The sequence below is a fragment of the Alteromonas sp. S167 genome (assembly GCF_036864375.1).
Taxonomy (GTDB): domain Bacteria; phylum Pseudomonadota; class Gammaproteobacteria; order Enterobacterales; family Alteromonadaceae; genus Alteromonas.
Genome location: NZ_JAZETR010000014.1, coordinates 1 through 57671, shown reverse-complemented (window position 1 = coordinate 57671; position 57671 = coordinate 1). Strand labels below are relative to the sequence as shown.

Sequence of the window (57671 nt, the reverse complement as noted above, 5' to 3'; positions counted from 1 at the left end):
CACAATTGTCCATCGTTGGGTCTTAACGAAATGGCAGCTGAATAGTCTGCCATTGCGGCACTGTCATCGCCCGCCCACTGATGAATGTCGGCACGTGTGGCTAGCAAATCTGCACGGTTAGGATACGCGGAAACGAGTGCATTTATTGCTTGTTTGGCAAGCTGTAGGTCATCGTAAATTTGCGCTCTTATTAAGGCAGATTGCAATGTCCAATACTCTTCCAGTTTGGGTAAATTATCCAGTTGATCTAACGCTTTTTTCGCTGTTGCGAAATCGCCTTGCTCAATTGCTAAATTTGCTTTTGCTACCCACCCACCTGGATAATCTGGCGTCGTTGAAATTATGGCGTCAACGCTTTGCGATGCCGATAGCATTTCACCTTTTTGCCATGCAATATCTAGTGCCTGCAAATAGTCGAGGTTCGGTAATGGTTTATCTGTATTCAACGATGAAAATAGCGTGTCTATTAATTCATTAGCAAATACAGTCAAATCTTCGGGCAATGTGTTTGCAGAAACAGATGCTGATGTTGAAAAGATAGGTTGATTAGCAGGCATAGACAATACAGTGGCATGCAATAAGTATGATTGACTAGTTGTCGGTGTTGCATCAAGTAAAAGTAGCGTATCCGCTGCTAAGATTGCAGCTAAATCAACGCGTTGAGTGTCATTTTCGGCCGGATTTAATGCAAGGTTATTAATCAGATCAAGTGTTTGCTGTTGCGAGACTAATGCTATATCGGGATGCGTTGATAGCGGGTATCGCAGCAGTTCAGAAATGGTGTCTAACAAAGGATAGTCCGGATGAGGTAGTATCACCATTTGAACAGGATGATCAGCAGCCATTTTTTCGATAGGCTTATTTAGCAGCGGTAATGCCAGATATACTATGATGCCTACGAATAAGATAACGCTTGTTGTTAATATTGTGAGAATCGACCGTGTGCTATCGGTCTTCTCTGTGGTAAGCGAGTGAAGAGCAGGGCGGTTGTGTGGGTTTTTTGCCGTTAACCGGCTTATTAGGCGTTTTTGATTAAACTTCCACAATAACTTGCTAGCGCTAAAGCGACCGCCTTTTACGTGTAAGAACATGTCCTCAAGTACTTTACCTGCGCTGTAAACGTCAGACTGCTCATTTGCAATACCCGTATGTAGAACTTCCGGGGCGGTATATTGGTGGTGACCGCTAGTTTGAGAAAACATATTGTCGTTTTGCCCAATGCCAAAGTCTATGAGCCTTAAGTTATTTTCCGCATCAACCAGTATATTGTCGGGTTTTATATCGCCGTGTTTTATACCTACTGATTGACACGCAGAAATAGCTTCAATTAGCTGCCCTCGCCAAAGATCGAAGTCGGCTTTGCTAATGCCTTCTTGTATGCGTTCGTACAGTGGCTCACCAGAGACAAACTCCATGGTGAAAAAGGCTAAATCACCGTCGCAAAATACATCGTGCACACGAATAATGTTAGGGTGTTGTAACTGGCGGGCAATATTCACTTCATTGCGAAGTATTGTCATTTGATGCGGATCTGTTACGCACCCTTCTATGACCTTAATTGCTATATCTGTATCAAGCAGTTCGTCTTTAGCAAGGTATACCAGACCTTGAGCGCCTTGCCCAAGTCGGCGTGTGATCCTAAATCGTTGAGACAGCATAGCGCCTTCTTCAAGCCTTGGACCTGAAAAAAGATTTGCTGTTTGTAGTTGTTCTTGTGCTGACGAGGGTAAATCTGGCCTATTCAAAGGCAACTCCACAATTATTCAACTAATGTCTTCGTCGTCTCCTCATACTAGGGGGCGATCTGACTTTTATTATTTTTATTTTAGCTTATAAGAGACAGTTTATGCTCAATTGTGTGGAATAACAAACGCAGTGAAATTAGGTTAGCAAGCGAACGAGCGAACTCTATGTCAGTTTGCGTGAAATACATTCTGTTCTTAGTTGAGTCAGCATATAACACACCTACCGGTCTATCGTTTACGACCACAGGTACACTAATAGCTGCTTGAATCCCGTATTTGATAATACTGTGTTGGGTATTAAAGTCGTTCTCGGCAACAATATTACCAAGAGCAAGCACGTCACCTTGTTCCATGCTACGTTTTATTATTGTCCTACTTCCAGTAAAGCCATCACCGTTCATCCAAGGCTCGTAACCTACGCCCAGTTGAAATTGGCTTATATTGTCGAAGAGTAATAGCGAAGCTCGTTCGCAACCTAACGATTGAGTTAAACATTCTCTCGCGAGATGCACGAGCGAAGCGCTACTATCACAATGCTGAAGCTGGCTTTGGTAGCGCGATAGTTGCGTTCTACGCCACTCTCGCTGACTGTCTAGTTTTATGACGTTACTGTAATCTAACGGTTTCAATTCACATGACACCGGTCCTAGATGCAGATGCTGTGCCTTATCTAGTTTTAACTTCTTTATGGGTTGGCCAAAAGAAAAGCATCCGGTGGAACTGATGTCGTCTATGTACCAATTTTTATCGTTGTCTGCGTTAATCAACGCGTGAGAACGTGAAACCTGTGGATGATCAACAACAACATCAGACTCCAACGATCTACCTACACTGTAATCTCTTCCTTCAAACAGTAAATGTTCAGCAACAGTTCCATCGTGCTGCTTTATTGCAACCTGTAAAGGCATGGTTGAGGCCTTATAGAATACGTAAGCTGTAGCGTAAAGTTTTGAGTTGCGTTAGTAACTCGCCTTGTACGTTCACGATATCACCGCTTGAACGCCACACATTTGGTAGCTGTGCCCCATCTGCATTTTCAGCCACTGATATTGCGTGGTCCACAATTACCATCGCAGCTGCATAGTCTAAGCCTGAGACTGCATGCGCTATGTTTGACACGCTTGCGTCAAGTGCAGTGTATAACGCAGCATCAATACTATATTGATTCGCTGTTAGCGTGTTGCGTAAGTCATTCACTTTGTTGTCTATGATGGTTGCAGGGCTACGCGTATCTAACAGAATAATGAAATCGGAAAATCGTCCAGTGCTGCCTCTTGCGCGGAAGCTGCCCGAAGAGGTTAGGGTGGTAATGTCCTCGAACGTACCGTTGTCGTGCGAGGTAAATAAACGTAATGGCACCGCTGGGTCATAGTGCACCGCTTTGGTGTACAGCTCAACCATCGCTGGGCCTTCAAAGCCAAAGCCAGCGTCTGCTTTTGGTGATATTGATACCAGTACAGGAAAACCTGCAACGGCGTTTGTTAGCGTTGATGGTAAACGATTAACAATCGAAATATCGGTAGGGTCAATGAGCTCGGCTGTTATTTCAATACTGTCAGTATTCAAGCCAATGCTGTTTTCGAATTCTAATGTAAGATCAACTTCGGTAAGTAAACTTAAAGCGAGCTTTGCTTTTATTCGGTTGTCATCGATTGTGATCGATGCAGGTGAAACAACTTGAGCGTGTGTTTGTGTCGCTAACAGAACAAAGCCAATAATGGCGCAGGCTATACTTCTGAATTTCATCGCAGTTAACTTCATAGTGATGACCTCTTCAATTCTGTATAAAAAATAAACTAAAAAGGTGTCACTATCAAGGGAAATAGTGACACCTGAAGTTACTAGCTGTTTTTATTGATAATATTGTTCGAACATGCGGCCCGCTAATACTGCGTAGTGAGCGCGTGTTACAACATCGTCTGGATTAAAGGTAGCAATAACCTTCGGTTCCTGGAATAGACGGTTTTCTATTTCAAAACTTACGTTCATTAGCGAGAAGGTAAGTGCAGCTTGAACGTGACCTCTCAATTCAGCTGGGATGCTGTCTTGGTCAGCAAGTTCAACGGTCTCGCCTTGGAACTCAACCATAATTCTATCGGTCTCAGGGTCAAAGTTGTTCGCAACAGACTCTTGACCAAGCATTTGAACTAGAGCGTACGCCATATCAAGATTCGTCATACTTCCGCGCGCATCTGCAGTGCCGTCTTTGTCTAGTAAGATAGGACCTTGTACACGTGTGATATCTTTAAGAGCGCCACCGTCCACCATTACCGATTCTAAGTACGGTGCTTGGAAGTCCGAAATACCAGAAAATGAAGGCTGTTCGTCATTCAATAGGTCACGATACTGTCTAACCGCTCCGCCCATAACCGCATACTGTGCAAAGGCTTGACGAGTAAGTCTGAAGTCTGGGTAGAAGTTGCCACGAGTAGAACCGTCCATCAAACGCTCGCTGATTGCTTTAGCAATAGCATTTTCTTGAGGGTGCCCTGGAACATCGTTTAGCCCCTCGAAACCGCCGCTTTCTTCAAATGTTACTGTAACATCGAACACTTCTGGCAAACCTGGACCATTTGTTAGACCTAATGGGTCTGCTTCAACACCAGACAGTGAAGTAAGACCGAATACGTAAATTCCCCATGTACCTGGTGATGCAGGTGCTGCAACACGCATAGTAGTACCTAGTACTGGCGTTGTTAGGTTGCCACGGTACTCTGTACCGTCAGGTGCAACAAGTACAAGTTTTGTAAGGTTGGCTAATGTGCTTGCTGATGCTTTTACTACGCTCTCGTCTTCGCCCACTTCAAACTCGATGATTTCAGGAGCGCCCACTGGAGAGTAAAATACATCAAAGTTCTCAACTCTATCACTCGGTGTGATGAGCGCGTTTGCTCTGAATTTCTTGCCTTCTAGGTTGTTAACCGTCTTTTTGTGGTCGTCGTCGTGTAGTAACGCTGCAGCAACCGCAGAACGTGCATTCACATAACCAGAACCTACTTCCCAGCGCTCAAAACCCGGCATGTTTGTTGCTGTTTCTTGTAAGATACGCTTAATGCTCGCGTTATCAAGATTTGGGTTAGCTTCAAGCATTAGCGTGATAATACCCGCAACATGTGGCGTTGCCATTGAGGTACCAGAAATCATAGTGTAGAACGGCACTTCTTCTGGTGGCATTGCGTCGATATCTGCATCACCGCCATTTGCCGCCAAGTTAAGTACTGCACGCGGTGAAATAATGTCTACGCCTGGCGCTACAACAGTAACATCGTTAGACCATGTCCACTCAACACCATCTGGCGTAGTGAATTCACCACCTTCACCTTTAAGACCACGAGAAGAGAAGCCTGCTAATGTGCCGCTCTTAGTACCAGCACCTACAGAGATACCCCACGGGATCTGCGCGTACGGGTTGTGAGAATCTTCACCTGGGCCATCGTTACCCGCAGCGAATACAGATATCATACCGAACGTATGCGCTTTGTAAGATGCCATAGATACAGGACCTAATGGCTCGTATTTACCGCTTGAACCCCACGAGTTACTGATAACCTTAATAGGATTTTCAAACTTATCGTAGTTAGAGATTGCGTAATCAAATCCGCCCACGGTATCTAATAATAATACTGCCGCACCAGAACCGTAACCAATTAGGTCTGCATCTGGCGCTGCACCTACGTGCTTACCACCAGACATAGTACCTAAACCTGCAATGGTGCCTGCGACGTGAGTACCGTGACCTGAATTCAGGTCGGTATTGATCTGGTTTGAAATCTTAGGGCCTTGAATACCTGCAATAGACAGTAATCCTGCGCTTGTAATTGCTTGAACGTTATCAACTACTTTTGTGCCAAACGGCAAATCCTGGTGAGATGCATCAATACCAGAGTCAATAACTAAAACCGTTGAGCCTTTACCTGTGAATTCCACTTCGTTGCGGTTTGCAAACTCTTCGCCTTGAAGGTCAGCAACGCCTGTAATCTGACGTGCATCAGCGTTGTAAAGCTCCATTTGACGGTTCGCGAATACCGAACGTACGCCTTCGATGTCTGCGATAGCTTCGATTTGCGCCTTAGTGGCAACAACGCCGATAATTGGTAAATTTTTAAATTGAACACCGTGCGTGATGCCCAGGCCCAAAAGGTCTGCGACCTGAGTGCTTGCAAGTGGATCCATTTGGTCGTAGGTAACAACAGCCATAACAGTTTCGGTTGGTGAAAGTGTTTGTAACGTGTCAGCCATTTGAGAACCGATATATGCATCAGCAAATGATGATGCCGCAGGACTCGCTAACATAGCTGCCGTAAGGGTAGATAAAGCGAACTTTTTCATAATCTTCTCCAGTTTAAAAGGGCTGCGTTTACAACTTCGCACCAATGTCTCAAGGGACTACAAGATTGTCATAGCGTCGCAGCAAGGTACGCCTTAATACTGGCCGTTTATTTTTTGTTCTGATATAGGGGTTTCACCCTAATTGAGAAAATCAGTATGTTTTCAACGTCTACATCTAATGTTCAATAAAATTAATGCAACTTCACTTCTATGCTTAATAAAACGCTTAGTCTGTAAACAAAAAATACTTTTTCAGAAGGCGGGTAAACATGGTTTGTGTTGGGCAATTTCGATAGAGGTGGTACAGAGCTATGAAAGTCAACTCAATAAAGACTCGGTTTGTTCTTATTTCCTTGATATGCATTGTTGGTTTGATATTGCTGTGTGGTGCTCAACACATTTACGTAGCCAAGTATTCGATACACAGTGATGTGCAGTCCGTGACATCATCACTTATACAAGATGTGTCTGATCTTCGAAAGTTAGAACAATACTATCTTGCGAATAATGATGAGCAATACATTAGAAAGTTTGATAGTCAGTTAGCAAAAGTTAACGCAGCGTTTTCTGAGTTATCCACTGTTAAATACAATACAAGCATAGATAAAAAAACCACCACTATGCTTGCAGATGCACTTGAAAGTTACAGAGATGCGTTTTATCAGATGAGAAGAGCTCGGTTGTCTGATAGCCCACTTATCGATGAAGAGTTAATAAATGAACTGACGATATTGGAACATACTTTAGTGCAACAAGCTGCGCCCAATGAAACTGCTCTTAAAGAAACACTTGTAGAGCTAAAATTAATTACTCGCTCTTTTTTTGCGACGAAACTCACTAGGGACGCACAAGAAATAGATGCATTAAGCCACAAATTGTATGACCACAACCTTTATTTAAACTCGGTAATGCCAATTGAAGAAATAGACCAATATCGGGGATTGTTACTGGATTACACGGACAAATATTCATCATCAAGCAGTAAACGTAAGGTCGCTTTAAATTTTGCACTTATAGAAAGTGCCAGTGCACTTGAATCTTACTTGGTAGGGATGAACGAGCTAGCGCACCGCAAATTAGTTAAACAGCGAGATGAACTTCTGGTTTTTGTCAGCGTAGTAGCTGTTACATTACTGGTTTGCGCGTTGAGCGTGTTCATAACAAGCTTTGCGCTGTTTCAGCGTTCATTTTCATCATTAGTAACATTTTTCTATCGTAGTTTTCGGCTTCAACAGAAAATTGATTTGCGCTATGTTGAACTTGATGAATTCAAAACATTTGCAACGATGGCTAATGAATTAATAGTCGATCGTCAAAAAATGCAGATTAAACTGGCCTCGGCCGAGGCAGAGTTGGCATTAATTAAAAACGACTGAGCAAACGCTAGTCAATTATTGCGCTATTGAAACAAAATAAAGGATAAAAAATGAATTTTAATCGCTTAGGGTCAAGCGAATTACAGGTATCAGAAATCTGTTTAGGCACCATGACATGGGGCATTCAGAATTCACAAAAAGACGCCGATGAGCAAATGGCAATCGCGCTTGACAATAATATTAATTTTATCGATACCGCTGAGATGTATCCTGTTCCACCCAACGCAGACACTTACGGAGATACCGAGCGAATTATTGGAAATTGGTTATCGCGAAACACCGCAAGACGAGATGATCTTGTGCTAATGACCAAAGTGGCAGGTAGCGGTTTACGCTATATCAGAGAAGGTGAGCCCATTACCGCACAGGCTGTCAATCAAGCGCTAGATGCATCGCTTGAACGTTTACAAACCGATTACGTAGATGTCTACCAGCTTCACTGGCCAAACCGTATTACTCCTCACTTTGGCAAGCATTGGCCTGATAATACCAACCCAACCGAAGTGGACCGCGAGCAGCAACTTGCAGGAATGCGAGACATTCTAATAGGCATAGAAAAAGCACTTGATGCAGGCAAAATAAAGCATTGGGGATTATCTGATGATACGCCATGGGGTATTCATTCATTTCTTAAATTATGCAATGAAATGAATATTCCAAAACCCGTTTCCATACAAAACGAGTTTAGTTTATTACACGCCAAAGACTGGCCTTATCTTATAGAAATGTGCGCTTTAGAAGATATTGCCTATTTGCCGTGGTCTCCACTTGCAACAGGTATGTTAAGTGGAAAATACCAAAATGGGGCCAGACCTTCAGGCTCGCGCTGGACGCTTTCACAGCGTATGGGACTATTCAGAGATAAAGCCCCCGCTCGTGAAGCCACAGAAAAGTATGTACATATTGCTGCTGATGCCGGTATAACGCCATCCCAACTAGCATTGGCGTGGTGTAAGCAAGTACCAGGCGTTACATCCACTATCATTGGTGCTACAACCTGTGAACAGCTAAACGAAAACATTGACGCATTCTCAATATCGTTATCTAAAGAGGTGTTAGACAGTGTTCACGGTGTATTGCGCGAACACCCGATGGGTTTTTAAGCCTGCCCCCATTTAACACTCACTTTCTTCTGTAAAATGGCGGGGTATCCCGTCATTTTTGTGTAATAACGGCGTCATACCATTATTTTTTCTATATTGAAAAAGTGCTGTCTATGTCGATTACTCACTCTCAGACTTTAGAACCTGCTGTAATTAAACAGCTGCCCAACTGGCAACGTTGGCTTCTTCTTATTCTGCTGGTTTATATCATGTTGCTAGCTGTCAGTATGATTGGCAGTGGGTTTAAATACGCAACGGGAGACCAGGCAAAAGCGCTATTTAGTTTTGCTTCTAATCCGGTGATGGGGCTCATTATCGGTATGGTTTGTACCGCGCTTATTCAGTCATCAAGCACGGTTACGTCAATAATTGTCGGCATGGTGGCAGGTGGACTACCCATAACCATTGCTGTTCCCATGATGATGGGCGCCAATATAGGAACAAGTATTACAAACACATTAGTGAGCTTGGGTCACGTGGCGCGTAAAGACGAATTTCAGCGCGCGTTTAACGCCGCCACAATTCATGATTTTTTTAACGTTTTGTCGGTACTCATTTTTTTACCGCTAGAGATAGCGTTTGGTATTCTAGAATACTTAAGCGCTGAGCTTGTTTTACTTCTTCATACGCCGGAAGTACTTGATGTTGGTGGAGTAAACCCTATCAAGGCGGCCACTCAACCTGTCACTGACTTCGTTTCGCAGCAACTGCAGTTTTTACCCTCAATTTATCCTGGCGTGGCAAAAATTATCATTGGTATTGGCTTAATTATGGTGTCGATCACCTACATGGGCAAAATCATGAAAGCGCTAATGGTGGGGAAGGCCAAAGCACTTCTTCACAAAAGTATTGGTAGAGGGCCGCTGTCAGGTATTGCTTCTGGCACTATAATGACGGTGCTAGTGCAGTCATCTTCAACCACCACATCACTAATGGTGCCTTTAGTAGGCAGTGGCGTATTGAAAGCCCGTGATATCTACCCGTTTACGTTGGGGGCAAATATTGGAACGTGCATTACGGCGTTAATTGCCGCATTGGGTGTAGCTGGAATTAACAGTGGCCTCGCGCTCCAAATAGCGTTGGTTCACCTTATCTACAACGTGCTTGGTGTTGCTCTTATTTATGGCGTGCCCATGTTACGTAATATCCCGCTTACTCTGTCTTATCAATTGTCAGTCATTGCCGCCGAGCGCAAGGTTTACGGTGCCGCTTATATAGGTGGTTTGTTTTTCTTTATGCCGCTATGCATTATTTCTCTTACGCTTTAAGCATTCACTGCTTACTAAAAAGTAGGTAATCACGTTTAAGTGCTGACATGCAGCAACCACGTTGAAGTAGAAAATAGCTACTTGTTTTCTACTTCAACGTTAATCCTTCATCTCATTAACAGTCTTACGCGCCGCACTGTCTATTAGCTTATTAATCTAAAGTCTAAAAAAACGTCTAAAATCATAAGACTTTGGTCGCACCGGGGGGAATTTGTCGGGTAATTCTTGAAAATATACCCCACAATCGAGTTGTTTAATTAATGTTAAGTTTTCGTTAGCGGGTTGAGAGTGAATGCCTGTGCAGTTTTGAACTCTTGCTTCCTTCTAAGAAATAATTCAGACAAACGAATCTGGTTTTTATGATTTTATATACGGGAGAATCACATGTTAAAAAGAATTGCAGCATCGTGTGCACTAGTATTGGTAAACACACCAGTAGACGCTTTTGAGTTCAGCTTCAAAGGTATGATTAAAACCGAAGCGGTGACATCAAATCAGGCAGTAGCAAGTTACGGTAGTGTATATAGCCAAGTTGCACCTACTCACGCGTTACGAACTGACATTTTCGGTGGTGCACCAGCCACTGAACAACAAACAAACTTTCTTGAATCAGAGTCAACCTCATTTCAAGCTGCGCAAACGCGCTTCTCGTTAAACATGAAGCATGAAAAAATTCGTGGCGTTCTTGAGCTCGATTTCATTGATGGCGAAGATGGCTTTACCAACCAAACCGCTATTCAAGCACAAGAGCCAAGACTGCGCCTAGCCACCCTTTATTATGACTATTCGAAAAACCTGACAATTTTTGGTGGTCAAAAGTGGACAACCGCGGCCGGTATTAAATCAAGCGGCAGCTACAACTGGATTGGTAGTGCATTCCGCGCAGGAAATACAGGCTTCTTGGCGATGGAAGTTGGTGCAACCTACAAGGCTGAAAACCTGTCGATTACCGGTGCACTAACAGGTAAAGGACGAAACGCGACAGCTGGTGGGATTAACGGTAACGAGTTAGGCAGAATGCCAGGTTTTGCATTCGACGTTAACTACAAGATTTCTGGGCATACCATTGGCGCAGCAGGTCATTTTGCTAACATTAAATTTGAAGACGAGCCTAACTTTACTAGCGGTGAAGACCAAGACGCCAATTTGTTTAAGGTTTACACCATGCTTAATTTTGGTGACGTAAGTTTTAATGCCGAATACTACACAGGTGAAGCATTAAATAATCAAAACGCACTTGGTGTTGCACCTGCTTCTCGATTAAGCGCAGACGGTCAGGTACGTGATAACTTTAGTGAGTCTGGTTTCTTCAGCTATGTAAGTTGGAATATTAGCCCAGAGCACAATGTAAAAATTGGTTATGCAAGCGCTTCGGTTGATGATAGCGACCGCGACCGTCTGGGGCTTACCGAGCTACAAAAGAACAGCACGGCGTATATCAACTACGGCTATAAAATAATGACAGGCCTTACCGCTTTTGCTCAGGTAACGCACTTCGATACTGAATACGGTGTTGATAACGAGAGCTTCACGGCAGCCGTTGCCCGTGCAGGCGTTGTGTTTAAGTTCTAAAAAATCAATGTGATAAATGAAATTGTTCACTGCGCTTTATTAGGGCAGTGAGCAATTTTTTGCGTGTTCCCACTCAAAATAATAGCCGTTAGTTTTTCGATAAGACCAAAGTCTCATTTTGCTTTGCGGTTCAACCGTTACAGTGTTTCAATAGACAACAAAAAATTTACATCACTAATACAGAGGCAATCGTTATGACCGCCAGCAAGATTTATTCAGTGCCAGAAAACATTCTTCAGTCTACGCACATTAATGCAGAACAGTATGACGCTATGTATAAGCAGTCGGTTGAACAGCCCGAGTCTTTTTGGACCGAGCATGCCTCTTTACTAGAGTGGTATAAAAAGCCAACCAAAATTAAAAACACCATGTTTGGTGAAAGCGATGTGTCTATCAAATGGTTCGAAGACGGCGCGTTAAACGCAAGCTACAACTGTATCGACCGTCATTTGGCAGACAATGCCACTAAGGTAGCGTTTCACTGGGAAGGTGATTCACCTAGCGACAGCCAAGACATTACTTATCAAGAAGTGCACTACGAAGTGTGTAAGCTGGCAAATGCGCTTAAAGAAATGGGGGTAACCAAAGGCGACAGAATAGCTATTTATATGCCAATGGTGCCAGAAGCTGCATACGCCATGTTAGCGTGTGCGCGAATAGGTGCAGTACATTCAGTTATCTTTGGTGGGTTCTCGCCAAATGCTATTGCCGACCGCATAAACGATAGCAGTGCAAAAGTGGTAATTACGGCCGATGAAGGCCGTCGTGCAGGGCGCTCAATTCCGCTTAAAGCTAATGTTGATAAGGCACTAGCTGGTGATGCTTGCCCATCAATTACGCATGTACTTGTACACAAGCTTACCGGTGGCGATGTTGAATGGAACGCACAGCATGACGTGTGGTGGCACGATGCGGTAGACGGGTGTTCAGCGCAATGTGAGCCCGAGGTGATGAATGCGGAAGACCCGTTATTTATTCTTTATACATCAGGCTCTACAGGTACACCTAAGGGCGTTGTTCATACCACTGGCGGTTACCTGCTGTATTCAGCCATGACCTTCAAATATGCCTTCGATCATAAAGAGGATGACATTTATTGGTGTACCGCAGATGTGGGCTGGATTACCGGTCACAGCTACATGGTGTATGGCCCAATGGTCAATGCGGCCTCTCAAGTATTCTTTGAAGGTGTACCCACTTACCCAGATGTTAAGCGCATTGCCCAAGTTGTTGAAAAATACAAAGTGAATAGCTTATACACAGCACCTACTGCAATTCGAGCATTAATGGCACATGGTGACGTACCGGCAGAAGGGTGTGATGTGTCGTCACTTCGACTACTAGGTACCGTGGGTGAGCCTATTAACCCTGAAGCGTGGGAGTGGTATCACCGTGTTCTTGGAAGCAGCAAATGCCCCATCATTGATACATGGTGGCAGACTGAAACAGGCGGGCACATGATCCTTCCTCTACCTGGCGCATCTTCATTGAAACCAGGCTCGGCAACGCGTCCTTTCTTTGGCATTCAGCCAGCGTTATTCGATGCAGACGGCAACGAGTTAGAGGGCGAATCGGAAGGTAACCTAGTGATCAAAGACAGTTGGCCAAGCCAAGCTAGAACAGTATATGGTGACCATCAGCGCTTTATAAATACCTACTTCAGTGCTTACAAAGGCGTTTACTTTACTGGTGATGGCGCTCGTCGCGATGCAGATGGGTTCTACTGGATCACGGGCCGTGTAGATGACGTGCTTAACGTATCGGGTCACCGTTTAGGTACGGCGGAAATCGAAAGTGCGCTGGTGGCTCACGCGAAAGTAGCTGAGGCTGCGGTGGTTGGCTATCCACACGACATTAAAGGGCAGGGCATTTACGTTTATGTTACGCCAAACGAAGGTGTAGAAGTAGACGAAGCGCTGACTAAAGAACTGAAGTCGTGGGTTCGCGAAGAGCTAAGCCCTATTGCTACCCCTGATATGATTCAGTGGTCACGCGGCTTACCTAAAACGCGTTCAGGTAAGATTATGCGCCGCATCCTACGAAAAATTGCAGCAAATGAGCACGGTCAATTAGGCGATACTTCTACATTGGCGGATCCATCAGTTGTTGATACACTCATTGAGGAAAGGTTAAACAAATAATCAAGGATATAGGCAATGATAACCCTTTTGATCGCAGACGATCACCCATTGTATCGCGATGCACTACGAGGCGCATTGTCATTGTCTTTACCCACGCTTACGTTAAAAGAAGCGGGTGACCTCAGCACCACGGTCGATATTTTAAATAACGATGATATCGACCTTCTGCTTCTAGATTTGCATATGCCGGGCAGTAATGATTTGTTCGGCTTGCTACATATCCGCAAGTTGTTTCCGGATGTACCTGTGGCGGTAGTCTCTGGTACTGAAGACGCGTCTTTAATCTCAAAAATTATCAGTGTTGGTGCGCTTGGCTTTATTCCGAAAACGGCAAGCGCAAGTGATATTGCCAGTGCGGTGCAGTGTATTTTGGATGGCGATGTTTGGTTACCTGAAAGTGTGAGTGACGATATTGAAGAAGTTAACGAGGCTTTTTCTGAGTTGGCCGACAAAGTTGCATCACTTACTCCATCGCAGTACAAAGTGCTTTGTTATATGCGCGATGGCTTGTTAAATAAGCAAATTGGTTACAACCTTGATATAGCTGAGGCAACAGTTAAGGCACACGTAACTGCCATTTTTAAAAAGCTGGGTATTAATAACCGCACACAAGCAGTATTGATTGCTTCGCAGCTTGAATTAGAGCCTCCCGTTGCATAGCGCCAAAAGATTATAGTTTCTAATGGGAATAAAACTCAGGCAGAAACTTTTCAAGCGCTTTTTTACTCTCTTCGCTTAACAGCGGGTTGTCTATTTCGATAACTCTTCGTGAGCCTATTAGCTCCATTGCCTCTATATAGCCGCTGTGTGCTTCAAGTAGCGATTTGAACCGACCCGATTCAAACAGAATAAGGAGTCCCTCGGAAATGCGTGTGGCTAGCGCTGTATTACTGCTGTTAACAAAAAAGAAAATTGGGCTTGGGTAAGAAATAATAACGTGGTCATCTACGGTTAAACCTGCGGTCAGCTTTTCATTTGAAAGCTCTTCCCCCACCTCTAAAACACTTCTAGGAAAAAAGTCTGCAAAACCTTCAGCCACTATGCGAAAAGAGGCATTATAAGTGGTTTCAAGTACTTCAATATTGCTCGCGCGGAAGATTTTGGTGTCTGGCCAGTCGTAGCCTAGTACAGCTCTAAAGGCGGTGAGGTCGCCCTTAACGTTGACAAACTGAAGTCTGTTGTCGTTTTCTTTTACTAGCAAGGCTCGCTTTCCCAGTAGACCTGCCATAATGGGGATTCGTATTGGTAAAAATTGGCGCTCCCGTTCTTTTGAACTCATAGTCCATGTTACGTCGAGTAAGTTGTGTTCAAGATTTCTTAATTGACGGCTTTGAGAGGTATGTATATCACTAATTCTGATTTCATAAGAGCCATAAACAGGCGCCGTTGCATCAAGCACTTCGGTTAGCAGGTTTTTAGCATAGTCATATAATTGCTCTCGCCCGGGGTGAACATTTGGCAATCGTAAAATGGTATGCGGCAGTTGTTCTGATGTGTCGATAGGCTTATTAAGGGGAGCGGGCTGTTGTAGAGCATCTGCGGTAACAGGCGAAGCAGCCGTTGTGAACAGTGACACGAGTAGTGCTATATAAAATTTGGCTAACCAGTTATTAGAATGTGTCATATCATCGTCCGTAAAGCGCATAAAAACTGCAGTGAATTAATACTGCCGCACTATGCTATGCAGCAGGCTATGCGGCAGTTCACATTAGTCTTTTCCTGTAAGTAAGAAGTCGTGTTCAGGATCTACAATAAAATGTCCGCTCATTGCTTCTCGGCCTAATAACATTAAATAAGTCATTTCAGAGCGGTCGGTCAGGGTAAGCTGAATGTTCCATTGATCACCATCCATAATTATAGGCGTAATTATCACATATCGCTTTTCTCTGGTTGCCGTAGAGCTTTTAACACGCTTTTTGCCTTCTACTTTCGCCTCGCGCCTAACAATACGTTTTACGTCATGGATATCTGGATGAATATCAAACGTTATCCAAAGCTCATTATCTTTCTCAAATTCTTCAATGTTGTCCACGTGAAGCGACGATGTCGCGGCGCCCGTATCAACACGTACGTTTAAGTCGGTAATGGCTAGTTTTGGCAAGTCGCACAGTTCAACCGCGCCTACAATTTTTTTTGTCATCAGGTTTTTCTACCGATTATGCATCAACTGCGCCTTGTTCAGGCGGCAGTAAGTTATCTTGTAAAAGCTCAACGTGCTCTGCTACGGAGTCCGGCTGTGAAAAATAAGCAATATGGTAAACCGCTTCGCCTTCTTGGGTTAACGGTATATTTTGCTTACCAATTACAACACCTTCAGCAGGACTGTCTAAACTGTCTAAGTAGTTGCCAAACGGGTCAGCAATAATTGCCAGCTTGTCGCCTTTGTTTACATGGTCGCCAAGCTGTGCCAAGTGCGTTACAAAACCACTTTCTGGTGCGCGTACCCAGCCACTTTGTCTAGCAATAAAACGCTCAATGCTGTGGCCCTTGCTGCGACTTTTATTAAGCATACCCAAATGACGCATGGTATTAATAATGCCCTTAACGCCTGCACGAATTGAAAACTCGTCGTAACGCAATGCTTGGCCCGCTTCATAAAGTAATATCTTAACACCACTTTCACTGGCAGCTTCGCGTAAAGAACCATCGCGTAATTCAGCATTTAACAACACAGGCACACCAAAAGCTTTCGCCATTTCCAATACGTCTTCGTCGTCTAGGTCGGCACGAATTTGTGGCAGGTTACTTCGGTGGATAGCACCCGTGTGAAGGTCTATGCCCACGTCGCATTTACTTACTATTTCTTTAAAGAACAAGTTAGCTAATCGACCAGCCAATGAACCTTTCTTGCTACCTGGGAAACTGCGGTTTAAATCGCGGCGGTCAGGTAGATATCTTGACTGATTTAACACCCCATAAACGTTTACCATAGGAACAGCGATAAGTGTGCCGCGAATACGTGCGATGGCTTTCGAGCGAATCAGTCGCCCTACAATCTCAATGCCGTTTAGCTCATCACCGTGAATCGCCGCGCTAACGAACATTGTGGGTCCAGGGCGTTTTCCACGTTTGACATAAACAGGAATGCTCATATTGGTAGCCGTATATAGCGGCGGCATCTCAAGCTCTATCTTTTTGGTTTCACCAGGGGCAATGGTTTCACCCCCAATTTTAAGTACGTCGTTTACCACTCACGTTTTCCTATCTAACTTGCCAGTGTGCTGTGTAATTAACCTTTACCACGAGTTTTGGTTTTATGTGGCTCTGCGCTTTTTTCAATAAACTCAATTATCATTGCCGCCACGTCTTTGTTCGTGGCTTTTTCAATACCTTCAAGCCCCGGCGATGAGTTAACCTCCATAACCACTGGCCCATTATTCGAGCGAAGAATATCAACACCACAGCAATTTAAGCCCATAGTTTTCGCCGCATCTACTGCAGTTTTTCGCTCAGCAGGGCTTAAGCGAACAAGACTTGCCTGACCACCGCGGTGTAAATTAGAGCGAAATTCGCCAGGCGCAGCTTGTCGCTTCATCGCTGCCACAACCTTTCCACCTACTACAAAGCAACGAATGTCTGCACCGCCAGCTTCTTTTATAAACTCCTGTACCAAGATACTGGCATTTAGCCCCATAAATGCTTCGATAATTGATTCTGCAGCCTTTTGTGTGTCGGCCAAAACAACACCAATACCCTGAGTACCTTCCAATAGCTTAATAACGACAGGTGCGCCGCCAACGGTTTTAATAACGTCATCAATTTTGTCTGGGTGATGAGCAAAGCCTGTACGCGGCATACCAATGCCTTTACGAGAAAGCAATTGCAATGAGCGCAGTTTGTCGCGCGAGCGGCTAATAGCCACCGACTCATTTAAGCTGTACGTCCCCATCATCTCGAACTGACGAACCACAGACGTACCATAAAAGGTAACTGAAGCACCAATGCGCGGAATAACGGCATCGTAATAGGGCAGCTTTTTACCATGGTAACGCACCGACGGACGCGCGCTTGTTATGTCCATGTAGCAGTGCATAGTGTCTATAACGTCAACTTCGTGACCACGTGCTCTTCCTGCTTCTACTAAACGAGAAGTTGAGTAAAGGCGTGGGTTCCTTGAAAGTATTGCAATGCGCATTATTTAAAGCCTGTAATTTGTTTTAGTGAGTTGCTGAATTTTTAAACTTGCCATACTCACGTTAGAACGTGAATGTAAATTAAACAAGTCAATTTGCGCGCATACTAATAAAAGGTACGATGGGTGTCCTACGAATAATTCTTGTTGTGTCGATTGCTTTTAATGCATGAAGTAAAAGAACATTCGCGATAGCATTACGAAAAATAGTGTAACTAACTAAAAGGCTTTTTAATGAATGAGTGGTGGCACACATTTTTGGTGTGGTTAACACAATACCAATCGAATGTGGTGTGGAGCGGTGTGGTGTTACTAATTTACGTGGCTACAACGCGTAAACTATTGCCAAAGCTAGAGACTAATATTGCCAAGTCGAAGCTTAAAAGCAGTAGTGCAATAAAAGGTTTATTTGCCGCTCGAGTACTGGTAGCTACGGTATCAATTGCGTTACTACTTCTAGCATGGGGCATTGATTTTTCAGGCTTACTGGTACTCTCTACGTCCATCATTACCGTAACTGGTGTTGCGCTTTTTGCTAGCTGGTCGCTTATCAGCAATATAACCGCCTACTTTATACTATTAACTAATGTGTCTTATCGCCGCGGAAACTACATCCGTATTTTAGACGGCGACAATTACATTGAAGGCGTTATTGCTGACTTAGGTCCGTTTAGTATGCGCTTGGTTACCGCAGACCGAGAAACGTTAATGTACCCTAACAACCTTATTTTAACGCGGCCGGTGTTACTTAACCCAAAAGCAAAGTGGGGCACTATGGGGAAAGTGGTTTCAAAATCTGCTGTAGATGCACCGCCAAAAGCGGAAGAAAACCGTATTCATGAGGAAGTAATAGGAAAATAGCCGATTCCTTCTTGTTTGCCTATGACACGTTTTTTGCCTCGCGAATATAGCGTGTCATACTTTGCAGCAGTGCTCGTAATTTGGCTGGTTTCAGCGGCTTAGCTAAGAAGTTTACACCTTGCGCTTTGCATTGGGTTACCAAGTTTTCATCGGGTGTTGCAGTAATAAGCGCTGCCGGCACAACAACATTTAGTCGCGCACGAATTTCTTCGATAAGCGCTAAGCCATGTTTAGTCTCATCATGGCTTAATTGATAATCCATTAACAGTATTTGAGGCTGAAAGGTGTCACAAAGCGTTAGCGCATCATCCCAGTTGTTTGCTACCACCACGTTTACTCCCCATTTTGTCAGCAGCGTTTTCATTGCGTCCAGGTTTTCACGCTGGTCGTCAACACAAAGCACGTCCATATTGGCAAAGGTAGTATTTTGGGGTTTTGCTGATGTTTTTGACAACGTTTTGGGTTCAGCTTTACTTAGCGTGAAAGTAAAGCAGCTTCCTTTTCCAACAGCTGATATGACATTAATATCACTGTGAAGCTGCAGGCTTAATCGGCGCACCACGCCAAGGCCTAAACCTAAGCCGTGCTCCTTGCTGTCGTTTGTGCGAAAGAAGTCGCCAAAAATACTCGCCTGCTTGTCGTTGGCAATACCAATGCCGGTGTCGAGCACTTTGAACTGCACGTCATTTCCTATTGCTTTTACAGTGAAAAGCACGCGACCGGAATGGGTGTATTTCACAGCATTGGACAATAAGTTTTGTACGATACGGTACAAGTAGGTTTTGTCGGCATATGCCCAAAACGGCCGAATAATGGCTTTAAATCCAAGACCTTTTTCTTTAGCACGCATAGCCATTTCATCTAAAAGTGGCGTAAACAAAGCCTGAATATCAACCGCTTCAATGTCGGGCTTCATTTCACCCTGATCAAGTCGTGCAATATCTAGCAGCGTACCTATAAGGGTTTCGCTAGAGGTAACGCTGTGATTGAGCTTCTGGATAATATTATGTGCATACTCTGATAGCTCTTGCTCTTCCAAAGCACTTACGTAAAGCTTTGCTGCATTTAATGGCTGTAGCACATCATGGCTTGCTAGCGCTAAAAAGCGCGTTTTACTGGCGTTAGCGTCTTCTGCCGCTTTTCTTGCGCGGATAAGTTCTTTTTCCGCTTCTGAGCGTCTTTCAATTTCAAGGCGAAGTTCAGCATTGATAGAGTGGACTTCTTCGGTGCGTTTTTTAATACGTGCTTCGAGGTCAATGTTAGATTCTTCAAGCGCCTGTTGAATTTCAACGTGACCAGTGATGTCATTAAAGCTTGTAACAAAGCCACCACCGGGTAATGGATTGCCTACCATTTCAATAACGCGTCCATCTTTCCGTTGACGCGTAAAGCGATGGGGCATACCTGAGCGCAAATGCCCTAGGCGCTTTTCTACCTCGGCTTCAACATTATCGCTGCCAAACTCGCCTTGCGACGCATTGTAACGAATAAGCTTTTCAATAGGTGTGCCTACAGCGAGTAAGTCGTCGGGGTACGGATATAAATTGGCGTAACGCTTATTCCAAGCGACCAAGTTAAGATGTTTATCTACAACGCTTATACCTTGATCCATATTTTCAAGCGATGTAAGCAGTGCTGTCATATTAAACTGCATGGCTTGCGTTGTATCATCAAAGAAGTTGATGATTTCGGTGAAGTCCATCTTTTTGCCTCGAAGGGCACTGTCTAGTAAGGCCTTGGCACTTGATGCGCCAATTACCCCACCAAGCGCCCGTTCGCAAAACAGCAAGAACGATTCATCGGGTACAGCGTCGTGCTTAAGCTTACAATGATTTAGCTGTTGGTATTGCTCCAGCAACTGCTCGCATCGTCCCGTTCCCATAAAGGTAGACAAAAGCGTGGTTAAATCGGAAACGGCAACATCAACATTAATGGAAGGCACGGTTACCGTATTGGTTGTGGGCATAGCGGGCGACACAAAAGCTTCCGCTTGAATTCTGTCTACCAGCCGCTGCGGTGCAAACCATGAGAAGATAATGTAGACCAGGGTGTTAGCACCCAAACTTATCATCGCTCCCTGACTTATCAGTTCATTTTGCTCTAGTTGTGAAACTTGTTCACTCACAATGGGCAGTACCAACCACAAAGCCCATATAACAAGCCCAATCATAAGGCCTGCATATACGCCATGTGCGTGCGCTTTCTTCCAGTATAGACCACCCACAATAGCCGGCATTAATTGAATGACTAGAGAAAATGCAATAAGCCCAATTGAATGAAGAGAGCGGCTTCCTGTCATTTGATGATGATAAAAGAACGCCAGAATAAGAATAAAAGCAATTACGATGCGGCGGATAAGACGAATTCGACTAGAGAGATCTTGCTTCTTATCGGTTTGGCCGCTAAACGCAAGTAGTCTGGGTAATATAACGTCGTTAGTTAGCATGGTGCTAAGCGTTAAGGTGGCTACGATGATCATGGCGGTGGCTGCTGAAAGCCCACCTATAAATACAATAACCTGTAGCAGTGCAGACTCTGAAAATACGGCAAGTGAAAGCACATAAGAGTCGGGCTCTATTCCTGTCCCCGCAAATATTGCTTTACCCGCAATAGCGATAACGGGAATAACTGCCGAAATTACCGCAAGATAAAGCGGAAACAACCAACGTGCAGTGCGAATGTGACCAAGGCTTAAGTTATCGATTATGGCAACGTGAAATTGCCTAGGTAAACACACAATTGCAGCCGCAGCCATTATGGTTTGTGCAATAAACGAAAACGAACCAAATTGTGAAAGTGCTGCTTCGTTAACAAAACTGTCGAAAAAAGGCCCTGATTCAGTCTGTTTCCATGCGCTATAGCCAACAAAAGCCACTAATACTAACGCCAAAAGCTTAATAGTAGATTCGAACGCAATAGCCAGCATTAGGCCACGACGATACTCAGTAACATCTGTTTGCCTGGTACCAAAATAAATGGCGAAGACAGCAATAAAGCCTGTTGCGGCCAAGATAATTGCGTCGCTGTTCGACTGTTGTGTTAGTAATTGAAAGGTAGAGCCTACAGCTTTGAGTTGAAGCGCAATGTAGGGAATGGTGGCTAACAGTGCAATAAGTGTAACCACCAATGCGACTGTTTGTCGTTTACCGTAACGTGAAGCAATAAAGTCAGATATGGTGGTGATGTGTTGCTTCTTACTTACCAGCGTCATCTTATAAATAAACTTATAACCCAATAAGTAAACAAGGATAGGGCCAAGCATAATGGGTAAGTAAATCCACGTATCTCTACTGGCTTGCCCCACCATGCCAAAGAATGTCCAAGCCGTGCAGTAAATGGCGAGCGCTAATGAATAAATGGCTGGATGAGAGGTGATTGCGCGTGCTTTAGACGAGTTTTTTTCTCCCCAGCTAGCCAGAGAGAAAAGAAGAAACAGGTACAGCACAGCTAGCGTAACCCAACCAAATACCATAATTGCCTTTAACCTTGTGTTAACAACTTGTCGGTCATTATAACCATATCGACCATAGTCTTACCTACGACCATGGTCTCATTTTGAATTCTTATTGTCAGGTCTAGAGTAGTACGCGAGCTCCTAAATGCTTGACTTTGCTGCTTTGAAATAGGTTTTTCATATTTCTTGAATTGCGGCAACAGAGTTAAAAAGCCGGGCGTTAGGAAAATGTAAAATGATAACAACTAGTTAACCTGACATGAGGGTGAAACAATGGCATTTAGAAACGAAGAAGACAAAAAGGCATATTGGAGTGAGAACCTCTCACTGCTCTTCAAGCTTTTAGTCGTATGGTTCGTCGTATCATTTGGTGCCGGCATACTGTTTGTCGATGCACTAAACGAAATTCAATTCTTTGGCTTTAAGCTGGGCTTTTGGTTTGCACAGCAAGGCGCCATTTACGTGTTCGTTGCTTTGATTTTTGTCTATATGGCAAAAATGAACGCCATGGATAAACGCTACGGTGTAGACGAGGAGTAAACCATGGACGTTCAAACACTCACATTTATTATTGTTGGTGCATCGTTTGCACTATACATTGCAATTGCTATTTGGGCACGAGCTGGCTCAACGAATGACTTTTATGTCGCGGGTGGCGGTGTGCCTCCGGTAATGAACGGTATGGCTACTGCAGCCGACTGGATGTCAGCGGCATCGTTTATCTCTATGGCAGGTCTTATCTCGTTTATGGGGTATGACGGTGCAGTTTACCTAATGGGCTGGACCGGTGGCTATGTATTGCTTGCGCTTTGTCTTGCACCTTATTTACGTAAGTTCGGCAAATTCACGGTACCTGACTTTATTGGCGATCGTTACTACTCACAAACCGCGCGTACTGTTGCGGTATTCTGCGCAATCTTCGTGTGCTTTACCTATGTTGCGGGTCAAATGCGTGGTGTAGGTGTTGTATTCAGTCGCTTCTTGGAAGTTGATATTGTTGCAGGTGTCGTTATTGGTATGGTTATCGTGTTCTTCTACACGGTACTAGGTGGTATGAAAGGCATTACCTATACACAGGTAGCGCAATACTGCGTACTTATTTTTGCTTATATCGTTCCAGCCGTGTTCATCTCAATTATGGTAACGGGTCATATTCTTCCGCAAACTGGTTTTGGTGCCACGCTAGCCGATGGGTCAGGAATGTACATGCTCCAGAAGCTGGATATGCTCTCGGTAGAGTTGGGCTTTAACGAGTATACCTCGGGTACGAAGTCAACTATCGACGTGTTCTTCATTACCTTCGCGCTTATGGTAGGTACTGCAGGTCTTCCTCACGTTATCGTTCGTTTCTTCACTGTGCCTAAAGTTGCTGATGCACGCAAATCAGCAGGTTATGCACTTGCATTTATCGCACTTCTTTATACGACTGCGCCATCTCTAGCTGCATTTGCTCGCGTTAACATGATTGAGACCATCAATGGCTCTGAAATGATGGGTACAAGCTATGCTGAAGCGCCATCGTGGATTAAGAACTGGGAGCAAACGGGTCTTATCGGTTTTGAAGATAAGAATGGCGATGGAAAGATGTTCTATTCGGGCGATGAGCGCAACGAAATGAAAGTTGACCGCGACATTATGGTATTAGCAAACCCAGAGATTGCGAATCTACCTGCTTGGGTAATTGCGCTGGTTGCCGCAGGTGGTGTAGCGGCTGCGCTGTCTACCTCGGCAGGCCTGTTACTGGTAATTTCAACCTCCGTGTCGCACGACTTGTTGAAACGAAACTTCATGCCGAATATTACCGATAAAGCAGAGTTAATGTATGCACGACTGGCAGCAGGTGTGGCCATTGTTATTGCAGGTTACTTTGGTATTAATCCGCCGGGGTTTGTTGCGCAGGTGGTGGCCTTTGCCTTCGGCTTAGCGGCATCCAGCTTCTTCCCAGCAATTATCATGGGTATCTTTAGCAAACGTATGAATGATAAGGGCGCTATTTCAGGCATGATTTCAGGTCTTGCTTTCACAGCTACCTATATTATTTACTTCAAGTTTGTTAACCCTGCGGCGAACACGCCTGAAAACTGGTGGTTCGGCGTATCGCCTGAAGGTATCGGTACTCTTGGTATGGTAGTTAACTTTGTAGTAGCGTTCCTAGTGTTCAAGGTAACCGATGAAGCACCAGAGGAAATCCAAGAGCTAGTTGAAAGTATTCGTTATCCGAAAGGCGCTGGTGAAGCATCTGCACACTAAGCGTTTATACAACGAATAATATGGAAGTACAGCCAACCTATTCGCTTAGCGAGTAGGTTGGTTTTTCAATTTTAAAAGGAGAGCAGGTATGAGTGCTATAGCAAAACAAGTAGACGACTTTATTGCTAGCTCTGCTCCTTTCGACACCTTAAGCGTGGATGAGCGAACAGCGCTTATAAAAAATGCAGAACTGCTGTATTTAACCAATGAACTTGCTAGTAACATAAACGAGGCGGGGCCGCGGCTTTACCTTATTCAAAGCGGGCAGTTTTCGGTATTAGATGGGCAGGACACAATAAGGCATTTAAGTGAAGGTGACTACTTTGGCTACCCATCAATTGTCGAAAATCGTCCGATTGCACTCACCGTTACAGTAGAAAGCCCAGGTTTGGTTTATTGCTTTAATGCTAAATCGGTTCTACCTCTTTTATCCAAACCTGCCATCGGAAATTTCTTTAAAGGCCTGCTGAATAATGCTTTGCAGAGCACTGCAATGTCAGACAGCAATTCCATGTGGCTATACAAGAATTTGACTGAGGTCATTAACAAGGCACCAGTGTCAACCGAGGCTCAAACCACTATTTCAGATGCCGCCAGTTTAATGACTAAAGAAAAGGTGTCGTCGTTACTGATAACTCAAAACAATAAAGTAGTAGGCATTGTTACCGATCGAGATTTGCGTTCACGAGTGGTGGCAAAAGCATTAAATACTCAACAAGCAGTAAGCCACATTATGACGGCTAACCCTGCACAAATTAACGGTAATAGAACCTTGTTCGATGCCATGGCATTGATGACAGAAAAAAATATCCACCATTTACCTATTATCGATCATGTTTCAAATAATCCTCTTGGAATGGTTACTGCCAGCGATATCATTCGCCATCAAAGAGGAAACGTACTTTTTATTATCGGTGAACTTTCGAAAGCTGAAAACTTGTATGAACTCACGCGATTGTCGTGGCAATTGCCCCATTATTTTTCTGCACATGCCAAACGTGCAGGTGACTTTGATATTGCGGGGAAAATTTTATCGCAGGCTACCGATATTATGACGCGTAAGCTCATTGGCTTTTTCCAGCAAGAGCAGGGCAAAGCACCAATGATGTTTGCATGGCTAGTATATGGCTCGCAAGCCAGAGAGGACCAAACCATGGGTTCCGATCAAGACAACGGTTTATTACTGGCTAGCAAGCCAAACGAAGCGCAAGCACAATACTTTGCTAGTATGGCGGCATACGTTTGTAAAGGGCTTGCGAAGTGTGGCATCAAACTATGTGATGGCAACATTATGGCCAGTAACGATGCATTGCGCTTATCAGTAGACGAAGCCGTAACTGAAGCGCAGCAATGGGTTAAGTCACCCACTAAAGATGCGATTATGCATTTCAATATTTTTCTTGATGTACGCTGCGCCGCTGGTGATATTAGCTTGCTGAAATTACTTCAAAAACGCCGCGCTTCTTTGCTTCAACAAAAAATGTTTCTAGCGGCGCTCGCACGGCACAGTAACGATGTTGCAGTGCCATTATCTACCTTTCAACGTTTTACCTATGAAAAGCATCAACCAATTAAAGACAGCATTGATTTAAAAAAACGCGCTGTGGCTCTGGTTAACAACATTGCACGCATTTATGCTCTAGCCGATGGCCTGGTGATTCCCGGTACATTGGCACGATTAGAAAATTTAAGTGAACACTCTCAGCTGTCGCGCAAAGACGCAGACAACTTAAAAGATATTTGGCTTTTTTTAAATCGTATTCGCTGGCGGCATCAGCTGGAAAATAAGGTTACTGACAATCGTGTGTCGGTCAGTAGTTTATCGTCTATTGAAAAACATCAGTTAAAAGCCGCATTTAAAGCAATAGAAAGAACTAACCAAGCAATGATAATGAAGTTTTCAGGCGGCGTAGCGTAGAAGGCAATTAGAAAAGTATGATTAAAGCCCTTTTTAACGCGCTAAAGAATGTGTTTCCTTTTGCACCCTCGCGTAACGCCTTATTAAACACCTATCAATTTCAAAACTTACAGTTTACGGCTATTGATTTTGAGCTTACGTCTCTTGATCAAAAAGTAACGCAAATTACTTCAGTAGGTTTCGTGACAGGAAGCAATGGCGTTGTAGATTTGTCGACCAGTGACTATTACCTTGTAAAAACTACTGCGGATTTAGGGCAAAGCCCTGTTATTCACGGTTTGACAGAAGAGGCGTTAAATAACGGAGTAACGCTGCCTGATGCCTTAAATGCGTTATTGCCCAGGCTGCACGAGTCAATTTTAGTGTTTCATAACGCTAGCTTAGACTTGGCTGCATTGCATAATGTATTTGTGTCACTGGACTTACCTAAAACTGAGGTGATGTATATTGATACGCTTAAGCTTGCGGTTTATCAACTTAGCAAGCAGCATCAAGTATTACCCTCGCACTGTGCTACGCTTTTAGAATGCTGTGAACGGCTCGGTCTTCCAAGCTTTATAGAACATAACGCTTTAGATGATGCGATGGCTACAATGTCGCTACTCTTTGCACAGTTGTCAGAATTAGGTGTGCAAAAACATGAGAAGCTAAAGGTGTTAAAGCATACAGGGGCAGTAGGTCGCTTTACGCTTGGCTAGTAATGTAATAACGCAGCAATGGGGGCTAATGGCTTTAAGTATAGCCTGTTTATTGAGCTTGTTTTACTATGGCATTTATATCAGCAATGTTTTTCTGCCTGCGAGAGGTAGAGGGCGTGACACAGTTTCTTCCTGCTTCCTTTGAATGGTAAAGGTTCTTATCTGCCTCTAACATTACCGCTTCTATCGACTTATTATCGGTGGCGGTCTTCAATGCAATACCTGCACTAAGCGTTACCCGGTCGTGTTCAGATGAAGCATGGGGAATACCAGCGTTAAACACTAGCTCGAGTAACCGTTTGGTAACCTTTATAGCGCCATCTAGATCGGTATTCGGTAAAACAACTAAAAACTCTTCACCGCCTATACGAATTAATTTATCCATTGGCCTTAACAACGCATCGCCTATTGTTCTGCTTACTTTCCAAAGACAACTGTCACCTTCAAGGTGGCCATACATGTCATTGAATAGTTTGAAGTGGTCTACGTCGAACATTACCAAGCACAAAGGCGTTACGTTTCTTAGCCCTTCACGAACAAGGTTTGGGAGATAATCATCTAAATAATGACGGTTGTATGCGCCTGTTAATTTGTCTACATAAATCAATCGTTCGAGTAAATCATTACGTAGCTTGTGCATTAGATGTGATTTAACACGATTTCGCAAAGTGCACGCATTAACGGGCTTTACGATAAAATCGATACAGCCTGACTCCCAACATCTCGACTCATCTTCATCTGTAGACGATGATGTTACAAACATAATGGGGATGGACGCGGAGGATTGTTTTTTTCGAAGTATAGCCGTGGTGGCATGACCATCGAGGTCAGGCATTGAGACATCCATTAAGATGAGGTCAGGGCTGTTGTCTTCGCAATAAGATACTGCTTCGCTACCCGAACCTACCGAAATACATTGGACGGTATCTTCTAGCAAAGTTTCAAGAACAAGTCGTGTGCTTGATTGGTCGTCAACAATAAGAACATGACAATCCTTGAGTGTTCTATCGCCAACATGCTCAATGTACACGGTATTGCCTTAGGATGAATTCAAGCGCCATAGCCACTAAGAATAGTCTCCTTGGTTAATAAGTACATTAGCCTAAAGTCTATTATTTAAACATATTAACGCTTTGTTTGCTCTAAATTTGTTCGAACGTAGTGACGAGCTTCTTTGAACTTAGCTGAAGCGGTAATGCCTCAAAACGCGTCGAGATTTGCTTAAAGAGTATCAATAGCGTTGGATAAATCAAAAAGTGCAAGCGTATATACAAATAAGACTAAATTTATATACACGCCTACAATCGGATAGGATCTTAAATTTAGTTACTCGCTAACGCATCAGGCAGTAGCACTTTATCGATAACGTGGATAACACCATTGGTTGTCATCACGTCTGCTTTCACTACTTTTGCGTTGTTTATCATCACGTGATTCATTTTTGATGAGATGGCAATATCACCACCCTCTACGGTGGTAGCTGAAGACAAGCTCATTGCTTGCTTTGCTTTTACTTTTCCACTTACTACGTGGTAAGTGAGCACCTTAACTAGTTTGTCTTTGTTCTCTGGCTGTAACAGCATGTCAACGGTACCTGCAGGTAACGCAGCAAATGCTTCATTAGTTGGAGCAAAGACTGTAAATGGACCATCGCTCTTTAACGTATCAACTAAATCAGCAGCTTTGACAGCAGCCACCAATGTTGAAAACATATCGATTCCAGCGGCGGTGTCAACAATGTCTTTTTGCTCAGACATCTTGTGGCTGCCCGCCAGCACAGTGCTGCTAAAACATAGAACAAAGATCATACTTAAAATTTTACGCATAACGTTACCTTTAGTAGTGTGAGATAGATGGAATCAAACGTACTGCGAAATGTTTGATGTGAGTTGTTACGCGGTTATGTTGGAAAGTGATGATTAACTTTCTGTAACAGCGATTAGTAAAGACAAACGAGCTGTAATAAAGAGCGACCTGCACCGAAAACGTTAAAAAAATGTGAAAAAATGGTTTTGATTGGCTATATTTTATACTGTCGAGTGACAAGAGGTAATGCTTATGAAAGCTCGCGTATTATTCACCGTTCTCGCTATCTTGATAATTTGTGGATGTCAATCTACGGCTCAAATACAAACACGTGTTACTCCCCAACTCCTTGATGATTCTCTTTTTCCATCTCATCACTACTATGCCGTAGAGTCGGCAGATGCCGTATTCTTTTTGGATGAAGATGCGCAGCGGTTTGCTGAACGCGCTGTGCTTGAAAAGAGCATTACTGAAAAGAATGTAAAGGGCTTGGTAAAGGCTATTTTTGACCGTTCAGATAAAGGTATGCGGTATTTAACAACAGCAAATACTGTTGCAAACACCACATTTAACAATCGCACTGCAAACTGCTTGTCACTGTCTATTATGACCTTTGCGCTTGCGGAGCATGCTGGGCTAGAAGCAACATTTTACGAGGTGAAAATACCTGAATACTGGACTCGCCAATCGGGTTATAGCATGTTGAATGGGCACATCAATTTGCGCGTTTCCGTTCCCGAAGACCCGCTTATTACTTCTGTAGGATCCCGTTGGGCCGATGTCGATTTCGACCCTCAAATGTTGCGGGATCAGTTTCCAAGAGTCTCGGTTTCCAAAAACACCGTCCTGTCGATGTTTTACAACAATAAAGGCGCAGACGCACTGGTTGCTAATAGTTACACAAAAGCATACAGCTACTTCAAGGCCGCCGCTGAAATAGACCCTCTTCACCAGCAAAGCTGGGTGAACTTAGGTGTACTTTATAGAATGGTTGATGCTTATGAACAATCTGAGAGAGCCTATAAGCATGCGCTCTCACTCAATGATGATAATTTAACGGCGTGGGAAAATCTGTCGATTTTGTACTACTACCAAAATCGCCACCAAGAAGCAGCAACAATAAAAGAAATGGTAGAAACCCGTCGACGTAATAATCCATTTTATCACTATATTCTAGGTGAGCAGGCATTAGAGGAGGGCAATGCCGAGATTGCGCTAGTGCATTATCAAAAAGGATTGCGACTTGATAACACAAGGCACGAAATTTTGTTTGGCGTAGCTAAGGCATATCACGAACTAGGTGATGTAAGTAAAGCTCAGGCTTTCTTAGAAAGGGCATCGAGGCATTCTCCTAATGACCAAGAAAAGCAGCGATATGCATCTAAAGTAGCGTCACTTGCTAGTAACTATTAATGTATTGGTGAAAGCAGCTTTTCATCAAACATCAAACAAAAAAAAGCCGCAGACTAGCTGCGGCAAAAATAACACTACAAAAGGAACTTAATTTATATAACGCCCAGCTCACGAAGGCGCTCTTGCAGGTATGACCCTGCGGTATGACGTTCTGAAAGAACAACATCTGGTCTTGGGTGTAAAAATAGCGGCAACGATATACGTGATTTCGTCATATCTGCACCGTCTGGGTTTACAACCCTATGAGTAGTTGATGGGAAGTAATGGCCCGATGCCTCTTGAAGCATGTCACCAATGTTCACGATTAGGTTACCAAAATCGCATGGTACTTCTAACCAACTACCGTCTTGTGCTTGTACTTGCAAACCTGGCTCATTCGCCGCAGGTAAGATAGTAATTAAATTAATATCTTCGTGAGCAGCAGCTCGGATTGCATCAACTTCTTCATCACCTTTAAGCGGCGGGTAGTGCAGTATACGGAGCAACGTTTGATCAGAATCTTTTATCATGTTGCCAAGTGGTTGGCTGTACTTCGCGCTTACTTCAGCAGGTGAGTGCTTTTCTATCCACCCTAGTAGTTCAGTTGCTAGCGTATTGGCTTCTGCATAATATTGAGATATTTGCGGAAGTAACGCTTCTGGGCACTGACCCCAAGGGTAATAGTGGTAATACTCTTTAATATCTTTTTTCGTAAAGCCTTTCGCTACCTCAGATACACTCTGAGGGAAAAAGCCGTCTTGCTTACCTTTGTTGTACAGGTAATCATTCTTCTCTTCACTGTCGAAGAAGCCCTGCCAGTTATCGTAAATACCTTGAACCAATGACTGCTGGATAGGGTGGTTCTTTAACACACCAAACCCTGTCTCGCGAAGTGACTTCACGAATTCGTCTTGAGCGTTTTCCGCTTGGTAATCAACAGCTACTAATTGCATAACTTTATCCCGTATATTTTGACTGCGGCATTATAAAGGTAGACGGGCTACAGAAAAAAGTCGCGGAAATTGATACAAATCAACCCCACGTCGAATTTGCGCGTAATTTACAGAAAGCTGACCAATTAGTCCAGTAAAAGCTGGACCAATTGGTCCGTTTAAATAAATTTTAACCGAGAGAGAGGTAAAAGCCCGCTAGCGCGGCACTCATTAAGTTAGATAACGTTGCAGCAATAACAGCTTTTAATCCCAGTCGCGCAATCTCTTTTCTGCGTGTAGGTGCTAAAGCACCAATTCCACCCATCAAAATTGCGATAGAAGAGAAGTTTGCAAAACCACAAAGTGCAAAGGTGATAATGGCCTGAGATGCTTCAGATAGCTGTGATTGGTTTTCTAGGAAGTTAAGGTAAGCAACGAATTCGTTTACCACCATCTTCTGTCCAATAAAGCTACCTGCAAGTTGCGCTTCCTCCCATGGTACGCCGATTGCCCATGCGAGAGGCTGAAGCACATAACCCAGGATCCCTTCAAACGTTACGTTTTCATAGCCAAATAACGCAGCTGTCCAGCCAACAAGGCCGTTAAACATCGCTATCAGTGCTATGAAAGCAAGAAGCATGGCGCCTACGTTTAACGCAAGCTGCATGCCTGACGCTGCGCCGCTGGCGGCAGCATCAAATACATTGGCGTAGCCGCTGTCCTCAGCGTCTACTTCATGTAAGTTTTCGTTAGGTGTACTGGTCTCTGGCATTATGATTTTTGCCATTAATAAGCCACCTGGTGCCGCCATGAAACTGGCAGCGAGTAAGTATTTAAGTTCAACGCCCATGCCGGCATAACCCGCCATAACAGAGCCTGCAATAGAGGCCAAACCACCTACCATAATGGCGAAAAGCTCAGAGCTAGTCATGTGAGGAATGAAAGGGCGAACTACTAGCGGCGCTTCAGTTTGGCCTACAAAAATATTGGCCGCTGACGACATCGACTCTGGTCGACTTGTGCCAAGCGCTTTTTGTAGAAAGCCGCCAATAAACTTAATAATCACGCCCATCACTTTTAAGTGATAAAGCACCGCAATTAGGGCTGAGAAGAAAACAATTACGGGTAGTACGTTGAAAGCGAAAATAAACGCAATAGATTTATCGCCAATAGGACCAAACAAGAAGTTTATGCCTTCTTGGCTGTAGGCAATAATATTCGCTACAAATTGCGTTGCAGCAAGCAACACTTCTTTTCCTGGTTCTGAATAAAGGACGAAAGCACCCACTAATGCTTGGATAGCGAAAGCGCCACCCACCGTACGCCAATTAATACTGCGCTTCGCAGAAGATAGTGAGAAGGCAATAGCCAACAGGAGCGCGATGCCCAATAAACTAACCATAAATGAATTCCCTTACAGAAGCGCTTGCTGAATGTGTGATTTAATCACATCTAGTGCTATTTGGTTTTTACCACCTTGCGTTACCACTACGTCGGCGGTAAAGCGGCTTGGTTCGATAAATTGGTGGTACATGGGCTTTACCGTTTCTTCGTACTGTTTAGCTACAGATTCAATGGTACGTCCGCGCTCTTTTAGGTCACGCATCATTCGGCGCATTAAGCAAATATCCAATGGCGTATCAATGAAGATTTTTACATCGTAAAGCGGCAGCAAATCGGTGCGTGCCAACAACATAATACCTTCTAGAATAATGACAGGAGCAGGGTTTAAGCGTTCTGTTTCTGGAAGGCGAGTGTGTGTTTTATAGCAGTAATGCGGATAATCTATTGGCTGGCCATCTCTAAGGGCCTGCAAATGTGCTTTCAACAACTCGTGCTCAAAGGCATTAGGGTGGTCGTAATTGTTTTTTTCACGTTGCTCCATGGGTAAGTGGTCTTGCGCGCGATAATAATGATCTTCACGCAGCACCTGTACAGGACGACCCTGAGCGCTAAAGCCGTTGAATAAATTTTTTGTAAAAAGAGACTTCCCAGAGCCAGAAGCTCCAGAAATGGCAATAATTAATGGCGATTGCATAGTACTATAAAGCTGGTTTTGTTGCTGCAAAGATACGCGCATAGCGCTCGCGAATCAATGTTATATTCACAAGTAATCTGATTTTGGATCGGTCTTTGCTAGAACTTTATTGTATTTTCAAGGCATTGCAGGCGGTTTGTATTCCTAGCAAAAATATCCTCAAAAGTTCTCCAAGTGGTCAGTTTTTAACTAATTGCCAATAATTTCTATATCCTCAATAGTGATATGAGGCAATGCGTAAGAATGTTGCTTCGAGCGTGAGCCTTCTCCCTGTGCTCTCGGGGGGTAATAAGTTTCTTTCTCATCGTTAAATGAACAAAATACTTCATCCAGCGCTGCGCGTATCTCGCTAAGCGTTTTATCCAAGTTTGCATTAAAGTCTGGGCGCTTTCTCTTTGTATGGCCTAGCTCTATTAAACGCCCAAAACATTTATTGGCTAATGCCATGAGTTCTGAAGGCACATCTTTGTGGGGCGGTAACGATTCGTTAGGGTGAGCAATACAGTACCTAACTAAGGCGGTATAGAAGCATAATGGTTTGTTTTGCAGTGTAACCACTTTGTCGTTTACGCCATTAGAAATGGTTTTTTCTTGAAGATTGATAATAAGTTTTGGAGTAGGAGGTAATATTTCTTCTATTACTTGTTTTCGTAACTTACGTTGATTGGTGACCGCAAAAAATGGCGTTACTGCCAGCGCTACTATTAATGCTATCCAACTAAACGTGAAAAAGCTTTCAGCGGCTTTACTGCGCATTTCGACAGTAATGGTTTGTTCTGCATTTGATAGTTTAGATGTTACTACAACTGGGTAATCGCTTAGTTGGTCAGGACTTAAAAATATACCTTGAATATTGCTAACCAATATTGGGTAGCCCTGTTCTTTAAGGCTTGTATTTAGGCGGTTTAAGTAACGATAAATTGCAAATTGGTTTACGGGCGTCTTAAGTGTTTCGTTACCTACATCTAAAAAAGCGCTGTCTAGGCTAATTCTTCGCTCTACCTTATCTAGTGCATTATGTATTGACGATTTGTGGCTTAGGTATTGCGCAAATAATGCTGTTGCTTGGAACGTTGTTATGAGCACCACCGCTGTCAGAGCAATAACGATAGGAGATTTAAAGAGCACTTTTTTCGGCGTTTGCACTACTCACACCCTTCTTCTAGTTTTATTGTTTTGTAGTAGGGTCTTGGATGCGCCATAGCAATGTCGTGAACAACAGACTGCATGGCGCAGAACAGATCTGTATTTTGCGTTTGCATTTTCAAATACCACTGCATCCCGCTTACGCTTTGCTGCAAAGGAGTGGCATAGTTGCGGGAAAATCGTTTGTTATCGTCTTGTGCCCAGTAAGATGAGATTATATCGACATCACCTGCCAATAATGCCTTACGAAGCTCTTGATGAGAGCTGTAGTACACAACGCTTATATTGTTATCACTCAATCCTAAGCCTTGCATAATCGTTTTTGGAACAATGTGGCCAGAACGGCTGCTTGGGTAATCTAGAAGTCCAACGCGCTTACCTAATAAATATTCCTTGGTTAAAAGTGGTTTTTCTCGCAGCGCAATGAAAAACGCATTGTAATCTGGGTGCGAAGCAATTTTGGATAGGCCGTATATCTGGTCTGCACCAAACGCGTCAACCACGTTTTTCTTAACCAAAGCAAGGTCTACTACACCGTGGTTTATATAACGAAAGGTGTCGTAATCGCTTTGGCCAATAATAACCTTAACTTCGCCATATTGGCGCTTGATGATGTCATTGCTGCATAACTTCTCGTTTGCCATTTGGGCAATGCGCCCGTCGGTTACATAAACAGAAAAAACGTCACTGTTGCCGCGTAACGATGTTTTGCAGCTCAAATATTGACCAGTTTTTGGTGTGATGTCACTATGGTGTTTGGAATTTAGGTAATAGTTTGCGGCACCGCATGCTAGCAATGCAATGACAAAAATTATCCACTTTCCGGTAGCAACAATTCTGAAATTCGTCAAAAAAACGACCAAATGAATTAACGATTTATGTAGGGATTTCATCAGTTAAGCTTATTTATTGCAATAGGTAAATTTATTTAAAATAGGTAAGCTGCTGTTATTCAATGTTTTTTTATGGGTAAACCTGATTTTTATTAAACGCTGGTTATTAGTGTTTTATATGCCAAGAATAGTTGCAGTTATCCGCTACGACTTGATGATAATAATAACAAGTAAATTAACCTGACCGTTTGGTCAAGTATTTTTTATCAAAGTCTTATGCCATGGGCGGTTAATGTTAAATAAAAATGTAAAATTGTAATAATTTTGACATGAAGCTTTACGACAATTCTTCATGTTCTAAAATTATTGAAAGTTATGGAAGGGAACAACCTGCCCATTTCGTAACTTAAAAAAAGATATTCAAACAAAAAAGGGAAACACACACATGAACTTCAAAGCAAAGCTTAGCAAAGTAGCTGTTGCAGTTACTTTAGCAGCTGGTCTTGCTAGTCCGGTTATGGCACAAGAAACGTCATCAGGTGTTCGCGGTATTATCGTGAACGATGCTGGCGCAATTGTAGAAGGTGCGGTTATTACTGTAACCGACACTCGTACTGGTCAGTCTCGTACCTACACTTCAGAAAGCAATGGTGCGTTCAGCGCACGTGGTCTTCGCGTTGGTGGTCCTTACACAATCAGTGTTACTGATGACGAAGGCACACGTACTGTTAAAGACGTATTCCTTACACTAGGTGAAACATCTAATGTAGAGATTGCTCTTCAACCCGCTGACGTAGAACGCATTGTAGTAAGCGGTTACGCATCAGGCGTAATGACTGAAGCAACTGGCCCAGGTGCGTCTTTCGGTTTTGAGCAGCTGCAAACACAGCCAAACATTGACCGTGACATAAAAGACGTTATCGCAATCGACCCTCGTATTTCGATTGACCCAACAAACTCGGGTGCTATTGGCTGTGCGGGTGTGAACAACCGTTTCAATAGTTTAACGGTTGATGGTGTTAAGCAAAACGATAACTTCGGTTTGAATGCAAACGGTTATCCTACAGAGCGTCTTCCTTTCCCATTCGACGCAATTGATCAAGTAGCTGTAGAATTAGCGCCATTTGACGTTCAGTACGGTGGTTTCACTGGTTGTAACATCAACGCCGTTACGCGTTCTGGTACTAACGAAGTGCACGGTAGCGTTTTCTTCGACTACACCAACGATTCTATGCAGGGTGACGAAGTAGACAGCAACGAGTTTGTAGTGCCTGCTTTCAACGAGCGACGCTACGGCGGTACTATTGGTTTCCCAATTCTTAAAGACAAGTTGTTCTTCTTTGGTGCATTCGAAAAGCATGAGCCAATTGATGTAATCGAGTTCGGTCCAGAAGGCGCGCCGGTACTTAACGAAATTAGTGGTCTTACACCTGAACTACTAAACCGTGTTTCTAACATTGCTAGAGATGTATACGGTTATCAAGTAGGTGATGTGCTTAGCGCGCTAGACCTTGAAGAAGAAAAAGTACTAGCGAAAATCGATTGGGAAATTAACAACGATCACCGTGCACAGTTTACTTACCAGAACACGGAAGGTTTCACACTTTCAACCTCTGGTCTTGGAAACGACAGCTTCGCTTTCTCAGACCGCTACTATCAGCGAGCTAACGAGCTAACGACATACGGCTTACAGATTTTCTCTGACTGGAACTCTAAGCTTTCTACTCAGTTCCGTGTAAACCGCGCAGAAGTAGTAAATGGTCAAACGCCAGGCTCTTCACAGCCTGATTTTGGCGACGTTACTATCTTTGACGTAGCGCCAGGTGTTGACGTAAGTCTTGGTGTAGACCGCTTCCGTCAAGCTAACCAGCTGAACTACGATACAGACAACTATGTATTCATCGCTAACTACTTTGAAGGCGACCACGAATTTACTGCTGGTATCGAGTACGAAAACGTTTCTGTATTCAATCTATTTGTTCCAGGTAGCCAGGGTATCTTTGAATTCGACTCTTTAGAAGACTTCGAGAACCAGCAAGCTAGCCGTATTGAATACAACATTCCTCCATCATTGGATGCAAATGACGGTGCTGCTGAATTTGAATTCCGTACCTTCACTGCTTACTTCCAAGACCGTTGGATGGTTAATGCAGACCTAACGCTTACACTTGGTCTACGCTACGATAGCTACAGCTCAGACCGCGACCCACTAGAGAACAGCCGTTTTGAACAACGCTATGGCTTCTCTAACGCGCAAGGTCCTGATTTCGACCTTATCCAACCACGTCTAGGCTTTAACTACATCTACGATGACGAAACATTCATCTACGGTGGTGTAGGTCTATTCTCTGGTGGTAACCCAAACGTTTGGTTGTCTAACAACTACTCAAACAACGGTATTTCAATCCGTGGTTCCGAGTTTGAAGGTGATTCAACAGACCCACGTGTATTGGCTGCCCTTGACGGCACAAACACACCTAACTTCGGCTTCGAACTACCAGCACTTTCAACTGACCCAGAGTTCTTCGTAGGTGGTGACGGTGCAGTTAACGCGCTAGACCCAGACTTTGAAGTGCCAGCACTTTGGAAATACAACGTTGGTATTCAGCACGAAGTTGGCGATGGACTTCTTCTTACTGCAGACGTAATTTACACGCGTGAAAAAGATCCTGCGATGAGCATCCCGCTTAACATCCGCAGTGTTGGCACAGCACCTGATGGTCGCCCGGTTTACCAAGATTTCGACGCACTAGATGCAGACTGCCAAGCAGATCCTTCAAGCTCTAATTGCGGTCGTTCTGGTACAGATTATCTGTTAACCAACAACCCTGATGAAGGTAGTGGTTGGGTTTACACGTTCACTGCACAGAAAGAGTTCGAAAATGGTCTAAATGCGACGTTTGGTTACTCGCACCAAGACATCGAGCAAGGTAGCCCAATGAACAGCTCTACAGCAAGTTCAAACTACGGTAACCTTTCTGTAACTGACCTACAGAGCCCTGAAGTTGCTACTAGTAACTATCAAATCGAGCACCGCTTTACCCTTAACTTGAGCTATACGCACGAGTTCTTCGACGGTTATGCGACACGCTTTAACCTATTCGCTACTCGCCGTAGCGGTCAGGTATTCAGCTACACGTTCGACGGTGACCCAGGCTTCGGTGATGAGCGTTTCTTCGAAGATCGTAACCTTCTTTACGTGCCTCTAGAGAATGACCCGCTAGTAAACTACGGCCCAGGTTTCAACCTAGATGCGTTTAACGCATTTATTGCAGATGCTGGTCTAGAAGGCTCTCGCGGTACTATCGTTGATAGAAATGCGCAAGATTCTGATTGGGTATCACGCGTAGACCTACGTATCGGTCAAGAAATTCCTGGTTTCATGGAAGGTCACTCAGGTGAAATCTTCTTCGCAATTCGTAACCTAGGTAACTTATTGAACGACCAGTGGGGCGTACTACGTCAAGTACCTTTCGAGTATAACGAGCCTGTTGTAGACGCTACGTTTGCAGACGGTCAGTATACTTTTACAAACTTTGATGGACCTCGCGGCCAGCGCATCGATACTGAAGCGTCTGCATGGTCTGCACGTGTGGGTATTAACTACCGCTTCTAATAGCGTTAGCTAACTACTCAGACTACAAGTTGTAGTGTTAGGTGCCACTTTCCTTAACAGGGGGTGGCACTTTTTTATGCCCAAAACAAAGTGTCTATGCCTATTTCGTTGGGCTCCTTTCAATATCAATTGATCTTTCTCTGCCTCTCTTGCGAACCAATTCACTCATCATTTTCTATTTCAATTTTATTTTGATGCAATGCAAGGAGGACATATGACAAAGCGTATGCTTATGGTAATGACGTCTCACGACGTTATGGGCGATACAGGCAACAAAACGGGTATGTGGCTTGAAGAATTTGCTGCACCGTATTACGCATTTAAAGATAAGGGATATACCATTACGCTTGCCTCACCTATGGGAGGGCAGGTGCCTATCGACCCGAACAGTTTGGCCGACGACGCCATGACTGAGAATGCAATTCGTTACACAAAGGATGAACTAGCAAGAAGTGCAATGGCGGCTACTATTCCATTAGAAGACGTACGTGCAGAAGAGTTCGATGCTGTATTCTACCCAGGAGGTCACGGGCCGCTTTGGGATCTGTCAGACAACGCGCATTCTATTAAGTTAATAGAAGAGATGATAGCGGCTAGCAAGCCTGTGTGCGCAGTTTGCCATGCCCCCATCGTGCTTAAAGATGTGAAAGCGCCAAACGGTGAGTATTTAGTGAAAGGGAAAGCAGTAACCGGCTTTTCCAACAGCGAAGAAGCGGCAATGGAACTTACCGATGTTGTACCCTATTTGGTAGAAGACGAGCTTGAAAAGAGCGGCGGTAAGTTTGAAAAGGCAGACGATTTTACAGTAAAGGTGTGTTCAGACGGTTTATTAGTGACAGGTCAGAACCCACCGTCTTCGCGACCTGCAGCAGATGCGTTAATAGCGCTGCTGTCATAAGATAAACGTTAAAATCTATTGGTTATAGCCAAAAACAAAAAAAGTCGTGTTTCGAATTAACACGGCTTTTTTGCATTGATTTCATATTACTCGAAATGAAAACGAAAGCTTCTGTTTCTACACGTTTTCAAATAAGTCTTCTACGCGCTGACGAAGCTCTTCAATGTTTGATACATCGGCAGGGGCAATAAAAATAGTATCGTCGCCTGCAATAGTACCCAATACACCGTCTTTTTTACTTAACGAGTCGAGTAGGCGTGCAATAAGCTGCGCCGCGCCAGGGCTTGTGCGTATTATTACCATTACATTGTTATGCACAATATCAAGCACAAGCTGTTTAAGGGGGCTTTTGGCAGTGGGCATACCTAATTCAGGTGGTAAGCAGTAAACCATGTCGCCGCGGGCATTACGCGTTCGAACTGCACCAAACTTGCTTAGCATACGTGAAATTTTTGACTGGCTGATATTGTCGAAACCTTGTGCTTTTAAAGCATCAACAATTTCGCCTTGTGAACCATAACTTTCAGCTTTAAGTATTTCTTTGAAAGCTTTAATGAGTTGCTCTTGTTTTGCGTTAGCCATTAGCGCTCTTTCTATTCTGTCGGTCGTCGGTAGGGATTATATTTTATATCTCTATATTGTGCCCCACAGGTGGACTTTGCGCAATTTGTTTGCATAATCACATATGATAATGAATATCGCATAAAAATCGCCATAAATAACGTTAATAAGACGATCCGGTGATTGAGTTTTCCCCCGCGTTGCATTAGTGTGACGTTCCGTTTAAATACGTGAAGTAATCCCATAGGAGAAATGGTATGAAAGTAGCCGTGTTAGGTGCTGCCGGTGGTATTGGTCAGGCGCTGTCTTTGTTGTTGAAAACACAATTGCCAGCAGGTTCAGATTTAGCGCTTTACGACGTTGCGCCAGTTGTTCCTGGTGTTGCCGTTGATTTGAGCCACATCCCAACTGCGGTAAAAGTAACCGGTCACGGTAAAGATGACCTTGCTGATGCACTTACTGGAGCAGACGTAGTTCTTATTCCAGCAGGTATGCCTCGTAAGCCAGGTATGGATCGTTCTGATCTATTCAACATCAACGCCGGCATTGTTAAAAACCTAATTGAAGGTGTAGCTGATAACTGCCCGAATGCGTGTGTTGGTATCATCACTAACCCTGTAAACACAACAGTTGCTATTGCAGCTGAAACGCTAAAAGCAAAAGGCGTTTACGACAAGAACAAGCTTTTCGGTGTAACTACGCTTGACGTAATCCGCGCTGAAACATTCGTTGCTGAACTTAAAGGTGTAGACGTATCTTCTATGCACGTTCCGGTAATCGGTGGTCACTCTGGTACAACTATCCTTCCTCTTCTTTCACAAGTTGAAGGCGTAGAGTTCTCAGACGAAGAAGTAGCTAGCCTTACTACTCGTATCCAAAACGCGGGTACTGAAGTTGTTGAAGCGAAAGCGGGCGGCGGCTCTGCAACTCTTTCAATGGGTCAAGCTGCAGCACGTTTCTGCCTATCTCTAGTTGCAGCAATGCAAGGCGAGAACGTTGTTGAGTACACTTACGTACAAACTGACGACAGCGACGACGCAGCATTCTTCGCACACCCAGTTCGCCTAGGCGCAAACGGTGTTGAAGAAATCTTGCCATACGGCGAGCTAAGCGCATTCGAAGAAAAAGCGAAAAACGACATGCTTGAAGGCCTTCGTGGCGACATCAAGCTAGGCGTTGACTTCGTAAACGGCTAATAGTGCTTAAAGCGGATGCATTAGCATCCGCCAGAAAAGGCTGGATACGTAAGGCCTACACAGACACGCCGAGATTCCATCCATGGAGGCTTGGCTGCAGCATCCCTGCTGCAGACAGTCTGTTACGTCCTTACGTATCCAGCCTTTTTTGTTGCGTCTTCGTAGGCTTCGCCACGGCATCCATGGCACAGGAGAGCCTACCTATCACAGCTCCAAGAACTCAAAACACTCCAATTCTACTTATTTAATAACAGCTATTTATGAGTAAGCTGTTTAAATAAGTTACTGCACTTGGGGTGGCTCTATGCGATGAAGCGTTATGGTGCCCATAGCTACAGGGTAGCCTTTGTGAATTGCGTAGGTGTAGCCAGAAATCATGTTGTCTGTTTGCACAAAAAGCATAATTTTTGATGCAAATGTTTTGTGTGTGGCTTCAATTTCTATCATTCTGCCATCAATGCTTATATTGTCAGCAGGAAAGCTTGATTGCACTTCATTGAAGGTTTTGCTGCCTTTTCTATAAACCCGTAATGAACCTTGCTCGTTTTCATTTAACTGTAGTAATGCTAATTCAGGTCTGTTTAAATACCGCATTACGCCCATCCAAGTGCCAAAGGGGCGTTCTGTTGAGTTTTGCTCAGAATCAACAATTAGCTGCCTCCGTTCTTCGAGGAACTTTCTGGGCGTTGATTTCGCTTCTTGTTTTATCAGTTGATACGTATAAGACACATAATTCTCTTCACCTTTATAGCTAGACTCAAGTGCTTGTAAATCGGCATCTAAATAGGGAGATAGTGTAATCGTGCGGGTTACATCGTTCTCAATAATTGTTTTGATAGTGCATCTGTTTTCGATGCAAGTAATGTCGTCATTCGTGAATGGTGTGCGACGCACGCTCTTTAAACCACCTAGAATGGCTATTTCAAAAAAACTGTGCTCGCCACTTTCATCTAATTGAAGCAATCGAAACGTAAGGTCATCTTCACTTATACCTTCCCACAAACCGCTGGGTAGTTTCATTGTGTTAGCAATACCGCGCCCACTAAGTGAAAGCAGTGCAACGAAGAGTATTAACAGGTATATACGCATGTTTAGTCCTTTAATGCAGAGGGAGGAAAATTGTGTTGCCTATCATATGCGCATTTCATTGAGTCGCATAGTAATTCATTGTTTTCTAGTCACTTTCATTAGTGTTATTTGAAACAACAAAGATGTGTTTTGAACTTTATGAAGCGCAACGTTTTGCTTCTCTTTTTGTATAACGCCGTAGAGGCTTCTCTCATGGCAAAGAATTCGTTTTTGGCTATGCTTTAATAACGTTGATTCGGCAGAAAAAGTTGCTGCTATCGCGTGTTTCAAAAGGTCAAATCTACAGCTTACTACCGTGTTAGTTGTCTAACGCAAACGAACAAGTCATTAAGGGTATAAAATGAGTAATACAAAGTTTGGTGATGTAAATGACTCGGCAAAGAAATGCCCGGTAATGCATGGTGGTTTAACTGCTACTGGGACGACAGTAATGGACTGGTGGCCTGAAGCCTTAAACTTAGACATTCTCCATCAGCATGATACGAAGACTAACCCAATGGAGGATAGCTTCGATTACCGTGAAGAAGTAAAGAAACTTGACTTCCAAGCACTCAAAAACGACCTCACCGATTTTATGACCAATTCTCAACCTTGGTGGCCTGCTGATTGGGGGCACTATGGTGGCCTGATGATTCGAATGTCATGGCATGCTGCAGGCACGTATAGAATAGCCGATGGGCGAGGTGGTGCATCTACAGGTAATTTGCGCTTTGCACCGCTTAACTCTTGGCCTGATAACGTTAACTTAGATAAAGCGCGACGCCTGCTATGGCCAATTAAAAAGAAATATGGCAACAAGTTAAGTTGGGCTGATTTATTCGTTCTTGCCGGAACTATTGCTTATGAAAGCATGGGCCTGAAAACCTTTGGTTTTTCATTCGGGCGGGAGGATATATGGCACCCCGAGAGAGATGTTTATTGGGGAGCTGAGAAAGCGTGGCTAGCGCCTAGCGATGAACGCTACGAAGATGTTGAAAGCCCTGAAACCATGGAAAACCCCTTAGCGGCGGTGCAAATGGGGCTTATTTATGTAAACCCTGAAGGAGTTAACGGAAAGTCAGATCCTCTTAAAACGGCCGCACACGTGCGTGAAACGTTTGCTCGTATGGCAATGAATGACGAAGAAACAGTGGCTTTGGCGGCAGGTGGTCACACCGTGGGAAAATGTCATGGTAACGGTAGTGCAGAAGCATTGGGCCCGGCTCCTGAAGCTGCCAGTATTGAGGAAGCCGGCCTTGGTTGGATGAATCATGAGAGACGCAGTATTGGTCGCGATACTGTATCTAGCGGCATTGAGGGGGCATGGACAACCAATCCTACACAATGGGACAACGGATATTTCCACTTATTACTTAATTACGATTGGGAACTGAAAAAGTCTCCAGCAGGCGCTGAGCAATGGGAGCCCATTAATATCAAAGAAGAAGATAAGCCTGTTGATGTTGAAGATTCATCGAAACGTTATAACTCTATAATGACCGACGCCGACATGGCGATGAAAATGGATCCTGAATATAGAAAAATTTCTGAAAAGTTTTACAACGATCACGCATACTTTAGCGAAGTATTCGCCCGCGCTTGGTTTAAACTTACTCACCGTGATTTGGGACCTAAGGTTCGCTACATAGGTCCTGACGTACCAGAAGAAACGTTAATTTGGCAAGACCCGGTTCCTGAAGGCAGCATGTCTTATGACATCGATGCTCTAAAATCAAAAATCTCAGATTCTGGGCTTTCAATTGGCGATATGGTGGCAACAGCATGGGATAGCGCACGCACTTTCAGAGGCTCTGATTTACGTGGCGGCGCTAATGGTGCACGTATTCGGTTAGCCCCGCAAAAAGATTGGGAAGGTAATGAGCCTGAGCGACTTAATAAAGTACTAGCAGTGCTTATTCCTCTTGCTGATGAGGCGGGTGCGAGCCTTGCCGATACCATTGTTTTAGCCGGTAACGTAGGTATAGAAAAAGGTATTGCAGCGGCAGGCTTTAACGTAGCTGTTCCTTTCTCGCCAGGACGTGGCGATGCTACTGATGACATGACCGATGCTGAATCGTTTGAACCATTAGAGCCAATTGCGGACGGTTACAGAAACTATCTTCAAAAAGATTACGCGGTTAAACCGGAAGAGCTAATGCTTGATAAAACCCAGTTACTTGGGCTAACAGCGAAAGAAATGACGGCACTAATAGGTGGCATGCGTATGCTTGGCACTAACTATGGTGGAAGCAAGCATGGTGTATTCACCAAAAACGTGGGGGCGTTAACCACGGATTTCTTCGAAATCCTCACTGATATGAATTACACGTGGAAGCCTACTGGGAAAAATAGCTACGCTATTGTAGACAGAGCATCAGGTGATGAAGTGTTTAGTGCTACGCGTTTTGACCTTGTGTTTGGCTCTAATTCTATTTTGCGAGCATATGCTGAGTTTTACGCCCAAGATGACAGCAAAGAGAAGTTTGTTAAGGACTTTGTTGCAGCTTGGACTAAGGTGATGAATGCAGACCGCTTCGATCTTTCTTGTTAGTGTCTAACGTTCATCAATGGTGTAAGTAATTGCTTACGCAAATAAAAAGCCCGCTTGGGAAGCGGGCTTTTGTACGCTTTTATGGTGATTAACCTGTATTACGCATACCAATAGCAATACCAGCGATGGTCACCATCATGGCACGTTCTAGGCTAGTGTTATGCGACTCGTCACCTGCTTTACGTATACGATCTAAAAGCTCAATTTGAAGATAATGCAGAGGCTGTAAGTAGCCTGCACGGATCTCCATTGACTCTTTACCCTGCGGATCGTTTTTCATGATGTCGTCATCACCAGTAATGGCGAGTAATGACGAAATGCTCTCTTTAAGCTCAGTACGCAGCGCTTCACCAAAGTGCTTAAGCTCGCTTGGCACTAGGCGCTCATCGTACGCCTCGCTAATGCGTGGGTCGGCTTTGTGGAACACCATGTCTAGCATAGATAGACGTGAACGATAGAATGGCCATTCGCTGAACATCTCGTTAACCACTTTTTCGTTCTCAGGTGTTTTCACACTATCAATGGCGCGCATTACACCTAACCAGCTTGGAAGAACCAAACGTGTTTGCGCCCAAGCGAATATCCATGGAATAGCACGTAAGCTTTCGATACCACCTTGTGGTTTACGCTTTGCAGGACGGCTACCAAGCGGCAGCTTACCTAGCTCTTGCTCTGGCGTAGCAACGCGGAAGTAAGGCACAAATTCTTCGTCGTGACGCACAGTTGCGCGATAGTTGTCACGACCTTGCGCGGCCATTGCGGTAATTAGCTCGCGCCACTCTTCTTTTGGAGCCGGTGGCGGGAACAGCATCGCTTCAATAATAGCGCTGGCGTAAATACCTAAGCTACGCTTGGCTAGCGTTGGCATACCAAACTTATAGCGAATGGTTTCACCCTGTTCGGTTACGCGGAAGCCACCTTCAAGTGAGCCTGGAGGCTGTGAGTAAATAGCGGCGTGCGCTGGTAAACCACCGCGACCAATTGTACCACCACGACCGTGGAATAACGTAAGGCTAATATCAAACTCATCGGCAATCGCTACAAGGGCTTCTTGTGATTGATACTGCGCCCAGCCTGCCGCTAGCGCACCTGCATCTTTCGCAGAATCTGAGTAACCAATCATTACAAACTGGCGACCCTTCACGTATCCGCGATACCAGTCAATCGATAGAAGTTTGCGCATTACATCTGGCGAGTTATTCAAATCGTCCAGCGTTTCAAATAGTGGGGCAACTGGCATTGGCCAATCTACACCACTTTCTTGAAGTAGAAGCTGAACCGCCATTACATCTGATGGCTCGCTTGCCATAGAGATAATGTATATACCAAAACCGTGTTTGCTGTGCTTTGCAATAACCTTACAGGTATCTAATACTTCTTTTACTTCATCAGACGCATCCCATTGTGCTGGGAATAGAGGGCGCTTTGAACCGAGTTCACGTAGTAAGAACGCTTGCTTGTCTGCTTCGCTCCACTGTGCGTAGTCGCCTAAGCCAAGGTAGCGAGTAAGTTCACTGAATACGTCAGCGTGGCGCTCTGAATCTTGACGAACGTCAAGGCGAAGTAAGTGCACACCAAAAACGCGAGCACGGCGAATGGTGTCTAGTAACAAACCGTTAGCCACTACCTGCATGCCGCAATCTAACAGTGACTGGTAGCAAAGCATTAGAGGTTCTATAAGTTCTTCGTCGTAGTTTACCCAGTTAGACGTATCTGGGTTCTTGCCGGCAAGATAATCGCTAATGCCGTCGCGAGTAGCAACAAAACGATCTACCAACGGGCGAAGTAGGGCACGGTACGGTTCGTTAGCATCGCCAACTTGCTCACGCAGTGCATCGTTACAGTCGTACATAGACAGCTCTACTTGTAAGCGGTCTAAATCTAGAGCGAATAACTTAGCGGCGCGTTTTCTTGCAAGCAGCAATACTTGCTCTGTCACTTTTGAAGTAACAAACGGGTTGCCGTCGCGGTCACCCCCCATCCAAGAGCTAAATTGTACAGGTGACGCATCTAACGGAAGAGATACTTGATAGTCTTCATTTAAGCGGTCATCTAATTCGCGCATAAAGTCAGGTACTGCTTCCCACAGCGAGTTTTCAATAACCGAGAAACCCCAACGAGCTTCATCAACAGGGGTAGGGCGAACAGAGCGAATTTCTTCTGTATGCCAAGCCTGCGCAATTAAATCGGCAATACGCGTTTCAATTTTCTTGCGCTCAACGTCGCTTAGCGATTCTTGATGAACCGCTTGTAAGCAGTTCGCTAGCTCTTTGTGCTTGTGAATTAATGTACGACGAGTAACTTCCGTTGGGTGCGCGGTCAGTACTAGGTCAATGTTAAGCTTAGCAACGGCTTCCTGTACTTTATCGGCGGTAAGTTCTGCCTTATCTAGGTGTTTGAACAGCGCATCAATAGAGGCATCAACATTCATTGCAGCATTGTATTCTTGCTCGGCAATGTTACCCAAATTCAAAAACTGTGCGAATGCACGACCAACGGTTAACAGGTCGCTATCAGACATGTTTTTGAAAGTTTCTTTCAGTTCTTCGCTACAAGCAGCGTCGCCCTGATAAGAAGCGCGGCCGTCTTTTCGTATCATTTCAATGCGGTCAAGCCACTCTTGACCCAACTGATTTTTGATAGTTTCACCAAGGGTTTTTCCTAGGTATCGAACGGTGTCTTTTAGTTCAGCATCGTAGTGTGTTTGCATGCTATCCTCCTAAATATATGGTCTTAACCATACTGTGTCCTTCACAACTTGTCTAACCACTTTCGGTTATAATTTACAACATTTTGATACTTTTACACCCCAGTCACCATTGCTCAAAGCAAGATAATTTCTGGTGTGGTACACTCTTGCACCGGAAAATGCAGAAACATTCTCGTGATATACGATTTGTTTGAAATTTGTACTGCATTTGTAATTTAATTTCAGGAGTTATCGTGACTGATACATTCAATACAGTAGAAACCCAAGCAAGTTACGGCATTGGTTATCAAATGGGTCAACAATTGCAATCAAATCCTTTCGATGGTCTATCTATCGATGCAGTTGTTGCAGGCCTAAAAGACGCGTTTGCAAATTCAGCGCCTCAGGTTGATAACGACACATTGCGTGATGCGTTTGGTGAAATTCACAACCGAATGCAGGCTGCTAAAGAAGAAGCAAGCAAAGCAGTGATTGAAGAGGGCACGAAGTACCTTGAAGAAAATGCAAAGCGTGAAGAAGTAACGGTAACTGAGTCTGGTCTTCAGTACGAAGTTATTGCAGAAGGCGACGGTGAAACTCCAGTTGCAGCAAGCACTGTTCGTGTTCACTATCACGGTACGCTAATTAACGGCACAACGTTTGATAGCTCTTACGAGCGCGGTCAGCCAGCTGAATTCCCAGTTGGTGGCGTTATTAAAGGTTGGACTGAAGCTCTACAGCTTATGAAAGTAGGTGCTAAATACCGTCTACACATTCCACACGACCTTGCGTACGGTGAGCAAGGTGCTGGTGCGGCAATTGCGCCATACAGCACGCTTGTATTTGATGTTGAGCTACTAGACATCTTAGGCTAGTACGCCTTGAAGGAGTGCGGCTTGCACTCCTTCTACTCTTCACTTTCCCTTATATCATTTGCGAACCATATTCTTCGTCCGCATTTCTCCAAGCCTCTGTATTTCAATCAAATAGCTGTTAAATGCATCTGCATTCGGTATGCTAGCTATCATCTGCTCCGAGTTGTTATCGAGCACTTCGGCATTACAATAGCGCCACGCAAAAATAAGGAAAATGATTTATGGTTATTAAGCCTAAAGTGAGAGGCTTCATTTGCACAAATGCACACCCAGTAGGCTGTGCTAAAGCGGTAGAAGAGCAAGTGGCGTACGTTCAGTCAAAAGGTGACTTAGGCGAAGGCCCCAAAAATGTTTTAGTTATTGGCTGTTCAACAGGTTACGGTCTAGCATCACGTATTACCTCCGCTTTCGGTTACGGTGCGAAAACGCTTGGCGTTTGTTTTGAAAAAGCACCGACAGAGCGTAAAACGGGCACTGCGGGCTGGTACAACACCGCTGCGTTTCACACTCAGACAAAAGCCAAAGGTTTGTATGCAGAAACCATCAACGGTGATGCCTTTTCTGACGAGATAAAAGCAGACGTTATCGAAAAAATTAAAGCCGATATTGGTAAAGTAGATTTAGTTATTTACAGTCTTGCATCACCACGCAGAACCGATCCTGAAACAGGCGTTACGTACAAATCTACACTAAAACCAGTAGGTCAGGCATATACCACCAAAACATATGACACTGATAAAGATAAAGTGCATGAAGTGTCACTTGAGCCAGCTAACGACGATGAAATCTTGAATACTATCAAGGTTATGGGCGGCGAAGATTGGGAGCGTTGGATGGACTTCCTTCGTGAAGCAGATGTGCTGGCTGAAGGCTGTAAAACCACTGCTTATACCTACATTGGTAAAGAATTGACATGGCCAATATACGGTCAGGCTACCATCGGAAAAGCGAAAGAAGATTTAGATCGCGCAGCAGCCGCGATTATCGGTAAAAACAGTGATTTGCTTGTTCAAGCGAACGTAAGTTCGCTTAAAGCATTGGTAACACAAGCAAGTTCCGCTATTCCTGTAATGCCATTGTATATTTCTTTAATTTACAAAGTAATGAAGGAAGAAGGTACGCACGAAGGGTGTATTGAACAAATATATGGCTTGTTTACTGAGTGCTTATTTGGAAATACGCCTACGCTTGATGAAGCTAATCGTTATCGCATGGATGGCAAAGAAACCAACGATGCCACACAAGCTAAAATAAAAGCCATTTGGGACGATGTTACTCAAGAAAACTTCCATGATGTGAGTGACTACAAAGGCTATCATCACGAGTTTCTAAAACTGTTTGGTTTTGACATAGAAGGCGTAGATTACGACGCAGATGTTGACCCTTTGGTTAATTGGTAAAACAACGCTAATTATTAAGCAAAAATAACCCAAGCCGTCTGAATTGACGGCTTTTTTGTTTGTAACGTGTACTAAAATGTAAACAGTGCGACTAAAGGTTTACATTAAATTGTAGAAAAATTTGGCTTTATCTTGAATTTGCGTGGCACAAACCCATGGGTTAATGCTAAAATCCCGAAATTAAGTAGGGGGCTTTTCTACCCCTGCCAAAACAGCAGTGGCGATTGCAGCTACACTAAAATAAAAATAAGTGTAAATTTCTGCTGGTGGTCTATAACGAAAGGGCGACAGGTAAACGTCCGCGAACGGAATTATGCATTACGGCTTCATAACAGGCTGACCGTGGCAAAAGCAGCAAGTTCCAACAATCAATAACAAAAAAGGTGTTTAACACCTGTTAATAGTGCGTTTTTGCATGCTGACAGGCAGGTTTTCTGCGGTCATGCAAAAGTGTATTTCTATTAGAGTAGTGCAATTACATATGATAAAAATCAAGAAAGGTCTCGACCTCCCAATAGAGGGAGCGCCAAAGCAGGAGATTGCTGATGCATCTGCTGCAACGCGCGTTGCCATTCTGGGAGAAGAATATGTGGGTATGCGTCCTACCATGCACGTCCAAGTTGGCGATGTAGTGAAGAAAGGTCAGGTTCTTTTTGAAGACAAAAAGAACCCTGGCGTTAAATTCACTGCTCCAGCAGCGGGTGAAGTGGTAGAGGTTAACCGTGGTGCAAAACGTGTTCTTCAGTCTGTAGTTATCAAAGTGAACGGCGACGATGCTGTAACTTTCGATACTATTGCAGCTGATCAGATCGCGAGTGCTTCACGCGAGCAACTTCAATCAATCCTAGTAGAGTCAGGCATGTGGACAGCGATTCGTACGCGTCCATTCAGCAAGTCTCCTAAGCTAGATTCAACGCCTAGTTCAATTTTCGTCACAGCAATGGATACCAATCCACTTGCAGCAGACCCTGCTGTAATAATTGCTGAGCGCCAAGAAGACTTCGCAAACGGTCTTAAAGCCCTTGCGCAATTGAGCGGCGGCAAGACTTACGTTTGTAAGGCGCCTGGTTCATCTGTAGCGACAGGTGATGCAGCGGTTGATGTTGAAGAGTTTGGCGGTCCACACCCTGCGGGCCTACCAGGTACTCATATTCATTATCTAGATTCTGCTGGCATGAACAAAACGGTTTGGCATGTAAACTACCAAGACGTTATGGCTATCGGTGCATTGCTAACAACAGGACAGCTAGATAACCGTCGCGTTATCTCACTAGCGGGCCCTGCGGCAACCAACCCACGTCTAGTTCGCACAGTAATTGGTGCAGACCTAACTGAGCTAACTGCTAACGAGCAGGTAGACGGTGAAGTACGCGTTATTTCAGGTTCAGTACTTAACGGTACAACTGCAATGGGCGTTCACGGTTTCTTAGGTCGTTTCCACACGCAAGTTTCACTATTAAAAGAAGGTCGCGAGAAAAAGCTGTTTGGCTGGATTACTCCAGGTTCAGACAAGCACTCAGTGACTCGTGCTTACCTAGGTCACCTAGGAGGCAGCAAGACATTTGATATGACAACAACTACCAATGGTTCTGAACGTTCTATGGTTCCAATTGGTAATTACGAACGCGTTATGCCCCTAGATATCATTCCTACGCTTCTGCTTAGGGACCTGATTTCTGGTGATACTGACGGTGCTCAGACATTGGGTTGCTTAGAATTGGACGAAGAAGATTTGGCATTGTGTACTTATGTGTGCCCTGGCAAATACAACTATGCTCCTATCTTACGCGACTGTTTGACCACGATAGAGAAAGAGGGTTAAGTCATGGGTTTAAAAGCGTATTTAGAAAAAATCGAACCAAACTTCGAGCCAGGTGGTAAGCATGAAAAGTGGTATGCGCTTTACGAAGCTGCGGCTACCATTTTTTACACGCCAGGCAAAGTAAACAAAGCTAACACGCACGTTCGTGACAGCATTGACCTTAAGCGCATCATGATCATGGTATGGATGGCAACATTCCCAGCTATGTTCTTCGGTATGTACAACATCGGCCTACAAGCGCAAGACGCGATTGCAATGGGCGCAGGTACACTACCTGATACGTGGCAAGCAGGCCTTTACGCTGCATTTGGCGGCGACTTGGCAAATGCGGGCACACTAGGCTTATTCTTCTATGGTGCATGTTTCTGGCTACCAATCTACGCTACAACGTTTGTTGTGGGTGGTTTCTGGGAAGTTCTTTTCGCTTCTGTGCGCAAGCACGAAGTAAACGAAGGCTTCTTCGTAACGTCAGTACTTTTCGCACTTACTCTCCCGGCCACTATTCCACTTTGGCAAGTAGCACTAGGTATTACCTTCGGTGTTGTTATTGCTAAAGAAGTATTTGGTGGTACAGGTCGTAACTTCCTTAACCCAGCACTATCTGGTCGTGCTTTCCTTTACTTTGCATATCCTGCACAAATTTCAGGTGACCAAGTATGGGTAGCTGCAGACGGATACTCTGGTGCAACGTCTTTAAGCCAAGCGGCTTCTGGTAACCTAGACTACGCGAACATGGACCAGTGGATGAACAGCTTCATTGGTACTATTTCAGGTTCAGCGGGTGAGGTTTCTACACTGGCTATTATTCTTGGTGGCTTGTTCATCATGTATATGCGTATAGCAAGCTGGCGTATTGTTGCTGGTGTGGCAATTGGTGTGGCGTTCTTTGCATCGCTACTTAACCTAATTGGCAGCGACACGAACCCTATGTTCGCAATGCCTGCTCATTGGCACTTTGTTGTTGGTGGTCTTGCTTTTGGTATGTTCTTTATGGCGACAGACCCAGTATCTGCGTCGTTCACAAACCAAGGTAAGTGGGCTTACGGTATCTTCATTGGCTTTATGACGGTACTAATCCGCGTCCTTAACCCAGCCTTCCCTGAAGGTGTAATGCTAGCAATTCTATTTGCTAACTTGTGGGCGCCACTGTTCGACTATTTTGTCGCACAAAGCAATATCAAGCGGAGGGTAGCACGTGTCGGCTAAGAAAGAATCATTAGGCAAAACGGTAGGTATTGTAGTTGCCGTATGTTTAGTTTGTTCAATTGTTGTATCTGGCGCGGCTGTTGGCCTTCGCTCATTACAAGAAACAAACGCGGCTCTTGATAAGAAGAGCAACATCCTAACTGCTGCTGGCCTATACGAAGTAGGCATGAGCAACAACGCAATCGAAAGCACATACAGCGAGCGAGTAGAGCAGCGTTTCGTAGACCTAGACAACGGCGCTTTTGTTGAAGCGCCAAGCGAAGACTACGATATGTATAAAGCAGCGAAAGTGACTGAGACTAGTTCTAAAGTTGAAGGTAGCAACGTTGGTTTCCAGCGTCGCCCTGACGTAGCAAGCGTTTACTTAGTTCGCAACGATGCAGGTGATGTATCTCGTATCATTCTTCCTGTTCACGGCAGCGGTCTTTGGGACCTTATGTACGGTTTCTTAGCGCTAGATGCAGACGGCCAAACGGTTCGTGAGCTTATCTACTATCAGCAAAAAGAAACTCCAGGACTTGGTGGTGAAGTGCAAAACCCTGCATGGCAGGCGAAGTGGGACGGCAAAGAGCTTTACGAGAATGGCGAAGTTGCTATTCGCGTAGTGAAAAATGCTAACCCTAGCAATCCTCACACTATTGATGCGCTTTCAGGTGCAACCCTAACCAGCAACGGTGTTGAAAACACAGTGCGTTACTGGGTAGGCGAGCAAGGCTTCGGCCAGTTCCTGAAGAAGCAAGCATGGCGTTCATAAGGGAAGTCTCATGGCAGATACTAAAGAAATGAAAAAGGCCCTCTTTGGGCCGATTATGGACAACAACCCGATCGCCCTTCAGGTTCTAGGGATTTGTTCAGCACTTGCTATTACTACCAAGCTAGAAACAGCATTGGTTATGTCGCTTGCGCTTACTAGCGTTGTAGCGTTCTCAAACTTGTTTATTTCACTAATTCGCAACCAGATCCCATCTAGCGTTCGAATTATTATCCAAATGACCATCATTGCATCGTTGGTAATCGTTGTTGACCAAATACTAAAAGCATACTCGTATGAAATATCGAAGCAGCTGTCGGTATTCGTTGGTCTAATTATTACCAACTGCATCGTAATGGGTCGTGCAGAAGCCTATGCCATGAAGAGCCCACCTCTTATGAGCTTCCTTGATGGTATTGGTAACGGTTTAGGCTACTCTTTCATCCTAGTTGTAATTGGTACAATTAAAGAGCTATTTGGTTTCGGTACCATTCTTGGTTTCGAAATCCTTCCACTGGTGCAAAACGGTGGTTGGTATCAGGGTAACGGTTTGTTAATCCTACCATTCAGTTCATTCTTCTTAATCGGCGGCATGATTTGGGTTATTCGTACCCTTCGCCCTGAGCAAGTAGAGCCTAAGGAGTAAGTCATGGAACATTATTTGTCGTTATTTGTTCGCTCAATCTTCGTTGAGAACATGGCGTTATCACTTTTCTTAGGTATGTGTACGTTCCTAGCGGTATCTAAGAAAGTTAAAACTGCTATGGGTCTTGGTGTAGCCGTTATCGTAGTACTTGGTATTTCTGTACCGGTTAACCAAATTATTTATGTAAATATCCTTGCGCCGGGCGCACTAGCTTGGGCAGGTTTCCCTGAAGCTGACTTAAGTTTCCTTAACTTCCTAACGTTTATCGGTGTAATCGCGGCACTGGTTCAGATCCTAGAGATGAGCTTAGACAAGTTCTTCCCAGCGTTATATAACGCATTAGGTATCTTCCTTCCGCTAATTACAGTTAACTGTGCAATCTTCGGTGGTGTGGCATTCGCGGTTCAGCGTGAATACAACCTGACCGAAAGTGTTGTTTACGGCGTAGGAAGTGGTATCGGTTGGGCGATCGCAATCGTGTTGCTTGCAGCAGTTCGCGAAAAGCTTAAGTATGCCGATATGCCAGATGGTGTTCGTGGTCTTGGTTCAGTATTCATGATTGCGGGTCTAATGGCACTTGGCTTCCAGTCTTTCACTGGTATTCAGCTGTAATTAAGCTCGGGAGCAACTAAATGAATAATATTGAGATTTATCTAGGCGTCGGCATGTTTATTGCCATCGTTCTAGCGTTGGTATTTATAATCATGTTTGCCAAGTCTAAGTTGGTACCGACAGGTGATGTAACAATCACCATCAATGGTGACCCAGACAAAGCAATTAAAACAGCACCGGGTGGCAAGCTACTTGGTGCACTTGCAGACGCAGGTTTCTTCGTATCATCTGCATGTGGTGGCGGTGGCTCATGTGGTCAGTGTCGTGTAGACGTACATTCTGGTGGTGGTGAAATTCTACCTACAGAGCTTGACCACATCACTAAAGGCGAAGCACGCGAAGGTTGTCGTCTTTCATGTCAGGTTGCCGTTAAGCAAGACATGGAAATCGAACTTGAAGAGTCTGTATTTGGTGTTAAGAAGTGGGATTGTGAAGTTATCTCTAACGATAACAAAGCAACGTTCATCAAAGAACTTAAGCTTAAAATTCCAAATGGCGAAAGCGTTCCATTCCGTGCGGGTGGTTACATTCAAATTGAAGCGCCTGCACACCACGTTAAGTACAAAGAGTTCGATATTCCTGAAGAATATCGTGGCGACTGGGAGCGTTTCGGCTTCTTCGACATCGAGTCAAAAGTAGACGAAGAAACAATTCGTGCATACTCAATGGCGAACTACCCAGAAGAAGAAGGCATTATTATGCTGAACGTGCGTATTGCTACGCCGCCGCCTAACAACCTAAGCCTACCTGCAGGTAAGATGTCTTCGTACATCTGGAGCCTGAAAGAAGGTGATAAAGCGACTATCTCTGGTCCATTCGGTGAATTCTTCGCGAAAGACACTGATGCAGAAATGGTATTCGTTGGTGGTGGTGCTGGTATGGCGCCAATGCGTTCACACATTTTCGACCAACTTCGTCGCTTGAAGTCTGACCGTAAGATCAGCTTCTGGTACGGTGCTCGTTCACTTCGTGAAATGTTCTACACAGAAGATTTCGATGAGCTAGCGGCTGAGAATGATAACTTCCAGTGGCACGTAGCACTTTCAGATCCTCAACCAGAAGACAACTGGGAAGGTTACACAGGGTTTATCCACCAAGTACTTCTAGAGAACTACTTGAAAGACCACCCGGCACCAGAAGATTGTGAGTTCTACATGTGTGGGCCACCTATGATGAACGCGGCCGTAATCAACATGCTAAAAGATTTAGGTGTTGAGGACGAAAACATCATGCTAGATGACTTCGGTGGTTAATCTACGCAGTTAATTATTAAAAAAGGGGCGTAAGCCCCTTTTTTGTACGAGTTTGCTAGCGCTGTATTTTTGTGGGGCTAACGATTCGTTCCAATTACACAAAGGATAATGTTGTGGTTCGATTTGCAATTCGAATTTTTCTTGCGTTTGTGGCTATAGGCATACTTGTTTTAGCCAGCTGTAGCGACAAGCAGCGCCCTGTAGTGCATCTGCAAGGGCAAACAATGGGTACAACCTATAACGTGAAGTATTTGTTGGCTGAAAACGAGCAAGAGGCGATAGACGCCGAAAAGCTTCAGCAGCAAATAGATGCCAGATTGGTTGAAGTTAACAAAATGATGTCAACGTACGACCCAACATCAGAACTTTCGCGCTTTAACCAATATCGTTACACCGACAACTTTGCAGTATCGCCTGATACATTGTTTGTGGTTAACGAAGCGCTTCGTCTAGCGAAGTTAAGTGGGGGTGTATTAGACGTTACAGTTGGCCCGTTAGTTAACCTATGGGGTTTTGGGCCTACAAAACGCCCTGAAAAAGTACCGACTGAAAGCGACATTAATGAAATACGCGAATATGTAGGGTATAGCAAGCTTACCACTACACCAACAGGCCTTAAAAAGTCGCACCCTATGTTGTATGTAGACTTATCGACTATAGCGAAAGGGTTTGGCGTAGATGAAGTGGCTGAAATCTTGGAGCAACGAGGTATTCAAGACTATCTTGTTGAGATTGGCGGTGAAATGCGCGTGCGCGGCGAGCGTGGTGATGGTAGCGAGTGGTTAATTGCTATTGAAAAACCAGTTACAACAGAGCGAACTGTACAAAAGGTAGTGTCGATTGGCGAAAACGCAGTGGCTACCTCGGGTGATTATAGAAACTATTATGAAGAAAATGGCGTTCGCTATTCTCATTTAATAGACCCAACAACCGGGTCACCTATATCGCATAACTTGGTGTCGGTAACGGTTATTCATCCTTCGTCTATGACAGCAGATGGTCTTGCAACGGCATTTAACGTGATGGGTTGGGAACAAGCTATAGCAGTAGCCGAACAAGAAAAGCTTATGGTATTTCTAATTCGTCGCACCGCAGACGGTTTTGATGAGTATGCGTCGCCAGAATTTGATAAACTGGTAACAGTTCATAATTAGGGGGTAGCAATGTCTACATTCATTCTTGCATTTGGTTTCTTCCTTGCCATGGTATTGGCAATGGCGGTGGGTTACCTAGTACAAAAGAAATCTATCTCTGGTAGCTGCGGTGGTTTAGGTGCGCTAGGCATCGAGAAAGCCTGTGATTGCCCTGAGCCTTGCGACCGTAAGAAGATGCGCATGGAAAAAGAAGAAGCGCGTCAGAAAAAGCTAAACGAATGGAAGCAAAATCAAATTCTATAACGTTATCTGCCACGTAAGTTATTTATCTAAAGCGCTGTTCGATGTAATCAACGGCGCTTTTTTGTTTTGTCATGCCCCACTTATTCTGTGTATATAAACCGATTTCAAGTAAGTCAGCAGCAGCTGCTTTTGAAAC

The 57671-nt window shown here is 44.3% G+C and carries 45 protein-coding genes (1 of these 45 running past the window's edge); 26 read left to right on the top strand and 19 right to left on the bottom strand.

Annotation, left to right across the window (positions count from 1 at the left end; all coding sequences use genetic code 11):
- From V7R35_RS17260 to V7R35_RS17245, 4 genes are all read right to left on the bottom strand, one after another.
- Positions 1-1745: the 5' portion of a protein kinase domain-containing protein gene (locus V7R35_RS17260; RefSeq protein WP_334016120.1), read on the bottom strand. The gene continues 1384 nt to the left of window position 1, outside the view; the window shows 1745 of its 3129 coding nt (coding positions 1-1745); its start codon is at positions 1743-1745; the stop codon falls past the left edge of the window.
- 80 nt (positions 1746-1825) lie between these two features.
- A complete protein-coding gene (locus V7R35_RS17255; RefSeq protein WP_334016118.1) occupies positions 1826-2653 on the bottom strand; it encodes an FHA domain-containing protein in 828 nt (275 codons plus the stop codon).
- Positions 2654-2663: 10 nt separating this feature from the next.
- Entirely contained in the window at positions 2664-3506 is an 843-nt protein-coding gene (locus V7R35_RS17250) for a DUF6689 family protein (RefSeq protein WP_334016117.1), read from the bottom strand.
- Between the two features lie 90 nt (positions 3507-3596).
- The gene (locus V7R35_RS17245) at positions 3597-6074 is read right to left on the bottom strand and encodes a S8 family peptidase (protein WP_334016116.1); all 2478 of its coding nucleotides are present in this window, start codon (positions 6072-6074) and stop codon (positions 3597-3599) included.
- 440 nt (positions 6075-6514) lie between these two features.
- Here V7R35_RS17245 and V7R35_RS17240 point away from each other — a divergent pair, with 440 nt between their 5' ends.
- From V7R35_RS17240 to V7R35_RS17215, 6 genes are all read left to right on the top strand, one after another.
- Entirely contained in the window at positions 6515-7450 is a 936-nt protein-coding gene (locus V7R35_RS17240) for a hypothetical protein (RefSeq protein ID WP_334016115.1), read from the top strand.
- Positions 7451-7500: 50 nt separating this feature from the next.
- Positions 7501-8553 (top strand): aldo/keto reductase, encoded by a 1053-nt coding sequence (locus V7R35_RS17235; RefSeq protein ID WP_334016114.1) that lies wholly within the window; start codon positions 7501-7503, stop codon positions 8551-8553.
- A gap of 113 nt (positions 8554-8666) precedes the next feature.
- The gene (locus V7R35_RS17230; RefSeq protein WP_334016113.1) at positions 8667-9821 is read left to right on the top strand and encodes a Na/Pi symporter; all 1155 of its coding nucleotides are present in this window, start codon (positions 8667-8669) and stop codon (positions 9819-9821) included.
- 384 nt (positions 9822-10205) lie between these two features.
- Positions 10206-11393, top strand: coding sequence for a hypothetical protein (locus V7R35_RS17225; RefSeq protein WP_334016112.1), 1188 nt, complete (start codon positions 10206-10208; stop codon positions 11391-11393).
- A 194-nt stretch (positions 11394-11587) separates the two neighbouring features.
- Positions 11588-13534, top strand: coding sequence for an acetate--CoA ligase (acs, locus tag V7R35_RS17220; RefSeq protein ID WP_334016111.1), 1947 nt, complete (start codon positions 11588-11590; stop codon positions 13532-13534).
- Positions 13535-13549: 15 nt separating this feature from the next.
- Positions 13550-14194 (top strand): response regulator transcription factor, encoded by a 645-nt coding sequence (locus V7R35_RS17215; protein ID WP_334016110.1) that lies wholly within the window; start codon positions 13550-13552, stop codon positions 14192-14194.
- Positions 14195-14213: 19 nt separating this feature from the next.
- On the opposite strand, the gene V7R35_RS17210 is transcribed toward V7R35_RS17215, so the two are convergent.
- From V7R35_RS17210 to rimK, 4 genes are all read right to left on the bottom strand, one after another.
- Complete coding sequence (locus V7R35_RS17210; protein ID WP_334016108.1) at positions 14214-15158, bottom strand: amino acid ABC transporter substrate-binding protein; 945 nt, start codon at positions 15156-15158, stop codon at positions 14214-14216.
- 84 nt (positions 15159-15242) lie between these two features.
- Entirely contained in the window at positions 15243-15674 is a 432-nt protein-coding gene (locus V7R35_RS17205; protein ID WP_438823489.1) for an ATP-dependent zinc protease family protein, read from the bottom strand.
- 16 nt (positions 15675-15690) lie between these two features.
- Positions 15691-16725, bottom strand: coding sequence for a succinylglutamate desuccinylase/aspartoacylase family protein (locus V7R35_RS17200; protein WP_334016107.1), 1035 nt, complete (start codon positions 16723-16725; stop codon positions 15691-15693).
- A 38-nt stretch (positions 16726-16763) separates the two neighbouring features.
- The gene (gene rimK / locus V7R35_RS17195) at positions 16764-17669 is read right to left on the bottom strand and encodes a 30S ribosomal protein S6--L-glutamate ligase (protein WP_334016106.1); all 906 of its coding nucleotides are present in this window, start codon (positions 17667-17669) and stop codon (positions 16764-16766) included.
- Between the two features lie 231 nt (positions 17670-17900).
- Between rimK and V7R35_RS17190 the strand changes: the two genes are divergently transcribed.
- Complete coding sequence (locus V7R35_RS17190; RefSeq protein WP_334016105.1) at positions 17901-18527, top strand: mechanosensitive ion channel family protein; 627 nt, start codon at positions 17901-17903, stop codon at positions 18525-18527.
- 19 nt (positions 18528-18546) lie between these two features.
- Here V7R35_RS17190 and V7R35_RS17185 read toward each other — a convergent pair whose 3' ends face one another.
- On the bottom strand, positions 18547-21999 hold the full coding sequence (locus tag V7R35_RS17185) for a PAS domain-containing hybrid sensor histidine kinase/response regulator (protein WP_334016104.1): 3453 nt from the start codon (positions 21997-21999) through the stop codon (positions 18547-18549).
- A 255-nt stretch (positions 22000-22254) separates the two neighbouring features.
- Between V7R35_RS17185 and V7R35_RS17180 the strand changes: the two genes are divergently transcribed.
- The 4 genes from V7R35_RS17180 to V7R35_RS17165 all read left to right on the top strand — a co-directional run bounded on the left by V7R35_RS17180 (position 22255) and on the right by V7R35_RS17165 (position 26847).
- Positions 22255-22521, top strand: coding sequence for a DUF4212 domain-containing protein (locus tag V7R35_RS17180; protein WP_334016103.1), 267 nt, complete (start codon positions 22255-22257; stop codon positions 22519-22521).
- Between the two features lie 3 nt (positions 22522-22524).
- Positions 22525-24231, top strand: a complete 1707-nt coding sequence (locus V7R35_RS17175) for a sodium:solute symporter family protein (RefSeq protein WP_334016102.1) — start codon at positions 22525-22527, stop codon at positions 24229-24231.
- An 88-nt stretch (positions 24232-24319) separates the two neighbouring features.
- On the top strand, positions 24320-26149 hold the full coding sequence (locus V7R35_RS17170) for a DUF294 nucleotidyltransferase-like domain-containing protein (RefSeq protein WP_334016101.1): 1830 nt from the start codon (positions 24320-24322) through the stop codon (positions 26147-26149).
- Between the two features lie 17 nt (positions 26150-26166).
- Positions 26167-26847, top strand: a complete 681-nt coding sequence (locus V7R35_RS17165; RefSeq protein WP_334016100.1) for a 3'-5' exonuclease — start codon at positions 26167-26169, stop codon at positions 26845-26847.
- A gap of 49 nt (positions 26848-26896) precedes the next feature.
- Here the strand turns inward: V7R35_RS17165 and V7R35_RS17160 are convergent, their stop codons facing one another.
- The gene (locus tag V7R35_RS17160; protein ID WP_334016099.1) at positions 26897-27877 is read right to left on the bottom strand and encodes a GGDEF domain-containing response regulator; all 981 of its coding nucleotides are present in this window, start codon (positions 27875-27877) and stop codon (positions 26897-26899) included.
- Between the two features lie 292 nt (positions 27878-28169).
- A complete protein-coding gene (locus V7R35_RS17155) occupies positions 28170-28673 on the bottom strand; it encodes a fasciclin domain-containing protein (protein WP_334016098.1) in 504 nt (167 codons plus the stop codon).
- A 232-nt stretch (positions 28674-28905) separates the two neighbouring features.
- Between V7R35_RS17155 and V7R35_RS17150 the strand changes: the two genes are divergently transcribed.
- On the top strand, positions 28906-30066 hold the full coding sequence (locus tag V7R35_RS17150; RefSeq protein ID WP_334016097.1) for a tetratricopeptide repeat protein: 1161 nt from the start codon (positions 28906-28908) through the stop codon (positions 30064-30066).
- Between the two features lie 92 nt (positions 30067-30158).
- On the opposite strand, the gene V7R35_RS17145 is transcribed toward V7R35_RS17150, so the two are convergent.
- The 5 genes from V7R35_RS17145 to V7R35_RS17125 all read right to left on the bottom strand — a co-directional run bounded on the left by V7R35_RS17145 (position 30159) and on the right by V7R35_RS17125 (position 35054).
- Positions 30159-30998, bottom strand: a complete 840-nt coding sequence (locus tag V7R35_RS17145) for a 2OG-Fe(II) oxygenase family protein (protein WP_334016096.1) — start codon at positions 30996-30998, stop codon at positions 30159-30161.
- Between the two features lie 169 nt (positions 30999-31167).
- Complete coding sequence (locus tag V7R35_RS17140; protein ID WP_334016093.1) at positions 31168-32379, bottom strand: NupC/NupG family nucleoside CNT transporter; 1212 nt, start codon at positions 32377-32379, stop codon at positions 31168-31170.
- A 12-nt stretch (positions 32380-32391) separates the two neighbouring features.
- The gene (gene udk, locus V7R35_RS17135; RefSeq protein ID WP_334016128.1) at positions 32392-33015 is read right to left on the bottom strand and encodes a uridine kinase; all 624 of its coding nucleotides are present in this window, start codon (positions 33013-33015) and stop codon (positions 32392-32394) included.
- Between the two features lie 189 nt (positions 33016-33204).
- Positions 33205-34161 (bottom strand): hypothetical protein, encoded by a 957-nt coding sequence (locus V7R35_RS17130; RefSeq protein ID WP_334016092.1) that lies wholly within the window; start codon positions 34159-34161, stop codon positions 33205-33207.
- Entirely contained in the window at positions 34161-35054 is an 894-nt protein-coding gene (locus V7R35_RS17125; protein ID WP_438823488.1) for a hypothetical protein, read from the bottom strand. The genes V7R35_RS17130 and V7R35_RS17125 overlap by 1 nt, the downstream gene beginning before the upstream one ends.
- A 385-nt stretch (positions 35055-35439) precedes the next feature.
- Here V7R35_RS17125 and V7R35_RS17120 point away from each other — a divergent pair, with 385 nt between their 5' ends.
- The gene (locus tag V7R35_RS17120) at positions 35440-38610 is read left to right on the top strand and encodes a TonB-dependent receptor (protein ID WP_334016089.1); all 3171 of its coding nucleotides are present in this window, start codon (positions 35440-35442) and stop codon (positions 38608-38610) included.
- A 214-nt stretch (positions 38611-38824) separates the two neighbouring features.
- Positions 38825-39508, top strand: coding sequence for a type 1 glutamine amidotransferase domain-containing protein (locus tag V7R35_RS17115; RefSeq protein WP_334016088.1), 684 nt, complete (start codon positions 38825-38827; stop codon positions 39506-39508).
- Positions 39509-39625: 117 nt separating this feature from the next.
- Here V7R35_RS17115 and argR read toward each other — a convergent pair whose 3' ends face one another.
- Entirely contained in the window at positions 39626-40090 is a 465-nt protein-coding gene (gene argR / locus V7R35_RS17110; protein ID WP_159627740.1) for a transcriptional regulator ArgR, read from the bottom strand.
- Positions 40091-40326: 236 nt separating this feature from the next.
- Between argR and mdh the strand changes: the two genes are divergently transcribed.
- Positions 40327-41265, top strand: coding sequence for a malate dehydrogenase (gene mdh / locus V7R35_RS17105; protein WP_334016087.1), 939 nt, complete (start codon positions 40327-40329; stop codon positions 41263-41265).
- Between the two features lie 282 nt (positions 41266-41547).
- On the opposite strand, the gene V7R35_RS17100 is transcribed toward mdh, so the two are convergent.
- Entirely contained in the window at positions 41548-42354 is an 807-nt protein-coding gene (locus V7R35_RS17100) for a hypothetical protein (protein WP_334016086.1), read from the bottom strand.
- A 340-nt stretch (positions 42355-42694) separates the two neighbouring features.
- On the opposite strand from V7R35_RS17100, the gene katG reads away from it, so the two are divergent.
- Positions 42695-44884, top strand: a complete 2190-nt coding sequence (katG, locus tag V7R35_RS17095; protein WP_334016085.1) for a catalase/peroxidase HPI — start codon at positions 42695-42697, stop codon at positions 44882-44884.
- An 88-nt stretch (positions 44885-44972) separates the two neighbouring features.
- Here katG and ppc read toward each other — a convergent pair whose 3' ends face one another.
- Positions 44973-47594: a phosphoenolpyruvate carboxylase gene (gene ppc, locus V7R35_RS17090; RefSeq protein WP_334016084.1), complete on the bottom strand. Its 2622-nt coding sequence runs from the start codon at positions 47592-47594 to the stop codon at positions 44973-44975.
- A 233-nt stretch (positions 47595-47827) separates the two neighbouring features.
- On the opposite strand from ppc, the gene V7R35_RS17085 reads away from it, so the two are divergent.
- The 10 genes from V7R35_RS17085 (at position 47828) to nqrM (ending at position 57535) form a co-directional block, all read left to right on the top strand.
- Positions 47828-48448 (top strand): FKBP-type peptidyl-prolyl cis-trans isomerase, encoded by a 621-nt coding sequence (locus V7R35_RS17085; RefSeq protein ID WP_334016083.1) that lies wholly within the window; start codon positions 47828-47830, stop codon positions 48446-48448.
- A gap of 221 nt (positions 48449-48669) precedes the next feature.
- Positions 48670-49848: an enoyl-ACP reductase FabV gene (gene fabV, locus V7R35_RS17080; protein ID WP_334016082.1), complete on the top strand. Its 1179-nt coding sequence runs from the start codon at positions 48670-48672 to the stop codon at positions 49846-49848.
- Between the two features lie 481 nt (positions 49849-50329).
- Positions 50330-51670, top strand: a complete 1341-nt coding sequence (locus tag V7R35_RS17075; protein ID WP_334016080.1) for a Na(+)-translocating NADH-quinone reductase subunit A — start codon at positions 50330-50332, stop codon at positions 51668-51670.
- Between the two features lie 3 nt (positions 51671-51673).
- Positions 51674-52876, top strand: a complete 1203-nt coding sequence (locus V7R35_RS17070) for an NADH:ubiquinone reductase (Na(+)-transporting) subunit B (RefSeq protein ID WP_334016078.1) — start codon at positions 51674-51676, stop codon at positions 52874-52876.
- Complete coding sequence (locus tag V7R35_RS17065; protein WP_334016077.1) at positions 52866-53630, top strand: Na(+)-translocating NADH-quinone reductase subunit C; 765 nt, start codon at positions 52866-52868, stop codon at positions 53628-53630. The genes V7R35_RS17070 and V7R35_RS17065 overlap by 11 nt, the downstream gene beginning before the upstream one ends.
- Positions 53631-53640: 10 nt before the next feature.
- Complete coding sequence (locus V7R35_RS17060; protein WP_334016076.1) at positions 53641-54273, top strand: NADH:ubiquinone reductase (Na(+)-transporting) subunit D; 633 nt, start codon at positions 53641-53643, stop codon at positions 54271-54273.
- A 3-nt stretch (positions 54274-54276) separates the two neighbouring features.
- Complete coding sequence (nqrE, locus tag V7R35_RS17055) at positions 54277-54885, top strand: NADH:ubiquinone reductase (Na(+)-transporting) subunit E (RefSeq protein ID WP_015068138.1); 609 nt, start codon at positions 54277-54279, stop codon at positions 54883-54885.
- 20 nt (positions 54886-54905) lie between these two features.
- Complete coding sequence (nqrF, locus tag V7R35_RS17050; RefSeq protein ID WP_334016075.1) at positions 54906-56138, top strand: NADH:ubiquinone reductase (Na(+)-transporting) subunit F; 1233 nt, start codon at positions 54906-54908, stop codon at positions 56136-56138.
- Between the two features lie 113 nt (positions 56139-56251).
- Positions 56252-57292, top strand: a complete 1041-nt coding sequence (locus V7R35_RS17045) for an FAD:protein FMN transferase (protein WP_334016074.1) — start codon at positions 56252-56254, stop codon at positions 57290-57292.
- Positions 57293-57301: 9 nt separating this feature from the next.
- On the top strand, positions 57302-57535 hold the full coding sequence (gene nqrM, locus V7R35_RS17040) for a (Na+)-NQR maturation NqrM (RefSeq protein WP_159627761.1): 234 nt from the start codon (positions 57302-57304) through the stop codon (positions 57533-57535).
- The last annotated feature ends 136 nt before the right edge of the window (positions 57536-57671 follow it).

Coding starts and splice junctions, on each gene's coding strand:
- nqrF (WP_334016075.1), top strand. CDS start 54,906: ATGAATAATATTGAGATTTATCTAGGCGTCGGCATGTTTATTGCCATC.
- udk (WP_334016128.1), bottom strand. CDS start 33,015: ATGCAATCGCCATTAATTATTGCCATTTCTGGAGCTTCTGGCTCTGGG.
- V7R35_RS17215 (WP_334016110.1), top strand. CDS start 13,550: ATGATAACCCTTTTGATCGCAGACGATCACCCATTGTATCGCGATGCA.
- V7R35_RS17190 (WP_334016105.1), top strand. CDS start 17,901: ATGAATGAGTGGTGGCACACATTTTTGGTGTGGTTAACACAATACCAA.
- V7R35_RS17115 (WP_334016088.1), top strand. CDS start 38,825: ATGACAAAGCGTATGCTTATGGTAATGACGTCTCACGACGTTATGGGC.
- V7R35_RS17235 (WP_334016114.1), top strand. CDS start 7,501: ATGAATTTTAATCGCTTAGGGTCAAGCGAATTACAGGTATCAGAAATC.
- V7R35_RS17075 (WP_334016080.1), top strand. CDS start 50,330: ATGATAAAAATCAAGAAAGGTCTCGACCTCCCAATAGAGGGAGCGCCA.
- katG (WP_334016085.1), top strand. CDS start 42,695: ATGAGTAATACAAAGTTTGGTGATGTAAATGACTCGGCAAAGAAATGC.
- V7R35_RS17165 (WP_334016100.1), top strand. CDS start 26,167: ATGATTAAAGCCCTTTTTAACGCGCTAAAGAATGTGTTTCCTTTTGCA.
- V7R35_RS17170 (WP_334016101.1), top strand. CDS start 24,320: ATGAGTGCTATAGCAAAACAAGTAGACGACTTTATTGCTAGCTCTGCT.
- ppc (WP_334016084.1), bottom strand. CDS start 47,594: ATGCAAACACACTACGATGCTGAACTAAAAGACACCGTTCGATACCTA.
- V7R35_RS17230 (WP_334016113.1), top strand. CDS start 8,667: ATGTCGATTACTCACTCTCAGACTTTAGAACCTGCTGTAATTAAACAG.
- V7R35_RS17100 (WP_334016086.1), bottom strand. CDS start 42,354: ATGCGTATATACCTGTTAATACTCTTCGTTGCACTGCTTTCACTTAGT.
- mdh (WP_334016087.1), top strand. CDS start 40,327: ATGAAAGTAGCCGTGTTAGGTGCTGCCGGTGGTATTGGTCAGGCGCTG.
- nqrM (WP_159627761.1), top strand. CDS start 57,302: ATGTCTACATTCATTCTTGCATTTGGTTTCTTCCTTGCCATGGTATTG.
- V7R35_RS17185 (WP_334016104.1), bottom strand. CDS start 21,999: ATGGTATTTGGTTGGGTTACGCTAGCTGTGCTGTACCTGTTTCTTCTT.
- V7R35_RS17250 (WP_334016117.1), bottom strand. CDS start 3,506: ATGAAGTTAACTGCGATGAAATTCAGAAGTATAGCCTGCGCCATTATT.
- nqrE (WP_015068138.1), top strand. CDS start 54,277: ATGGAACATTATTTGTCGTTATTTGTTCGCTCAATCTTCGTTGAGAAC.
- V7R35_RS17125 (WP_438823488.1), bottom strand. CDS start 35,054: ATGAAATCCCTACATAAATCGTTAATTCATTTGGTCGTTTTTTTGACG.
- V7R35_RS17140 (WP_334016093.1), bottom strand. CDS start 32,379: ATGGTTAGTTTATTGGGCATCGCGCTCCTGTTGGCTATTGCCTTCTCA.
- V7R35_RS17060 (WP_334016076.1), top strand. CDS start 53,641: ATGGCAGATACTAAAGAAATGAAAAAGGCCCTCTTTGGGCCGATTATG.
- V7R35_RS17175 (WP_334016102.1), top strand. CDS start 22,525: ATGGACGTTCAAACACTCACATTTATTATTGTTGGTGCATCGTTTGCA.
- acs (WP_334016111.1), top strand. CDS start 11,588: ATGACCGCCAGCAAGATTTATTCAGTGCCAGAAAACATTCTTCAGTCT.
- argR (WP_159627740.1), bottom strand. CDS start 40,090: ATGGCTAACGCAAAACAAGAGCAACTCATTAAAGCTTTCAAAGAAATA.
- V7R35_RS17210 (WP_334016108.1), bottom strand. CDS start 15,158: ATGACACATTCTAATAACTGGTTAGCCAAATTTTATATAGCACTACTC.
- V7R35_RS17145 (WP_334016096.1), bottom strand. CDS start 30,998: ATGCAATTAGTAGCTGTTGATTACCAAGCGGAAAACGCTCAAGACGAA.
- V7R35_RS17070 (WP_334016078.1), top strand. CDS start 51,674: ATGGGTTTAAAAGCGTATTTAGAAAAAATCGAACCAAACTTCGAGCCA.
- V7R35_RS17255 (WP_334016118.1), bottom strand. CDS start 2,653: ATGCCTTTACAGGTTGCAATAAAGCAGCACGATGGAACTGTTGCTGAA.
- V7R35_RS17120 (WP_334016089.1), top strand. CDS start 35,440: ATGAACTTCAAAGCAAAGCTTAGCAAAGTAGCTGTTGCAGTTACTTTA.
- V7R35_RS17225 (WP_334016112.1), top strand. CDS start 10,206: ATGTTAAAAAGAATTGCAGCATCGTGTGCACTAGTATTGGTAAACACA.
- V7R35_RS17205 (WP_438823489.1), bottom strand. CDS start 15,674: ATGACAAAAAAAATTGTAGGCGCGGTTGAACTGTGCGACTTGCCAAAA.
- V7R35_RS17245 (WP_334016116.1), bottom strand. CDS start 6,074: ATGAAAAAGTTCGCTTTATCTACCCTTACGGCAGCTATGTTAGCGAGT.
- V7R35_RS17150 (WP_334016097.1), top strand. CDS start 28,906: ATGAAAGCTCGCGTATTATTCACCGTTCTCGCTATCTTGATAATTTGT.
- fabV (WP_334016082.1), top strand. CDS start 48,670: ATGGTTATTAAGCCTAAAGTGAGAGGCTTCATTTGCACAAATGCACAC.
- V7R35_RS17180 (WP_334016103.1), top strand. CDS start 22,255: ATGGCATTTAGAAACGAAGAAGACAAAAAGGCATATTGGAGTGAGAAC.
- V7R35_RS17155 (WP_334016098.1), bottom strand. CDS start 28,673: ATGCGTAAAATTTTAAGTATGATCTTTGTTCTATGTTTTAGCAGCACT.
- rimK (WP_334016106.1), bottom strand. CDS start 17,669: ATGCGCATTGCAATACTTTCAAGGAACCCACGCCTTTACTCAACTTCT.